This window comes from Treponema sp. Marseille-Q3903, assembly GCF_014334335.1.
In the GTDB taxonomy this organism is placed as follows: domain Bacteria; phylum Spirochaetota; class Spirochaetia; order Treponematales; family Treponemataceae; genus Treponema_D.
The window spans coordinates 1,383,066-1,440,736 of record NZ_JACSEU010000001.1; the positions used below are offsets into that span (position 1 = coordinate 1,383,066).

General features: G+C 37.6%; 52 protein-coding genes (2 of these 52 cut by a window edge). 20 read left to right on the plus strand and 32 right to left on the minus strand.

The features are described from left to right. From H9I37_RS06255 to H9I37_RS06290, 8 genes are all read right to left on the minus strand, one after another. Positions 1–512, minus strand: the 5' portion of a protein-coding gene (locus tag H9I37_RS06255) for a hypothetical protein (RefSeq protein WP_187381594.1). Its footprint begins 463 nt before the window's first position; the window shows 512 of its 975 coding nt (coding positions 1–512); it begins with the start codon at positions 510–512; its stop codon lies off the left edge, out of view. Between the two features lie 22 nt (positions 513–534). Then, on the minus strand, positions 535–3,126 hold the full coding sequence (locus tag H9I37_RS06260) for a VirB4 family type IV secretion/conjugal transfer ATPase (RefSeq protein WP_187381595.1): 2,592 nt from the start codon (positions 3,124–3,126) through the stop codon (positions 535–537). A 2-nt stretch (positions 3,127–3,128) separates the two neighbouring features. Continuing rightward, a complete protein-coding gene (locus tag H9I37_RS06265) occupies positions 3,129–3,389 on the minus strand; it encodes a VirB3 family type IV secretion system protein (protein ID WP_187381596.1) in 261 nt (86 codons plus the stop codon). Positions 3,390–3,448: 59 nt separating this feature from the next. Further along, entirely contained in the window at positions 3,449–3,643 is a 195-nt protein-coding gene (locus H9I37_RS06270; RefSeq protein ID WP_187382582.1) for a hypothetical protein, read from the minus strand. 54 nt (positions 3,644–3,697) lie between these two features. Beyond that, entirely contained in the window at positions 3,698–4,066 is a 369-nt protein-coding gene (locus H9I37_RS06275; protein ID WP_187381597.1) for a TrbC/VirB2 family protein, read from the minus strand. 130 nt (positions 4,067–4,196) lie between these two features. Next, positions 4,197–5,180 carry an ATPase, T2SS/T4P/T4SS family gene (locus tag H9I37_RS06280; RefSeq protein WP_187381598.1) on the minus strand — a complete coding sequence of 328 codons (984 nt, stop codon included), beginning with the start codon at positions 5,178–5,180 and terminating at the stop codon, positions 4,197–4,199. After that, positions 5,181–5,600 carry a hypothetical protein gene (locus H9I37_RS06285; protein WP_187381599.1) on the minus strand — a complete coding sequence of 140 codons (420 nt, stop codon included), beginning with the start codon at positions 5,598–5,600 and terminating at the stop codon, positions 5,181–5,183. A gap of 9 nt (positions 5,601–5,609) precedes the next feature. After that, positions 5,610–7,793, minus strand: coding sequence for a type IV secretory system conjugative DNA transfer family protein (locus tag H9I37_RS06290; protein WP_187381600.1), 2,184 nt, complete (start codon positions 7,791–7,793; stop codon positions 5,610–5,612). Positions 7,794–7,955: 162 nt separating this feature from the next. On the opposite strand from H9I37_RS06290, the gene H9I37_RS06295 reads away from it, so the two are divergent. From H9I37_RS06295 to H9I37_RS06310, 4 genes are all read left to right on the plus strand, one after another. Next, the gene (locus H9I37_RS06295) at positions 7,956–8,183 is read left to right on the plus strand and encodes a hypothetical protein (RefSeq protein WP_187381601.1); all 228 of its coding nucleotides are present in this window, start codon (positions 7,956–7,958) and stop codon (positions 8,181–8,183) included. Beyond that, the gene (locus tag H9I37_RS06300) at positions 8,180–8,632 is read left to right on the plus strand and encodes a hypothetical protein (RefSeq protein ID WP_187381602.1); all 453 of its coding nucleotides are present in this window, start codon (positions 8,180–8,182) and stop codon (positions 8,630–8,632) included. The genes H9I37_RS06295 and H9I37_RS06300 overlap by 4 nt, the downstream gene beginning before the upstream one ends. A 29-nt stretch (positions 8,633–8,661) precedes the next feature. Next, a complete protein-coding gene (locus tag H9I37_RS06305) occupies positions 8,662–9,027 on the plus strand; it encodes a hypothetical protein (RefSeq protein ID WP_187381603.1) in 366 nt (121 codons plus the stop codon). Positions 9,028–9,243: 216 nt separating this feature from the next. Then, positions 9,244–10,005, plus strand: coding sequence for a hypothetical protein (locus H9I37_RS06310; protein WP_187381604.1), 762 nt, complete (start codon positions 9,244–9,246; stop codon positions 10,003–10,005). A gap of 78 nt (positions 10,006–10,083) precedes the next feature. On the opposite strand, the gene H9I37_RS06315 is transcribed toward H9I37_RS06310, so the two are convergent. The 10 genes from H9I37_RS06315 to H9I37_RS06360 all read right to left on the minus strand — a co-directional run bounded on the left by H9I37_RS06315 (position 10,084) and on the right by H9I37_RS06360 (position 23,768). Beyond that, on the minus strand, positions 10,084–16,005 hold the full coding sequence (locus tag H9I37_RS06315) for an Ig-like domain-containing protein (protein ID WP_187381605.1): 5,922 nt from the start codon (positions 16,003–16,005) through the stop codon (positions 10,084–10,086). A 119-nt stretch (positions 16,006–16,124) separates the two neighbouring features. After that, complete coding sequence (locus tag H9I37_RS06320) at positions 16,125–17,528, minus strand: TraB/TrbI/VirB10 family type IV secretion system protein (protein ID WP_187381606.1); 1,404 nt, start codon at positions 17,526–17,528, stop codon at positions 16,125–16,127. Between the two features lie 10 nt (positions 17,529–17,538). Further along, on the minus strand, positions 17,539–18,657 hold the full coding sequence (locus H9I37_RS06325; RefSeq protein WP_187381607.1) for a TrbG/VirB9 family P-type conjugative transfer protein: 1,119 nt from the start codon (positions 18,655–18,657) through the stop codon (positions 17,539–17,541). A gap of 12 nt (positions 18,658–18,669) precedes the next feature. After that, positions 18,670–19,356, minus strand: coding sequence for a VirB8 family type IV secretion system protein (locus H9I37_RS06330; RefSeq protein WP_187381608.1), 687 nt, complete (start codon positions 19,354–19,356; stop codon positions 18,670–18,672). 96 nt (positions 19,357–19,452) lie between these two features. After that, a complete protein-coding gene (locus tag H9I37_RS06335; RefSeq protein WP_187381609.1) occupies positions 19,453–20,631 on the minus strand; it encodes a relaxase/mobilization nuclease domain-containing protein in 1,179 nt (392 codons plus the stop codon). 117 nt (positions 20,632–20,748) lie between these two features. After that, positions 20,749–21,363: a hypothetical protein gene (locus H9I37_RS06340; RefSeq protein ID WP_187381610.1), complete on the minus strand. Its 615-nt coding sequence runs from the start codon at positions 21,361–21,363 to the stop codon at positions 20,749–20,751. 77 nt (positions 21,364–21,440) lie between these two features. Continuing rightward, a complete protein-coding gene (locus H9I37_RS06345; RefSeq protein WP_187381611.1) occupies positions 21,441–22,703 on the minus strand; it encodes a DNA methyltransferase in 1,263 nt (420 codons plus the stop codon). Beyond that, positions 22,700–23,092 (minus strand): DUF7666 domain-containing protein, encoded by a 393-nt coding sequence (locus H9I37_RS06350; RefSeq protein ID WP_187381612.1) that lies wholly within the window; start codon positions 23,090–23,092, stop codon positions 22,700–22,702. The genes H9I37_RS06345 and H9I37_RS06350 overlap by 4 nt, the downstream gene beginning before the upstream one ends. 81 nt (positions 23,093–23,173) lie before the next feature. Further along, on the minus strand, positions 23,174–23,383 hold the full coding sequence (locus H9I37_RS06355) for a DNA cytosine methyltransferase (RefSeq protein WP_370586898.1): 210 nt from the start codon (positions 23,381–23,383) through the stop codon (positions 23,174–23,176). Then, the gene (locus H9I37_RS06360; protein WP_187381613.1) at positions 23,346–23,768 is read right to left on the minus strand and encodes a hypothetical protein; all 423 of its coding nucleotides are present in this window, start codon (positions 23,766–23,768) and stop codon (positions 23,346–23,348) included. Before H9I37_RS06360 ends, H9I37_RS06355 begins: the two co-directional genes overlap by 38 nt. A gap of 445 nt (positions 23,769–24,213) precedes the next feature. Between H9I37_RS06360 and H9I37_RS06365 the strand changes: the two genes are divergently transcribed. The 3 genes from H9I37_RS06365 to H9I37_RS06375 all read left to right on the plus strand — a co-directional run bounded on the left by H9I37_RS06365 (position 24,214) and on the right by H9I37_RS06375 (position 28,233). After that, positions 24,214–24,699: a toprim domain-containing protein gene (locus H9I37_RS06365; RefSeq protein ID WP_187381614.1), complete on the plus strand. Its 486-nt coding sequence runs from the start codon at positions 24,214–24,216 to the stop codon at positions 24,697–24,699. A 59-nt stretch (positions 24,700–24,758) separates the two neighbouring features. Continuing rightward, a complete protein-coding gene (locus H9I37_RS06370; RefSeq protein ID WP_187381615.1) occupies positions 24,759–26,876 on the plus strand; it encodes a type IA DNA topoisomerase in 2,118 nt (705 codons plus the stop codon). 94 nt (positions 26,877–26,970) lie between these two features. Next, positions 26,971–28,233: an ISNCY family transposase gene (locus H9I37_RS06375; protein ID WP_187381616.1), complete on the plus strand. Its 1,263-nt coding sequence runs from the start codon at positions 26,971–26,973 to the stop codon at positions 28,231–28,233. Positions 28,234–28,469: 236 nt separating this feature from the next. Here H9I37_RS06375 and H9I37_RS06380 read toward each other — a convergent pair whose 3' ends face one another. Genes H9I37_RS06380 through H9I37_RS06410 form a run of 7 tightly spaced genes read right to left on the minus strand, consistent with a single transcriptional unit; the run spans position 28,470 to position 35,398 of the window. Beyond that, positions 28,470–29,441: an RluA family pseudouridine synthase gene (locus H9I37_RS06380; RefSeq protein ID WP_187381617.1), complete on the minus strand. Its 972-nt coding sequence runs from the start codon at positions 29,439–29,441 to the stop codon at positions 28,470–28,472. Then, positions 29,441–29,968, minus strand: coding sequence for a hypothetical protein (locus H9I37_RS06385; protein ID WP_187381618.1), 528 nt, complete (start codon positions 29,966–29,968; stop codon positions 29,441–29,443). Before H9I37_RS06385 ends, H9I37_RS06380 begins: the two co-directional genes overlap by 1 nt. After that, a complete protein-coding gene (locus H9I37_RS06390; protein WP_187381619.1) occupies positions 29,955–30,674 on the minus strand; it encodes a YggS family pyridoxal phosphate-dependent enzyme in 720 nt (239 codons plus the stop codon). Before H9I37_RS06390 ends, H9I37_RS06385 begins: the two co-directional genes overlap by 14 nt. A 15-nt stretch (positions 30,675–30,689) precedes the next feature. Further along, the gene (gene rsmA, locus H9I37_RS06395) at positions 30,690–31,559 is read right to left on the minus strand and encodes a 16S rRNA (adenine(1518)-N(6)/adenine(1519)-N(6))-dimethyltransferase RsmA (RefSeq protein ID WP_187381620.1); all 870 of its coding nucleotides are present in this window, start codon (positions 31,557–31,559) and stop codon (positions 30,690–30,692) included. Positions 31,560–31,596: 37 nt separating this feature from the next. Then, positions 31,597–32,859: a ComEC/Rec2 family competence protein gene (locus H9I37_RS06400; RefSeq protein WP_187381621.1), complete on the minus strand. Its 1,263-nt coding sequence runs from the start codon at positions 32,857–32,859 to the stop codon at positions 31,597–31,599. Continuing rightward, positions 32,850–34,034 (minus strand): HEAT repeat domain-containing protein, encoded by a 1,185-nt coding sequence (locus tag H9I37_RS06405; protein WP_187381622.1) that lies wholly within the window; start codon positions 34,032–34,034, stop codon positions 32,850–32,852. The genes H9I37_RS06400 and H9I37_RS06405 overlap by 10 nt, the downstream gene beginning before the upstream one ends. Before the next feature lie 8 nt (positions 34,035–34,042). Further along, a complete protein-coding gene (locus H9I37_RS06410) occupies positions 34,043–35,398 on the minus strand; it encodes a flagellar brake protein (RefSeq protein WP_187381623.1) in 1,356 nt (451 codons plus the stop codon). Positions 35,399–35,443: 45 nt separating this feature from the next. Here H9I37_RS06410 and H9I37_RS06415 point away from each other — a divergent pair, with 45 nt between their 5' ends. Continuing rightward, the gene (locus H9I37_RS06415) at positions 35,444–36,070 is read left to right on the plus strand and encodes a CPBP family intramembrane glutamic endopeptidase (RefSeq protein WP_187381624.1); all 627 of its coding nucleotides are present in this window, start codon (positions 35,444–35,446) and stop codon (positions 36,068–36,070) included. Here the strand turns inward: H9I37_RS06415 and H9I37_RS06420 are convergent. From H9I37_RS06420 to H9I37_RS06445, 6 genes are all read right to left on the minus strand, one after another. Further along, a complete protein-coding gene (locus tag H9I37_RS06420) occupies positions 36,040–36,948 on the minus strand; it encodes a DUF4340 domain-containing protein (protein ID WP_187381625.1) in 909 nt (302 codons plus the stop codon). The two genes, H9I37_RS06415 and H9I37_RS06420, sit on opposite strands and share 31 nt — an antisense overlap. Continuing rightward, positions 36,945–39,185, minus strand: coding sequence for a GldG family protein (locus H9I37_RS06425; RefSeq protein ID WP_187381626.1), 2,241 nt, complete (start codon positions 39,183–39,185; stop codon positions 36,945–36,947). The genes H9I37_RS06420 and H9I37_RS06425 overlap by 4 nt, the downstream gene beginning before the upstream one ends. 5 nt (positions 39,186–39,190) lie before the next feature. After that, positions 39,191–39,931 (minus strand): ABC transporter ATP-binding protein, encoded by a 741-nt coding sequence (locus H9I37_RS06430; protein ID WP_187381627.1) that lies wholly within the window; start codon positions 39,929–39,931, stop codon positions 39,191–39,193. Position 39,932: 1 nt separating this feature from the next. Beyond that, positions 39,933–40,859: a ribonuclease Z gene (locus tag H9I37_RS06435; protein ID WP_187381628.1), complete on the minus strand. Its 927-nt coding sequence runs from the start codon at positions 40,857–40,859 to the stop codon at positions 39,933–39,935. A gap of 62 nt (positions 40,860–40,921) precedes the next feature. Then, positions 40,922–42,304 carry an MATE family efflux transporter gene (locus H9I37_RS06440; RefSeq protein ID WP_187381629.1) on the minus strand — a complete coding sequence of 461 codons (1,383 nt, stop codon included), beginning with the start codon at positions 42,302–42,304 and terminating at the stop codon, positions 40,922–40,924. After that, complete coding sequence (locus tag H9I37_RS06445; protein WP_187381630.1) at positions 42,301–42,525, minus strand: hypothetical protein; 225 nt, start codon at positions 42,523–42,525, stop codon at positions 42,301–42,303. The genes H9I37_RS06440 and H9I37_RS06445 overlap by 4 nt, the downstream gene beginning before the upstream one ends. A gap of 242 nt (positions 42,526–42,767) precedes the next feature. Here H9I37_RS06445 and H9I37_RS06450 point away from each other — a divergent pair, with 242 nt between their 5' ends. The 12 genes from H9I37_RS06450 (at position 42,768) to H9I37_RS06505 (ending at position 55,549) form a co-directional block, all read left to right on the plus strand. After that, positions 42,768–43,709 (plus strand): L-lactate dehydrogenase, encoded by a 942-nt coding sequence (locus H9I37_RS06450; RefSeq protein WP_187381631.1) that lies wholly within the window; start codon positions 42,768–42,770, stop codon positions 43,707–43,709. 50 nt (positions 43,710–43,759) lie between these two features. Beyond that, positions 43,760–45,151: a class II fumarate hydratase gene (gene fumC / locus H9I37_RS06455; protein WP_187381632.1), complete on the plus strand. Its 1,392-nt coding sequence runs from the start codon at positions 43,760–43,762 to the stop codon at positions 45,149–45,151. Positions 45,152–45,178: 27 nt separating this feature from the next. Next, on the plus strand, positions 45,179–45,973 hold the full coding sequence (locus H9I37_RS06460; protein ID WP_187381633.1) for a CoB--CoM heterodisulfide reductase iron-sulfur subunit B family protein: 795 nt from the start codon (positions 45,179–45,181) through the stop codon (positions 45,971–45,973). 3 nt (positions 45,974–45,976) lie between these two features. After that, positions 45,977–46,366, plus strand: a complete 390-nt coding sequence (locus tag H9I37_RS06465) for a 4Fe-4S dicluster domain-containing protein (protein ID WP_187381634.1) — start codon at positions 45,977–45,979, stop codon at positions 46,364–46,366. 9 nt (positions 46,367–46,375) lie between these two features. Next, positions 46,376–48,388 carry a CoB--CoM heterodisulfide reductase iron-sulfur subunit A family protein gene (locus H9I37_RS06470; RefSeq protein WP_187381635.1) on the plus strand — a complete coding sequence of 671 codons (2,013 nt, stop codon included), beginning with the start codon at positions 46,376–46,378 and terminating at the stop codon, positions 48,386–48,388. A gap of 90 nt (positions 48,389–48,478) precedes the next feature. Then, the gene (locus H9I37_RS06475; RefSeq protein WP_187381636.1) at positions 48,479–48,919 is read left to right on the plus strand and encodes a hydrogenase iron-sulfur subunit; all 441 of its coding nucleotides are present in this window, start codon (positions 48,479–48,481) and stop codon (positions 48,917–48,919) included. After that, positions 48,904–49,872 (plus strand): 4Fe-4S dicluster domain-containing protein, encoded by a 969-nt coding sequence (locus H9I37_RS06480; RefSeq protein WP_187381637.1) that lies wholly within the window; start codon positions 48,904–48,906, stop codon positions 49,870–49,872. The genes H9I37_RS06475 and H9I37_RS06480 overlap by 16 nt, the downstream gene beginning before the upstream one ends. Beyond that, positions 49,872–50,942, plus strand: coding sequence for a 4Fe-4S dicluster domain-containing protein (locus tag H9I37_RS06485; RefSeq protein WP_187381638.1), 1,071 nt, complete (start codon positions 49,872–49,874; stop codon positions 50,940–50,942). The genes H9I37_RS06480 and H9I37_RS06485 overlap by 1 nt, the downstream gene beginning before the upstream one ends. Before the next feature lie 2 nt (positions 50,943–50,944). After that, positions 50,945–51,775 (plus strand): FAD/NAD(P)-binding protein, encoded by an 831-nt coding sequence (locus tag H9I37_RS06490; RefSeq protein WP_187381639.1) that lies wholly within the window; start codon positions 50,945–50,947, stop codon positions 51,773–51,775. 57 nt (positions 51,776–51,832) lie between these two features. Further along, positions 51,833–52,516, plus strand: coding sequence for a 4Fe-4S dicluster domain-containing protein (locus H9I37_RS06495; protein WP_187381640.1), 684 nt, complete (start codon positions 51,833–51,835; stop codon positions 52,514–52,516). 11 nt (positions 52,517–52,527) lie between these two features. After that, a complete protein-coding gene (locus H9I37_RS06500; RefSeq protein ID WP_187381641.1) occupies positions 52,528–54,171 on the plus strand; it encodes an FAD-binding protein in 1,644 nt (547 codons plus the stop codon). Positions 54,172–54,346: 175 nt separating this feature from the next. After that, positions 54,347–55,549: an aspartate-alanine antiporter-like transporter gene (locus H9I37_RS06505; RefSeq protein WP_187381642.1), complete on the plus strand. Its 1,203-nt coding sequence runs from the start codon at positions 54,347–54,349 to the stop codon at positions 55,547–55,549. 36 nt (positions 55,550–55,585) lie between these two features. Here H9I37_RS06505 and H9I37_RS06510 read toward each other — a convergent pair whose 3' ends face one another. Then, positions 55,586–57,671, minus strand: the 3' portion of a protein-coding gene (locus H9I37_RS06510) for a CHASE2 domain-containing protein (protein ID WP_187381643.1). Its footprint extends 821 nt past the window's final position; the window shows 2,086 of its 2,907 coding nt (coding positions 822–2,907); its start codon lies beyond the right edge, outside the window — the gene reads right to left on this strand; it ends in the stop codon at positions 55,586–55,588.

Consider the following 57,671-nt stretch of genomic DNA (forward strand, 5'->3'; position numbering starts at 1 on the left):
AAATTTCCTGCTGCACTGGCTGCAGCTTGCAACATATTTGTCTTCATGTAGCCGTAAACATCTGTTACGCAGGAAGCAAAACTTTTTCCGTCATCACCTGCGCCGCATAAATCTGCAAGCGAATACGAAGCACCGTCTGTCTGTATGATTGTTGTATTCAAGGTATCTTTTATTGCATTTGCTTGAGATAAAAGTCGGTTAACTCTTTTGTTAGCATTTCTGATGTCATCTCGGATGTCAAAATCGCCATCAAAGCGGATATTTTCCCAGTCAATTCCTTTTGCATTTTCAATAGCCTGATTTATAGCCTTATATTGGTTTTCAATCTGCGTAATGGTGTTCATAACCATGTCGTAGTTTGAATAAAGCTGGTCGATTGCCGTCAGCCAGTTTGAGACAAGAGGGATATTGTTTATAGGATCATGAAATATTCCTACTGTTTGGGCAAAGCAAGAGAAAGCGGAATTAAATGCGATAATACCAACAATCAAAAGTGTTTTAATTTTTTTCATAAAATTTTCTCCTTACAATAATTTAATATGCTCCCAGCATTTCCTGATACTTTTCGTAGTCAAGCAAATGCGGGTCTTTTCCTATATTGATATACTTCTGCCTTGTCGCTTCCAGGATTTCAAAGGCAAGTTCTTTTGTTGTGTTCTTGCCGTATTGTGCTTCTACATGGTCGAGCAGTTCGTGGTCGCTGGAAATCAAGGCAAGTTGAAAATCGTCAAGGTCAAGTGAGAACATTCTGCAGCCAAGCGGATTTTTGAAGTAATAGTCGTGCTTCATCTGAGCGTTGGACAGGGCGACAATTTCAGAATCCGTTAGTCCGAATTCAGAGTAGCTTCTTGCAAGTGCTGGGTTTTGAGCAGATTCGTCCGCAAGGTAGATTTTTGTAAGGCACTGCTGGTCTATCGTTTCTTTTAGAGATGACTTTGAAGCTGCACTTACTTCTTGCGTAGCGAAAATACAGAAGACTTTTTTCTTTCTTAAAGTTCTCAGCCATTCTTGAATGAAACTCGCGAAAATCGGGTGTTGCAAATATAACCACGCCTCATCTAGGAAAAGGAAAGTCAAAGGCTGCCTTTCGCCAGTAGGAACATTCCAGAGTTTTTCAAGATAGCGAAAGATGTAGAACAATGCCGGAGCAACCGCCTTTTCTGAAAGGCGCATAAGGCTTCCCATTTCTATAGTCATTCTTTTTGAAAGGTTCAAGGTTGTAGTGTCAGCGTCAAAAATGCTTCCGAACTGGCCGCCAGCACAATAAGGCTCTATTCCAAGACGGATTGTATTCTCTCCAGTTTTCGGGTCTTGATAAGTTACATACTGTTGGAAGGTGGTCAAGTCTTTTGTCGGTTTTTCAGAAACAAGACGCAGTGCTTCCGTAATCGTCTTGCTCATAGTCGCAGTGCAGTCAATATTCTGTTGTGCCAAAAGTCCTTCAATGAACTGCTGACACCACAAAAGGCTTTCGTTGTATTCTTCCGGCGAACATTCATCCGGACTTTTCAACTCACTTAAAGGTTGGAAGGCAACCTTGTCCTTGCCAGGTTCTACATAAACACCGCCAGAGCCTACCATAAAGGCGCGGCTTGAAAGTTGCTTGTCTATACAAATTACATTGGCATCTTTGTATTTTGTAGCCTGTGCCATAAGCAATGCAAGCAATGTAGACTTACCTGCTCCGATAGGTCCAAACACGAAAGTGTGTCCTACATCGCGGACATTCAGGTTCATAAAGAACGGTGTTCCGTAGCTTGTGGAGCAGATACAAAGAGGTGTCGAACTTCCGCAAGTTTCGAGGGTGAAATCATTCTCTGCGTTTCCCTGCCATGCGGAAGATAAAGGAATAATGTTTGAACATGTTTCCGATGAAATCAAAGGTCTTCTGTTGTTTGCATAGACATTTCCAGGCCACATCCCCTGCCAAGCCTGGAAGTTGTTCAACGTCTCTTCCTTCACACCAAAACCGCAACTTCTTATTATCTGCTGCAGTTTCCGACTTTTGATTTTCGCCCCCTCAAGTTTCTTGTCCCAGCACATAAGAGAGCTTGTGTAATAGCCAAGAACATAAGATTCCATAGTCAAGTCCTCGTTTATCTGACTTGCTTCCCCTGCCATCGCAAGCGCTCCCTGATTTTCCTTCCCGATAGAGGAACCAAGAAAATTTTCTGTCAAGGCTGTCATTGCAGATTTTCTTTTTGCAAGATATTTATTCTGATATTTGTCAGCTTCTTTAAGAGATGTATCGCGAGACAATGGAATAAATCTTGTAGTCCAGCGGTATTCCTGCATTGTCCTGTTCAATTTGTCAAATATTGCAGGATAGCTCATACTTGGAAAATCATTTACTGTCATAACGGGAACATAATATTCTCCGATTTTTAACGGCATTGAAGTCTGAACATCTTTTTCACAGATATAATTATCAAGAAAGAAAAATACATCATCGGGAAAAATAAGTTTTTCTTCTTCAAGCGATATGCAGGATTTTATGTAAGAAAACAATTCGCTTTTATCAAGATGATGAATCCAGAGCTTGTTTGTCATTGCTCCCATAATTTTGTCGCAATCATCAAGAAAACGGTTGCAGTTTTCCTGAACAGCTTTAAGGTCTCTTTTTTGTGCCCAATTCTTTTTTGTCTGTTTATTCTGTTTTATATTCTTTTTATTAATATCAGAATCCTTAAAGAATATCTCATTGCCTTTTTCTTCAAGGTCGTTAGGAAGCTGCCAGACAAAACTTATATAATATTTGGAAGTGTAATGCTCACCGAATTTTTCAAAGTTTTCTGCCCTGCGCTGGTCTATAAGCCAACCTGTAAGGTTGTCAAAAGTTCCGGCCGGATATTCTTTAGTTTTAATTCGTTTTACATCAAAGAAAATTGCCCAGCCTTCATTCTGTGCAAGTGTCATAATACTACGGTTAAAAAGAGCTGCAACAGCAGCAATATCATTCGCGGAAGAAGATTCCAAATCCGGATACTCTATTTGATATGTCGTCATCAATGCACCGTTTTTTAATAGACAAATATTTGATTCAAGAATAAAGGCATAAGGTGAAACATATTTCAGTTGGTTCAGAGGTTCTTTGAACTGGAACATATCAAGAAAAGGTATTTTCATTTTTAACTCCTATAGACTTCGGGAGTAAACAGACGCTCAAACAAAGCTTCAAGCAAATGCGGGTCTTTCCTAATTGAAATTTTTGCGATAATGAAAAGTGCAAAACCTGCAAACATACACCAGATACTTACAAGGCGCATAAGAACGATTGTGATTATTACAATTAAAACTACAGGTGCAATTCCGATTCCCAAGTCCACATCATCCTGAATAAGGCTTTTATGAATAGGGGTTGCATAGTTAAAAACACTGTCTTTTTCCATAAAAAACTCCCTGCAAAAAGGCGGAAGAAAATGTTTTCCGCCCTTCTGCAAAAATTAATTCAGTCAATATTCTGCTGTGCCATAAGCAATGCAAGCAATGTAGACATACCTGCTCCGGTAGGTCCAAACACGAAAGTGTGTCCTACATCACGGACATTCAGGTTCATAAAGAACGGTGTTCCGTAGTCCACATCATCCTGAATAAGGCTTTTGTGAATAGGGGTTGCATAGTTCAAAACGCTGTCTTTTTCCATAAAATGCTCCCTGCAAAAAGGCGGAAGAAAATGTTTTCCGCCCTTCTGCAAAAATTAATTTTTGCTGAATGAAAGGTCGGAAAGGAAGTAGTTGCAGATTCCGTTAGCGGAAAGAAGAACTACAGTTCCGACTACCCACGGAGAAAACTTGCCGATAATTGACTGTATATCCGCTCCCTGCTTTCCCATTAAAACAACACCAACTCCTTCAACTACTAGGGCAATTAAACACACCGCAGTAATCACACCTGATGAAAGAAATGAAGTTACTTTTTCAACTGCAGAATCAATTCCTGTTGCACTAGACCCATTGCCGGCAAAAATCGGAACTACTGCCATAACCATAATAAGAGCGAACATGAAAAACTTTTTCCATGCTAATACTGCTTTTTCTTTTTCAGAAATTACGTTGATTTCTCTCATAATTTTTTTATCTCCTATAAAAAAAATGTTACTGTTCCTTCGTAATTTTCTAATACTTCATTTGATAAAACTAATGCTTCAAATCGAAAATAATAGTTTCCCTTTTTTCCTCCTTCTTCAATTTTCAGCATTAAATAAGATGATTGGATTCAAGCTCTTTCATAAAGATAGAACTTGCCGCCTGATGAGTTTCCATAACTTCGTTTACCACAGGACCGTTTTTTGTCGGTATCATGTGGATAACGAGCTGGACACTTTGGGCAATATCAGGCAGTTCACCCAATATAACTTCACGCAAATATGTTCTGAGTTTTTCAATTGTAAGCAGTGCGCTATCAGAGTGGACAGTGGTAATACCTCCACGGTGTCCCGTATTCCACGCTTTAAGAAGCTCGTTTGTTGTTGAGCCATATCTTAACTCGCCGAATATAATCCTGTTCACATGGCAGCGGAGTGCAATTCTAACAGCCTTTACCGTATCTTCACCTTCCGCCCAGATTGGAACAAGGTCTTTTGCATTGCATTGGATTTCACCAGCGTCTTCTACGATGTAGAATCTGTCATCAGGAGTAAACTCCGCCATTTTTGCTATGATTGCATTGAGCATTGTTGTTTTTCCAGAACCCGTAGCACCGCCTAAAACTATGTTGCTCCTCATTTCAATATGCTTCATAATCAGGTTGTATTTATCTTTTGAAAGCCTTCCCTGTTGGATATAGTCTTCCAAAGTAAAAATCTTATTGCTTGGTCTGCGGATAAATATCATCGGACACTCTGCGCTTCTTGGCGGAAGAATACCTTCAAAGCGGATTTTGTAATTGGTAAGTTTAATTGTTCCTTCGACAATAGGATTTTTTTGATCAATAGTAACTCCCATTACCGCTGCACTTGCATAGATAATTCTTGTAGTTGTCGCCTCGTCAAAAATTATTCCGGTATAGTTTTTATCCATACCGATTCCCTCGACAATAAGCTCTCCACCGTGTCCAATGGCAATATCGGTAACATCGCGATTGTCTATGTAAGGCATAATGAGCTTCATATCATCTTCAAGATTTCTGAGCCACTTGTTCTGTTTTACAGTTTGGTTTATATCTTCTACTGAAACACTCATTTAATTCACTCCGGACTGTTCGTAAATATCAAGGACCATCGATTCAAATCTGCCCTTGTGATTCTTCATATTTTCAGACAAACGCTTCATCAAATCTTCATAGAACTTATCCTGCATTTCCTGAGTAAGCTGCTTATCGGAAAATGTCGCAGTGTATGCCTGAGCAAGCTGCAGAACAATCATAGACATAAGTTCAACCTTATTTTCCAGCATGGAGATTTTTCGCTTAGTCTGTATCATATTCTGCGTGAGAATCTTGCTGTCGCTCAAAGAGTCCTCAAAATACTGGCATATAATCTCGCGGACAACGGAAGAGACATCCATATTCTCGCGGAAGGCTTTTGAAACAAGCCGTTTTCCGATTTCGTCATTTACACGAGTATTTATAACTGTATTAAGTTTCGCCTTTGAACTTTTCATCCGTTTCTCCTATTCTGTAAATACGTCAAAATCAGCAGGTATTTCATTTTTAATGTCTATTCCCTGAACAACTTCCATAGGAGTTTTTTCACTTACCTTATGAACAATTCTATTGCTCGGCAATGTCTTCATGATTTTACGGATTTGCTCCATAGTAGGAACTGTCTGCCAGGCTTTGTCTTTGAATATTGGGTCTTCGTAATAAACAACTTTCTTTCCTTTGTATGGAGGATTGTTTTCTATCAAAACAAGGCAGCGTGAATAGTTAAGTTTCATTAATTCATCTGCGTTCATCAAAGAAACAGAAACTTCCTGACTTGAAAGATTTGCAGCACCCATTGAAGACATATTTGAAGACTTGTTATCAAGAAGAACAGAACGGTTGCCAAGGATTTCTGCAATTTGTTTTGCGTCCGCAGGTTCATTCGGTGCATAAATAATCTTAGTCTTGCAGTGTCCCATAAATGGGTGCTTGTCGCCATAAGTATCATTCATCTGCTGCAATGACTGGCTGATTAAAAAGAATGTTACACCATAACCACGAAGGACACCCATGTTTTCCGCAATTTCGGAATACTTGCCAAGTGTCGGAAACTCGTCCAAAAGGAACATACAAGGATTCTTGAGTTTTACACTTATAGCGTTTGTAGTTCCCGCAGAAAATTTTTTAATCATGAAAGTCATAATCATTCTGAATACAGGAGCGACACGTCCGATGTTTGAATAATCAACAATAAGGTAAAGGGAAATAGGATTTTTACCGTGAATAAAATCATCGATTGAAAAATCAGAATAAGAAGTTGCTTCGGCAATCAAAGGGTCAGAGAAAAGGTTTATTTCACTGAATACTGTTGAATAAACAGAACCTCTTTCCTTGTTCTGCATCGTCTTTGAACGGTTGGCGGCTTCCCTTACCTGTTCGTTTATAATGTCGCTTCCGTGGTCGGTTGTTGCCATTTCATAAAGCATTTTCAAACCGCAGCCAGCAGCTTCCTCATCAGATGATTCTTCTCCGATTGTTCCGGCATTGCTTGCCTGAGACATAAATGAAAGAATCTTTTTGAAGTTCTTGTCTTTTCTTGGAATATAACCAGGCGCTTTAGGGTCTTCAGGAGCGAATCGGACATGAAGAATAACACCTGTAAAAATATCTCTCGCACTGTTAATCCAAAAAGAATTGTCTCCCTGTGCCTTGTCGGCCGGAAATAAAATTGCTCCTATAGTGCTTGCCCATGAAAATGCAGTTTCAGGATTGTCAGGAATTTCAAGAAGCGGATTGTAATGGGCCGTTCCCTGATGTTCTGCGTCTACAAGTCTTAATGGAATAATTATAGAGAATTTTGATCGCCAGCCAGCCGTAGCGTCAAAGTTTTCCTGCTTTGGGTCATAGACAATAATCGACCTTTTTCCCTTTATAACTTTTTCATGCGGAAGAATAAAAGTAAAAAACTTCTGCAAATCTGGGTGGTTTTTCATTCCTTTTTTCACAAAAGCAAATTTTGATTCTCTTGCCCAGTAAGGAACTCCATAATTTATACAGGTGGGAATTACAACACTAACACCCTTACCGCTGCCGGTAGGAGCTATCATCCAAGTGTTCAAAGCTCCAGAATGGCAGATTATAGGCGCAGTCTTAGGGCCGCCCAGACCAAAAAGTCTTTTCCTGATATGAAGGATTATATTTGCTTTTTCCGGATCAGGATTCAATTCAGAATAAACATCGGCTTTTTCAAGTTCTCCGCAGACAACACCGTAACGCTGCAAGTGTCCGGCTTCTCTCAATACTTTTGTATCTGCCCAATCAGAAGTTCCATATATATGCTGATTTCTCTGATGGGTATTAAGAATTAATGCTGTAATAAAATAAATTACGAAGGCGATGCCGAACGACCAGATTGTTGGCGGAAAAGCCTTGAAGAAATAATCCGAATAAGTTTTGTTGAATGCGTATTTGAATGTTCCCATAAGGAACACACCAGGATTATAAAGCCTGTAACCGTTCTTTAAAACCAACAAGGGATTGCCCACTACTCTTGGGTCGTAATTCATTGAGCGAGCAAAAATCTGTGCCGATATAAAAAGCCCTGTTGCGACAATGCAAATCGGAATAAGCCAGTTCAAAAAGCGCAAGAGATAGTATTTTTTATAGCTTTCAGGGTCGGTTCTTATGAATTTATCTTTTTTATTAAACAAAACTTTCCTTCTTGGGCAGGCGGATAAGTTTTATAAGAATAATTATACAGTCAAATTGTATAAGTTTCAATAGTTTATTTGTATTATTAAACATTTATATTTCTTCCAAAATAACTTGATTTTAGAGTTGACAATATCAAATAACGGTAGTATATTATATGTATGGATGGACGAAATTGGGGTGGAAAAAGAAAAGGCGCAGGTCGCAAAAAAGGAGAAGTCGAATATCAGACATTTTCCGTGGTTCTGCCAAAAGAAGAGGTTGAACTTTTGCGCCGTGAAGCCAAAAGTCAGAAAATGACAGTAAGCAGGTTTATCAGCAAATATCTGCACCTTGCAGAAGCCGTTGAAATAGAAAAAGCCGGAAAGGAAGGAGTTCAAGAATTATGATTGTTTTATTGATAAGTTTAATGATTGCGTTTTGTATCGGTTGTGTTATGGGCCTTTTCCTGTTTGCCATTTTTACTATAGGTGTCGCCTTAAACGGATGGTGCACTCTACCTATTGCTAACTTTTCTACTCTTGAAACTTTTATAGAAATCTACATTATTCTTTTCCTGATTTTCAGAAAGATAAGGGACAATGTTGGATGGAAGGCTGCAAGGGTTGTTCAGATAGTCTTTTGGACTTTTGCCGGAATCACAGGCTTTATAACAATCCTTGTCGCTTATAAAGCTTTCAGATACGGCATAGACTCGCCGCGTTTTGTTTATACTCTGGTTGACGGCATTCCGGTATTGGACTGGATTGAAAACGGAATCATTCAGCTGTGGTTCAAGATTCAGTCTTTTTTCGACAAGATTGTTCAGGCTGTAGATAATTTTGCTGGTGATATTTAATCACAAAAAAAATATAAGGAGATGCTATTATGGCTGAAGTTGAAACAGATTATCTTTCCCTGGTCAGGGAAGAATTTGTTGCTCGCGGCGTAAAGCATGGCGGACAGGTTTCGTTCGTCAAGGTCAAAAAGGAAATCAACAGGGACAATTTTGACAAGGAATTCGTCGATAACATTATCCCTGATGACAACCTTCCTTTTACAGACAAGGAAAACTTGGTTCTGAACGGAGAAACGGCATGGCTTCCCATTAACGCTCAGAAGTATCCTGGTATCTGCAAGAGCATGACAGCAAACCAGGCTGGCTACTTTGCAATCCGCAAGTGCAAGCAGCAGGGGTGGGACTTTTTGGAAGACTGGCAATGCGTCCTTTCAAACCTTGAAATGGACTTATAAAAAAAGTATAATTAACACATCAAATCCATACACCTTGTATGGTCGGCTATAACAACCGTAAATCCAGCACCGTCAAAATCCGGCGGATAGTGGGCTTCTAAAAGCCTTCGTGGTGCATCCGGAAAATAAACAACAAAAACTATGCAGTAAAAAGATTGTCTAAATACTTTTTTTTGTATAGTAAAGAAATTAAAAGATTTTTCTGGAGGAAGAATTATGTTTAAATCAAAATTTGCAAAAGAGATGTTTTCTCTTTTCTGTCTGGCAAGTATTCTGCTTGCAATTTCCTGCACACAGCCTACTTCTGGCGGCAGTTCCGGCAGCAACAACAATTCCAGTGAGACGATTGCCGCAGGTTGGTATGCATACACGACAAACGCAAATTCGGCTATGCCACAGACAACGTATCTTTACATCAAGGTTGACGGAAGCGTGGAAAGAGCCGGAAGTTCAAGTTATGAGTATAAAGACAGCCAATTGAAAATGATTCAACAGCAGCTTTCTTATTCAACCTGCAAAAAAAACGCTGACGGAACAAATATTACTTTTGCTTCGTGCGATGCTCCTTCCTGGGCAACTGATTCTGAAAAAAACGGCGGAAAGGACAATCCAAAAGGAAATATATGTCCTTACGCTCCAGGAGAATATCTTGACTGTGCAAAAGACACTGCCATTGACGAATCTCATTTATATGATAACCTTTATGGCTCAAACTATTATTTAAAAGAAGTGACCTGGCCAATAAATAAGAATATTCAATTATGGAGTGCAAAGGAACTGCAATATACTGATTCTTGTTCTGACAGTTTTGGCTATATTAATTTTAATAATGTTTTTGTTATTGGAAAAGATATGACGGTCGGAGAAACCATTAGAATTTGTATGATGGATTCAGCTTACATAAATTATGTTGTAAAAATTACTTTTACGAAAGCTGTTCCCACAGGCGGCGGAAATATTTACCGGAACAAAATATAAAGTAACGGATTTTACAAAACTTCCTTATTGGTGTTTTAAATAAGTAAAAAGGGCTGCCCAAATGGACAGCCCAATTTTTTACTTGGTGCAATATTTATTGCATTTTCTTGTTTCTTTATAGACCTTTATTTCAAACTGCTTTGAAATATTATGTCCGTTATGATGCAAAGTGATTTTTATTGTTCCCAAGTCTTCAATGGAATAGTTCCTGTCTGTAGAATTCTGCAGAGTAGCTGTAACATGGGGACTCCAAACTTGAGCTGGAATTGTTGCCGTATAACTTGCCTGTTTATAAGACTGTGTATGAGATATGCCAGGACAATAATACCAGGCAATTTTCTCAAATTCACTCTTAGAGTAAGTCTTGCCTACTTCTGCAGGATTATCTGCCAACCCCCACCATTTTGATGTCCAAGCATTTCCTTCATCATTTTTTGCATACACCCATTTATTTTTGCAAGTATCTCCCATGTTTCCTGTGTTTATATCTATATCCTGCTTTGAATATGAATGGGATAACAAACCAACCCAAGAAAAATTATGATCGCCCCAAGAATACCAATAGTCTCCGTCTCCTGCCCAATAAAAATCTGTCTTCCAATTTTCTATGGTTATGGCTCCTGCTGTATTGTCATAATAATATGTTTCCACAAGGCCGCCTTGTGTCTGGCTTGTCACAACCCTTTCTAGATTCGGATAGTAAACAGGTTTCTTTGCGGAAGATACATAATAAACTTGATCTACATTATCAGTTCCACCATTAACCGTAAACGTGCTTGTAGATGTATTAAAACCAGAAACTGTTACACCGCTTTTTGGTGTAAATGTAATATTCTCTATTCTAGCATTTGCAACAGGCAGATTCATTGTTGTATAAAATTCTCCAGTCTCGCCGTCTCCAATGTAGAGAACATTATTCTCTCTGTCAAATCTTGAGAATATGCCATCCTTATTGGTGAAAGACAGAATCGGTTTTATATCAGTATCTGCATAGGCAAACTTGGCAGTAAAGGTTTTACTACCGACAACTTCGTTGTTGTTATTCGGATTCGTTGCCTGAACATGAATTGTAATTTCTTGTGGAGTTTCGCTTTTTGGAGTAATTATAATTGTTCCAGTTCCATCACCGCTGTTGTTTACAACATAATCATAATAACCGTCATCGGCAGATGTTACCGCAATATCAGCATATTTCGGATTTACCTTAAATCCAATTTCCGCAGACTCTGTAGGAATACATTTTATCGGGAACTTTCCGGTAAGAGTAAAATCATAATCCCATGCGACTCTTACACTTAGATTTACCTTTACATTTCCGTCTGTAACACCATAAAGGTTGCCGCTTCCTTCTGCTATACCTTCAACTTGAACATATCCGACACCATTTGCATCGCAGCCCAAGTCCGTATATGTAAAGAAGTCTTTCTGCTGGTTCATAGTCCAGGTGATATTAGCGGTTGCAGGGCTTACCGTGTATTTGATTTTCTTTGTTCCACCGTTAGGCTGGACGCTTGCGCTTGTAGATTCAAGGACAAAGCTCTTTCCAGCCTGCACAAGTACTGTACACTTCGCTACAGAATTGCTGTCAGGAAGCTGAGCCATTACTTCTGCCTCGCCTACATTTATCGGATAGATTGTAACGTTTTGACCGCTTCCCATAACACGGCATACTTCGTTTTCTCCAACATTGTGAACAGTCCATTCAAGGTCATTGTAGTCATTATTGCTTTCTGCGTTTTCAATAGTGGCCTTTAATGTTGTTCCGGAACTTCCCTTTAACAAAGTGATGTAAGACTTATTGAAAGTTACTGCTTTTACAGCGCTACCTGGAACTACTACAAAGAACTGTAGATTGCTTGCAGCCTTTTCGTGTGAACAGGTAATAATGGCTTCACCGCTTTTGTTTGCTGTTATGTAGATGCTCTGGCCGGTAACAGTTCCGTTTGAAGTCAGACCTGCAATACTTACAATATCAGTGTCGCTTGTGGTCCATTTTAGGTTCTGCTGGTCGCTTGAGACAATTCCAGTTCCAGTAATAGAAGCACTTAATGTCTGGCTTTTTCCTTTGTTCACAGTATAAATTGTAGATGACGATGTAATGTAACAGGCGTTCACTTCCGCTTCTTTTACATATACCATCATCTCTGCACTTGCCTGAACAACTCCTGTTGAATTTGCAACCAATCTTGCGTGGACTGTTGTAGTTCCTGCGGCAATTCCTTTAATTTGGGCAGTAGTCTTAGTTCCTTCAATCAAACAAATATTCGGGTTATCTGTAGAATATTCGACATGAGTTGAGACTTTTGTATTTGGAACTTCCATTGTCTTAAAGTCTACACGTCCCGCCGTTATACTTGTATATTCGTCAGGAAATTTAAATGTAGAATATTCTTGAACAGTTACAACTATCTGCTGGTCATAGGTTGCCTTCGGATGATGAATTGTGATTGTTACCTGTCCCTGCTGCTTTGGTTCGATTGTGCAGACATTTGCAGAATAAACAAAGTTTATTACATCATACACATCAAGAGACCAAGTAAAGTTATATTTGTCTGTTTCGCTTCCGTTTACAAGGCTTGCAGTAATCGTCTGGGTAGAATCAGTGGGCTTCATATTGATGATACTTGACGGAACTGAAATGTAGCAATCGCTTTGAACAACCTTATCGCAAACGACAAGAATTTGTGCGCTGTAAACAGATTTGGGGTGGGAAACAGTAATGTATGCTATGCCTTCCTTCAATGCCCTTATCTTTCCAACCTCATTCTGACCGTAGCAGACGCAGATAGATGAATCATTGGACTGCCAGATAAAATCTTTTAAGTCTCCCTCTTTTCCGCCCACAAGGTCTGCTGTAACCGAAGTATATGTTGAGCCTATGTTTACTGTAATTACAGACGAGGTAAGCTGTATGTAAGGATTTGCAGCCGCTGCTATCGGGTCTACACACTGTGCAATAATCTGCAAGGAATAAGCGCACTTTCTATTTGTTACAGTTATTATTGCTGTTCCTATTGAATTTCCTTTAAGGACGGCGGTCGCTCCAGTCTGTGTAATATCAACTATACTTGGGTCAGAAGAAACCCAGTTGTAGCCGTCAACTATCACTTCTTCTGAGTTCTTTACGGAAACGGAGACGGTCCTTGTATTTCCCTCTCCAATTGCCACAACATTTGAAGATGTCGTGAGGTAGGTAAATCCGGCAAGATCTTCTGCAGAGTTTCCAACCACCACAAGGACTTTCTTGGAAATTGTTGACTTTGTATGCGTAATCGTAATTTCCGCCTGGCCGCTTCCAACCGGCTTGATATAGGCAAGACCATTTGTAGACTGGCTTGAGATTTGTGCGATTTCAGGTTTGTCTATTTCAAAATTAAATCCAGTCTTGTCCGGTCCGGTATAATTTACAAGGACGGCATCTAAACGCTGTGCAGGGTCGTCTTTGAGCATTGTAATAACATCAGAACTTGAAATATAAACGACAGGCTCTGCTTCGTTGATTACATATTCGCTTCCGACACGGACATAAATTTTCAAAGTGTTTTGGCTGTCTGTGTGTGTTACACGAACTATTGTTTCTCCTTCCTTTTTTGCAGTTATTGTTGCTGAAGTTCCGTTTGGAGAGACTCTTGCAACTGATTCATCTTCGACAGTCCATGTAATTTCACCATATTTTGAAGAGCTTAAATTTATTGCAGAAACGCTAACCTGTTTTTCATCTCCTGCCTTGCCAAGATTCACGACATTCTGACTTGTTGTAAAATACACTTCGGGCAATGTCTGGACAGCTCTTTCAGGATAAACAGTAATTGTATAAGAACAAGAGTATGACTTGTTTTCACTGTCTTTTACCGTTACGGTTACTGTCGCAGTTCCGGCTTTCAATCCTTTTACGCTTGCCGTAAGGGGATTGGCTTCAATCTTTTCAACAGAACAGACTGTAGAATCAGTTACAGTCCATTGGGCTGCAGAAAAGTCATAAGGTTTTTCATCCTGATATTCCTTTCCGTTTTCATCAATTTTAGTTTCATAACTTTCAAAACCGACCTGACTTGTCATACAATAGGCAGATTTACCAATCTCTAGATTGTAATACAGCTTGTCAGAGTAGAGGGCTTTCATATTGCGAAGTTCTTTTTCGGTATCTGCAGTAAGTATCATAACCTTTTTATCAGCGTCCGCCTTATTATGGCTTATCGTAATGTAAGAAATTGTGTTTCCTGTTCCAAGAGGCGGAGCAGTGATATTTGCTACATTGCCATTCGCAGAAATACCGATTGCAGGATTATTGCAAGACCATCTTATGCTTCCGTCATCACTTGCAACCTTATTGTTACCCTTTAGTTGAACTGTATACTCGGTAGTTGCACCATTAAGAACACGGATTAATCCGTCTCCTGCAAAATACAATGGCTCAGTCAGAATCGCGTCTCTATTCAAGACTTTGACAAGGATTTCTGTCGGATATATAACTTTTGGATGAGTTATAGTTATAACGGCTGTTCCCTCATATTTTGGTTCAATAAAAGCCTTGCCGTATGCGTAGGTAAAAGACGCTGCCCTTGAATGAATTACAGAGCCGTTAGATGTATCCATTGAAACTACATCATTTGAACTGCCGTCAGTCGTTGTGCTTTTTATCGACCATGTGAATCCGGCTTCGTCTCCTTCGCTTCCGCCTTTTAGCGAAACATTAAGATAAGTTCCTTCTGCTCCAACTTTTGTCCTGACATAATTCTGGCTTGTAGTTATATAGCAAGAAGAATCAACTGCGTCTGTAAGCTGTCCGTTTACAATCAAGAGAACTTCCCTTGTATACGCTGCCTTTTCATGGCTTATCAATAGTTTGCAAGAACCGTTAGCTTTTCCTTTGAGCATTACTTCATTTCCAACCCAGCCTACGATTTCCGCAACATTGTAATCGTCAAGGGCATAAGTAAATCCGTCTACATCATATTCACCGATATTAATATTCTCCAATGTAGATTTTACAGTCTGTTCAGTTTCACCAGAAAGTGTAACTACAGTCTTGTCCGGCTGAATATACACATTTTTTACAACAGAGATTACTCTGCAAAGAATATCAAGCGGATAAGCAGAATCAGGATGTGTAACTCTCAATGTGCAGCTTCCGGCTTTAAGCGGTTTTACAACAGCTTTATTGCCATTCGTTTCTACTCTAACAGGAGTGTTTGAATCTTCGTTTATTATTTCCCAGCGGAACTGGCTGTCTGAAGAATCCTTTTTGCCGTTCACAAGAGAAACTGAAATATTCTGCTCATTGTCTGCAAGGTTCATCGTAAGAATATTGTTTGTCGTTGTTATGTAAGTTACGTTTGTTGCGTCCGCAAAGACATAGATTCCCATGTAATATGGATATGAAGCCTTGTTGTGTGTAATTTTGACTCTGGCGTATCCAGTATCTTTTGCAGTTATAAGACAATACTGACCTGTGGGTTCTATCGAAGCTACATTTGGATTGTCGCAAGTCCACGAATAGCCGTCTATATCTGCCGCACTACCACCGTATAAAGAACAGAAAACTTTTTCTGTTACACCAGGTGCAGTCTGTATAATTGAAGTGCTTGAATAAATATAAGGTTCTACTGTTTCTTCGTAATTTTTTGCAAAGCCTTTTACGGTTACAATACAAGTCGCTTCATAGCCACCGTAAGAGCATTTGAGGTTTGTCTGACCTTCTTTCTTGCCTGTAATGGTTACTCCCCATGCGGAACTTGTATCTGCCTTAATAATCGATTCATCATAAGACCAAGCGAGTTTCACATCTTTTTGCACATCGTTGGGTCGGATATTTACCGTAACATAGTTCATCTCTCCGACAGAAACATTAACACTTGTTTTTGCCATAGTAAGACTTGTGATTGAAATACTGCTACCAGGCTGGTCTTCTGAAAAGCTGTTAAAAAAATTACAGCTAGAAAGAAAACATACAATGCTTAAAAACAGAATAACTGTTTTTGTGAATTTGAAGTTTTTCATAATCTTCTCCTTGAAAAAACTTATTTTCTTAAAACCTGTTAATTCTGATTCAGCTAATACTTCTATCTAAATCGCAACTTTGCGCTAATACTTAATACTTCATTTTTATGTAATATCTTTCAGTTCCTTACATATTTTCTGTTCACTTGATTAACCTTCACTGGTGGAAGTTCCAGCGGCATATTTGTAATAAACTTTATTTGTGTTCCCTGTTTTATCCGTATTGTAGGTTTAATATCCAAGGCTCTGTCTACAATTTTATTTCCAAGTTTACTTGCTTCTGCATAAACATCGTTCATTGAATTTTGGATATACGGATTGTTCTGAGTCTTTATATTCTGAGTAATTTCTGTCTGGATAATGGAAAACATTGCAACAAGTCCAAGTGCTTTCAATGTTTCAAAAGGATGATTTGTTGCAAAGCCTTTTGTCCCGCTTTGTCCTTTTGAATCCACTCCGTTCATATTTCCCAATTCAATTCTGTAGCCGTCGGGTCTAATCATCAAGTTCCAAGCAATCTGAACCCTGTTCTGACCATAATTAACAGAAGAATTATAGGTTGCATAAAGAAGCGTTCCTTCTGGTATAAGTAGGAATGAAGAATCATAGCTTGAATAGACATTTTCTGTTACTCTTGCAATTACAACTCCAGGATTGTCAGTATTAATGGCAGTTACAAGAGCGCCAGTTATAATTGTCCCATCCCAAAGAGAAGAATAGGAAAGATACTGTCCGTTACCTGCTGTGTTCGCCGAAGAATTGTAAAAACTTTCTTTATTTTGCTGATTCATCTGCTGCTGATTTTGATTTTGTTGTGTTCCGTAACTTCTGTAAGAAGCCTGACTTACCTGATTGGCTTGTTTCATTAAGCTTGCAATATAATCTTCTTTGCTCATTCTTTGTCCGGAACTTTGACTTGTCGTTCCACCATACGGATATGAAGACGAGCCACTTAATGCATTTGAAATAATATTTGATTTGCTTTCATAAGAATAATTTTCCTGTCCTGCAATACCTTCTATTTTTCTTATTGAAAGAGAATTTCTTGTGTCTGGTCTGTCGGATTTATAAGCTCCGCTTCCACCGCTAGAACCACCGGAAACAGAGACTGGAGCTATTCCTGGTTCAGGCTGCTGAAAATCTTCTGGAAGTGTTTTTATTATTTCGTCTACTTCTTGTCTCTTTTTCTCAGCAAAATCGTCATTCTCATCATTGACAAAATCAAATGGGATCTCTTTGTCTTTCAATTCAATATTCGGCATGAACTTTGTTCCTGCCTTATCAAGTTCAGCGGTTTCTTCTTTTTTGCTCCGGCTGATTTTACTTATAAGGACAATTACCCCTACAATAATAATAGCAGCAATACCGATTACCATAAAAATATTACCGACATTCAGTTGCTTGGCTTTATTTTCTTCAGGCGGAGTAAAATCTAATTCTCCGTCTTCCGTGTCTTTCGTTAAATCTTCAGCTTCGGTGTCTTCTAGGAATAATTCATTTTCATCTTTTTCTTCTTCTGTCATAGTTATTCCTTTATTTATTTACTGAAGTATCTGAACTTGTAGATGTTTCTGTCTGTTCTTTCTGGGATTTCTTTGACTTTTTCTTCTCAACAATAACTTTTTTGTTTCCAAGTCTGAGTGTAATTCTGTTTATAAGACGAGGGATAATGAAAACATTTTTTGAAACGGAATAATTTACAATTTCATTTCTTTCGTTGAATACCAAAGGAAGCTGCTTGTGAAGAACAATATCATCAACTACGATATAGGTTTTGTTTCCGTCATCGTAAACATTTTGTGGCAAGAATTCAGGTTTCTTGAATCCGTATTTTATTCTATAGTCAAAAGAAAGATATTCAGGATTTGTAATTGTTACATAATCATTTTCAATGCTTACACCTTTTGCACCTGATTTATTGGAAGTTGCCCAGACATTTCTTGTTTGCGGATAGTTGAACTTGACCATTGCCATGTGGGTGTCTTTATAACTTTTAATTCTCAAGTGATAGACTCGCCTGTCGGTAATCACTATGAAAGAAGAATCAAGACCCGAATAGGCAGGTTTGATGAATAGATGCTGAATGCTTTCTCCAGTCATCGGATTTTTTGCCACATTTGCAGTAAGTTCCCATACGCTGTCATCTTCGCTTATAAGAGGATTGCCCATGACAATTTCACCGTCTTCAAGAATAATATCAGTCAAATGATAAGGCTGGGCGTAAATTTCATAAACAAAATTCTCATTATATGTATAATAAAAAGTTCCGTCTTTGTAGTGTTCAGGTTTTATTGTGGACTTAACTTCGCTTGCTTTGCTTGCGTCAGTTCCTTTTACTTTATCCTTTTCAGAAACTGGCACGAAACCTTCGGGAACATAAACAGGCTTTTCTACATATACTACAATCGGATCTATATCCTGGACTTTCACTTCTTCCTGAATAAGGTATTTGTGCATTTCCTCTTCATTCTGTTCTACTTCCTGTTCAGGAGATTTAATCGAGCTGTCACCTTCTATTTCTGGCTTCATCTGCTTTTCAAGGTCTATAGTTTTACAGCTGGAAAAAAATATTGAAAATAAAATAGTAAGAATCAATGCAATACCAGCACAAACAAAAGCTACAATTCTATCATTATTTTTTGCCACAATCATTTTTATCTCCGTTTAGTTAATATTTTTAATATCAAAATCTGTTATATAAATACCAAGCGGATTGTCTTTAATGTCTTCTTCCGTTGGTTCCAATGTTTTTACAGAAATAACTGCCCTCTGTCTTGTATCTTCCGTAATAGTTCCTGTAATTGTTCTTTTAGTTATTTTGAAATCAACTTGGTAAGTATCCTTTGAAATTTTCAAAGGGTCAGTTTCAAATCTAACTTCTTTTGTATAGTCCCCGAAATCTTTATAAGGATTATCTTCTCTTAGAAAGGTAGAATATTTAGAAGCAGAAACGGCTGTCAAAAGGTGATAGGCTTTTTCAATATTTTTCTTTACAACTTCCTTGTCGCTGGAAAGAGATTTGTAGAGATTTATAAAATCCTTTATCTGATATGTAACCGCTACTTCCGGAATATTGAAATTCTGATAATTCTTTCTTGATACTTTGCCGACATACTGCGTCTGTCCGAAATCATTCATTGTTATAAGGCATGGAACAATCTGCGTTCTTTTGAGAAGAAAGAACACAATTCCACAAGAAAGGACAACAATCACAAAATCCTTGACGATGTTTTCAATTTTAAGGATTCTGTTTTCCTTCATCGTCTGTCCGCATATCATATCAAAATGTTGGAGTTGCGGATTGAACGGTGTAGAGTTCGTCCCTTTTGGAGGATAAATTTTCGAAGCCACTTTTATATCTCCTTTGGGCAGGCAGATACGTGGCTATTATTATAATTTAATTGTTGTATATAGTCAAATATAATAATTGTATTATATTCAACATTTCTATTCTCTTACAATAATATTCTTATCACTAACTTGTCTTGCGATCTTAGTTTCATTGCAGGACTTTCTGATTGTTATATTCTTTCCCTGCAAGTTTTCCTTATGAAGTTGCCAAACTGGAACATAGACACGTTTTCCATCATCTTGTCTGACAATCAGTGCGTCATTCCAGGCTTCGTCTTTATCAAAGGTAATAATCTTTTCAACTTTGCCTTTTACTCCTCCGCCTGTATAAAGTTCCAGTGGTTCTTCAGGATTCTTGGCATATTCTTCAAGATAGGTGTTGTATCTTCCTGCGGCTCTTAATATTTCTTCAAAATTACTCTTTACTTTCCAAACATTATTCTTTTTATCCAGTTCTGCAAGTTTCAATTTAGATAGTTCACATAGTCTTGAATTAAATTCCATAGGAAGATTTTCAATGTATATTTTTCCGTTGTTTAGTTCAGCACTGACTTTGATTTTATCATCAAGTTCAGTCCATCGTTTTGCTTCGACAATTTTTTTCTTCGCAAGTTTAATCTGCTCTTTAGTTCTTTCGCCTATCATTTGTGTTGCAGCATTAGAACACATAAGGCGCATAAGTTCTATTGTCTCTTTATTGAAGAAAACCTCTTCGCCGTTTTGGTCTTTGCCGTTGATTACGACATGAGAATGTCTGTGTTCTGTATCAGAATGAATACAAGCTTTCCAGCAAAGTTTATAGCCCGTTTGTTTTTCAAGCCTTTCAATAAATGATTCCGTAAGTATTTTAAGGTCTATTTCCTGACTTTCAGGAGATATAATACACTTAAAATTTAATCCTACTTTATTTTTGTCATATTCTTCATCGCTCATTCCAAAAAGTTCAGGTTTTTCTTCAACATAATCTTTATTTTCCTGCGGCATATAATACTTTATGTATTTATTATGACTTTCCAGAGAATTGGAATATGACATTTTGAAAGTAACTCTCTGGTTCTGCTCCGGTATTTTATAAAGACTTCCCTTCGCTTTACTCCCACCGCCAGAAGAATAAGAAGTTTTTTTTCTTTGTTTTTTAATATGATTATAATTCTTCATCAGACGATTCAAAGTTTCAAGGTCGTCTTTTACATAGACAGGCTTCTTGAATTTTATTCTATTTTCTTCGTCATAGCGGTTTTTGTTCGGTTTGTGGTTGAATGGATTGTTCTTCATGTTTTAATCAAAACTTCCAACAAAGTCTTTGATACCCCTTTGTATGATGTAAGCCTTAACAACAGACCAAGATTATTCTTATTCATTTGATACCCCCTTTTTTCTACTTATCAATTATCATCTCTCCATTTCGAGCGCAACGTTGCACTCCAAGTTTTTTCGCGACATTATTCCGCTTCGTGAACACAATTGCTTGTTGTATTGGTAAGAATCAAGAAGTTCTTCCAACTCTTTGTTTTCTTTGATTACACGAATACACGGCAACATAAGGTTATCCAGAACTTGGTCATATTGCTCCGGCGGGATTTCTTCAACCGGAATAGCGATTTCAAATCCCTTTTTGTATTCAGGTTTTCCAGATTCGTATGTGATTAAATTTACTCCAGAGGAATTTATTTTTATAAGGCTGAAAAAAGCTATTTTTCTAAGCTGTTCAATCTTCGGCATATTTTTTTTATCGGCAAATAAATTGAAATACAAATACGGTCTTGCAACTTCACCATCAATTTCAATTATCAATTCTCTTGTATATCCTGCAAAATACCTGAAAAATACATTCATGTGATTTCCTGAGATTCTAAGCCACATATCTAACAGAAAGTCGCAGATAGTAATTACATCGTCTTTAGAACATTTTCCGATATAGATTTTCATCTTATACATTTTAAGACCTCTTTCCCTTACAATTTTCTTCATAAGATTCTTTGTCTTCTTTCTAAAGTTTTTTGTCATCGTCACTTCCTTTTATCCATTTTTAGGTAAACTTCTAATTATACTTTCTCCTATGTTTTTTTGTCAAATTGCCATTGTTATTTCTCCACTATTAATATGTATTCGTTTGGATATACTTCTTTTATATTAGGATCTGTTCGTTTTGCGAATCGACCTGTCTTAACATTACGAATGGTTGGCATAAGTTTACAAGGAATACATCTTTTGATTATATTTTGTTCATTTGTCTTAAAACCTGCTTTTTTTAAAAACTCCCAAAAAACTTCAGCAGCTTGAATATGTACATTTTTCACTGTTGTATTTCCAATAACAATGCATGCTTTACCATTAGTTTGCAATACTCGGTATATCTCTTTTGCTACTATTTCCATATTGTTAAAATAGCATGCAACATTTCTAGCAGTTTTTGGATCTTTTGCAAATAATGCATTTACAATTTTTTTACCTAAAAGACTTCCAACATCTATACTTCCTTTATTTGAGTAAGAAGTACCAATAAATTTCTGCCGAAATTGTTTTAAATCATCAAAATAGTCATACAAATATCCAGTCAGCTGATGAATATCAGCATATTCATACGAAGTTACATAGGGAGGAGATGTTATGATTGTTCCTATGGAATTAGAAGCCCAGTTTGTATTGCGAGCATCTCCAATAGTCATATTACATAAGATATCAAGGTTACTGCTATGCAGCAACTCATTATAATATTCTGTATTTTTTCGTATCATCATCTGTGTATGTGATTTGAAAAGAATGAAAGAATCTGAAGGTTTTTTATTTTTATCAATTTGAGGTTTTGTACTTGATTGCAGCCATTTTGAACAATTCTTTAAAATATGTGATAAACTGACCAAAAAGAAATCTCTAATATCATTATTATCTATCTTGCAAATTATACTATAGATAAAAATAATTTTATATTTCTCTTTTTTATCAAACCAGTAATCTAATTTATCATGCTTTTTAATATTGTATAAGTTACTTTCAGCATACAAGTCAAATTGATTAATTAAATCACTATAATATGAGTCTAATAGATCAGGCATAATCGGTTTCGTTTTAACTTTTGCAATCAATCCTGCAACAGGGTTAATATCAACGCCATAAGATTCGAAACCGTGTATCTTTGCTTCTACTAGAGTTGTTCCGCAACCTGCAAATGGATCTGCTACAGGGAGTTCTGGTAAAGCATAATTTTCTATTATTTTTTTTACGACATTGGGTAAGAATTTTGCAGGATATCTATGATAGCCATGTGTCCATTGTTCAATCGATCGAACCTTATCAAAAGCCCAATCTTCATTTACAGAAATATTATCAAAATTAAGGTATCTCATAACGTCCTAAACTCCACGCCTGAATAATTACCTGTTGCACTTGCGCCGGATTTATAACTTGTTGCGCTATTCTTTTTAGTCCATTTCACTTTCTCGAAACAAAAGTTAATTCCTGCTTGAATAATTCCTCCAAGACCAAGTTCCATAATAATTTTAATTTTTTCAAAAGATGTTTTATCATTTTTTTTATCTTTTTTACCGTCTCCTTCTACCTCACAATATCTCGATTGGTTGGGCGGATAAAAAGAAAAAACATCAAAAGGATTTTCACAAGCATGGAAACCGCTTTCGCAAGCACTAACATCTCCTTCATGTATATATTCTTGTCCGACTTCATACTGGAAATCATGACATTTCAAATTTTCTCCAAAACCTTTGTACATTTTCATAAATTTACCTCTTACTTTCATTCTTGATTAAATCTTCACCAAAATGAGCAATAATTCGAGGGGTTATCGAAAAATTTTGCTTCATATTGTGCCACCGCTTTCCTTAATTACTTCTCCCAACCTTCTTGAATATTCAGGCGGTACTGCATTACCGATTAATTTTGCCGCCACTGCAATGCTTGACGTTTTAAAAACATAGTTCTTCGGAAATGTTTGTATTGTAGCACCTTCTCTTATGGACAAAGCCCTATCTTCATCGGGATGTCCGAAACGTCCGTTTGATAAGCCCACCTACGCCGCAAAATAAATCAACAGCTTTAATTGTCATCGTCACTTCCTTTTCTTCATGTTCTTCGAGCGCAACGTTGCGCTTTTTTTCAGACATTTTTAATTTGATATTTTTCTGTTGGTATTTTGCGTATCTTGTAATATCAGCTTTTTTACAGATATGAGGTGCAAGACTTGTGTAGTCATACAAGATTTTCTTTTTGCCTTTCTGATTTACAAAAACAGGCTTTCCGCAAACAGAGCAAGGTCTTATTCCTGTAGACTTCACATCCTCTTTTTTCTCCTGGCAAAAATGCGGTTCGCCAGTCAATAAATCGCAAGGAATCCATTTTTCATTTTTCGAGCGTTTGTAAGTTATTTCTACACCGCAGTATCTGCAATACAACATTTCATCTCCATTTATTTTAAAAATATGAATAATAAGTAAACTTTACATATACTATATTTTATATTTTTATCATTGTCAATATTGTGTTTTTTGCATTATAGTTATTGTATTTTATAACTCATAAAAAATCTATCGGTATACAATGCATATATAGTAGAAAAATAAAACCGCTTACAAAACCCCACTGACCGTATATATCTAACTCTTTGTATTACCCATACTTAGGCGATACAAAATGGTGTATGTATACAACTCTTTATCTTGCCGTAAAGGTCAGTGGGGAATTTCTTTATTGTTTTAGAGGTTATTTTGGAACGCAACGTTGCGCTTTTTTGTGAATATACGAAAGAATAGGTAGATATTCACATTTTGCATACTGCACTTGAAATTTATCGATTTTTATACAAAATGAAAGATGAACCGCCTGCCCAAAGGAGATTCACAAATGCTTATTCTCACAGAAAAACCAAGTGTCGCAAAAGATTTTGCGGCTGCATTAAACTGTTCTTTCAAATTTGTTCCCCAATATAAAATTGGATATTATTCAGACGGGAGAACGGATATTACAAATCATCTTTTCAGTCTAGTAGAACCAGATTTCTATGATGACCGCTTCAAATCATGGAAAGAGATTCCTTGTATTCCTGAAAGATTTATATATCAAAAAAATTCTTTGGTTATGGGGCAAATACTGTTTGTTTTGGAACTTCTAACAAAACACATTTCAGATTCCATTCTTATCGCTACAGATGCAGACAGGGAAGGTGAAGTAATTGCAAGGGAGTGTCTTTCAGAAGTAGAGGGATTACTGACCGCATTCACAAAATCTTCTAAAATCAAAAGATTCTGGGTTTCCCAGGCACTTACGAAAGATGTTATTCTTGAAGGAATAAAAAATGCAAAGCCACTAGCAGAATCATACTGCACTTGAAATTTATTGATTTTTATACAAAATGAAAGATGAACCGCCTGCCCAAAGGAGATTCACAAATGCTTATTCTCACAGAAAAACCAAGTGTCGCAAAAGATTTTGCGGCTGCATTAAACTGTTCCTATAAGTCAAGTCCGCAAAAAACTGGATATTTTTCTGACGGAAGAACAGACATTACAAATTGTGTCGGTCATCTTTTCAGTCTAGTAGAACCAGATTTCTATGATGACCGCTTCAAATCATGGAAAGGAATTCCGTGCATTCCTGATAAGTTTTCTTATCTCATAAATACTTCTGCAAAGACACAAGCACAACTTGTTTTAAGCCTTCTAAAGAAACATAGTTCAGATTCTATTCTTATCGCTACAGATGCCGACCGAGAAGGCGAAGTTATTGCAAGAGAATGCCTTTGGTGTTCAGGAATTAAAGACTTTTCAAAAATCAAAAGATTCTGGGTTTCCCAGGCACTTACGAAAGATGTTATTCTTGAAGGAATAAAAAATGCAAAGCCACTAGCAGAATACGACAAACTTGCCGCAAATGGATTCGCAAGGCAACATTCAGACTGGCTTACAGGAATGAATTTTACTCGATATGTTTCTGTTGCCGCAAATAAAAAACTCTCTATAGGCAGGGTAAAAACTGCTGTTCTTTCCGCCATAGAAACACGGTGTTCTCAGATTGAAAACTTCCAACGTGAAAAATACTTTGAATACTACGGCTCATTTGGAGCGCAACGTTGCGTTCCGTCTTGCAAAGGGATTTTTTTCATTGCATTCGGTCAAAAAGGGGAAATTATTCCTGATGGAAAAGATGGACAAACAAAGTTTCCTGGCAGCGGTCTTGCAGACACGTTAAAGTTAGATATTGGAAGCAAAGTTTCTGTCATTGAAAACAAGTCTGAACGAAAGGAAACTTCAGCACCTCAGCTTTACAATCTTAACGCAGTTCAAAAAGACGCTTTCAAACTTTACGGATTGTCTGCGGAAGAGACACTTAAAATAATCCAGAAACTTTATGAGGAATACAAGTGCGTTTCCTATCCAAGAACTCCATCAAAAGTAATGGGCAGTGGCAATGTTGAACTCGTTCAAAATATTTTCAACGAACTTTCAAATTCATATCCAGAATTAAAGGAAGCTCTAAAAATCTCTGACATTTCCCTGAATAATAAACGGTGCTTCAATGACGCAAAACTGGAAGCCCACCATGCCTTGATTCCTTTGAAAGAATGTCCAACATCTGCCACAGAAAACGATAGAAATATCTACAACTTGATTTTGAACAGATTTAAAATCGCTTTTGCTTCACCTTATATCTACGACAAACAGACTGTAGTTCTTTCTGTAAACAATCACAACTATAAGGTTACAGGAAATCAAACAGTAGATTATGGCTGGAAATCATTCGCTCCGAGCGCAACGTTGCGTTCCACAGAAGTAGACGAAGAACAGGAAGAAGAACAATCTTTATCAAACATTGATTGGGATAACCTGTATTTGCAGGATTTGGAAGCGAAAAAAAAATGGACCAAGCCGCCAAAATATTTCAACGAAGCTTCAATTCTATCCTTCATGGAAAATCCAAAGAGCGAAGACGAGAATCAAGGAAAACTTGTAGGACTTGGAACACAGGCAACAAGGCACACCTTTATACCGGAACTTCTTGCAAACGGTTACATCAAGATTGAAAGGAAAAATATTCTGGTAACAGGGCTTGGAAGGACTGTAATCAACACTGTAAGGAATTCTTCAATCAAAAGTTTTGCGGACATTGGACAAACAACAGAGTGGGAAAAGCAACTTGAAGAGAATCCAGAGCGTTTTGAAAATGATATAAAGAGCTTTATAAGAACTGCCGTTCAAGAGCCTTTCAAAATAGAACTAAATGCAGACGAAGGGCAGATAAAGTGTCCTTCTTGCGGAAAGCCGTTGAGATTCGGAACTACAAAGAGCGGCTATAAAAACTGGTTCTGCACAGGCTACACAGACGGCTGCCATTTCAAGATTTGGGAAAACTTCAACGGTTCAAAATTGACTGAAAGAGATATAACTTCCTTATGTTCTGGTCAAAAAACAGGACTTAAAAAGTTCACTTCCCAAAAGACAGGTAAGGAATATAAGGCACATTTATTTCTCGATAAAGACTTACAGATAAAGTTTGACTTTGCAAAATAATTGTAATACAAAATATTAGGTTTAAAATCGGAGCGCAACATCGCTGGAAGTTTCACTGCGAATGACGCTCCAAATTTTATGAAGGATTAGGTTTATGAATACAGTAGAACTCGATGACAAGCAGACAGCATACAAGTCTGTCCTTGAAAAAATCATTAACAATGAAATGACGACAAAACAGGCGGCACTAGAACTTTGCGTTACACAGAGATGTATTGAATACAAAGTGCAAGCCTACAAACTATTAGGCGATATTTCCCTTCGCCACGGCAATACAGGCAAAAGTCATGTAAGCGGAAAATTTAAAACTCTTAGACAAAAAATCATTGATATTTTTCTGTATACAAAAATTGAAGGAGAAACTCTCGATGGGATTTCTTATTCTTATTTCAATTCCCTTCTTGAAGAAATGTTTGATATAAAAGTATCTGATACTTATGTTAAAAAAGTTTTGAAAAAAGAATGTCATTATATTTCTCCACGCTCGTCAAATTGCAAGGATAAGATAATTCATCTGTCCCGTTCCAGAAAGGCACAAGAAGGGGAATTGATACAAGTTGACGGTTCTGAACACGATTGGTTCAGGAACGGACACAAGGAATGCATTCACGGATTCATTGACGATGCTACTGGAAAAATAATCTCTCTGTATATGACAAAACATGAATGTTCTTTCGGCTATCACGAGTGCTTTAGGTCAATGACAATAGAATATGGAATTCCGCTCGCTTTATATACCGACAAGCTCCAAGTATTCTACACAATAAGAGATGGGAAGATAAAAGACGAGCCAACACAGTTTGGAAGAATTATGAATGAATTTGGAGTTGAGTTAATTCCTGCAAATACTCCGCAAGCAAAAGGTAGGGTAGAAAGAATGTGGCAGACATTGCAGGGGCAGCTTCCATTTTGGCTTTGGATTCACGGAGTAAAAACAATAGAAGAAGCAAACAAAGTTCTTAATCAATACATAAAAAAGTTCAACAAGAAATATGCAGTAAAAGCAAAGGAAAAAGACAGCGCCTTTGTTCCAGCAGATTTGGAGCAAGTAAACCAACACTTAAAACTTACTACTATCGGAAAAGTAGACAACGGCGGTGTATTCAATTTGAAAGGCTACAGATTTTTTTGCAAAGAACTTGCAGGAGAAAAAGTTAAAATCTGCCTGTCAATAAAAAACGGACTTTGGTGCGAACCGATAAACGGCAAGAAACATTATCCTGTTGAATTGCTTGAAACAGATACATCCGGTCTAATGCCGGAAGTCTGGAAAGACCTTGTAGAAGAATTCTTTCTTAAAAATGCCAAGCCAAAATACAGAGAAGTCTACAAAGAATTAGAATATAAATCTGCGTAAAGGGCTTGGTAGATTTCATTTTATTTATCCTCATCTGACAGTGCTTTATGGCACTTAGGAAGAGTATATTCTTTTATACTCAATGCTATTCAAATTCAATTAAAATACAAACAATTCAGCAAATAAATCAAAGAAAATTAAGTATTATGCAGCAAATATAGGTCTATCCCCTGCTTGCCAATTTAAAAAACTTTGACGAAAAAATAAAAAGTTGTTGACATATTTTGTGATTCTCGTCATCGCTCCAAAACAGTCTTCGGAAACTTTTCTTTTAATTTTTTTTCAACACGCTTAAAGCGATTCGGGACTGAAGTCCTGAATGTCGTCAGTTGATTATCACCAGGCAATTTTATTTTTAGCTGCACAGAATGAAGCATAAGCGTCGCATCAGGAAAAAGAGAATCAGGTTTGTTGTAAATTGAATCACCTAAAATCGGACAGCCTAGATATTTCATGTGAACGCGTATCTGATGAGTTCTGCCTGTCTTTATCCGCACTCTCAATAGTGAATAGTTTCCATAGCATGCAATGCAGTGGTAGATTGTCCTTGAAAATTTGCCTTCGTCTGAGATATCTACAGCTTTAAATCTGTGACGATTTTTCGGATCTCTGATTATATTTGTGCGGATATCTCCGTTTCTGTGTGGCGGACGCCCTGTGACAATCAAAATGTATTCTTTTTGGTTCGATTTATCTTTAAATTGTTTTTGCAAAAACTCTTCTGCATCTCGGTTTTTTGCAGTGATTATGATACCTGAAGTTTCTTTATCAAGCCGATGGACTATACCCGGACGTCTTCTTTGAATAATATCGGAAGTACAGCCTTCTTTTATCTGTTCAATAGATTTTCGTCCCCAATGGTACAAAAGAGCGTTTACAAGAGTTTTGTTCCAGTTTCCGCACGCAGGATGTGTCACCATTCCTTGTTTTTTGTTTACTACAGTGACATCATCATCTTCATAAATTATGTCCAGAGGAATATTTTCCGGCTCAATGTTGTCTGGAATGTTGTCTTCCCATTGAATATCAATTATATCGCCTGCTTTGACTTTTTGTGAAAGCTTTACTTTTTTCCCGTTCAAAAGGATTTCATTCACGCCGCTTTTTAATTTTGAGCGGTTCATTCCGTTTGGAAGTGATGCAATAAATTTATCTAGCCGTTCCTGATTTTCGTAATCTTCAGGAACTTTTGCAGTAAAAAAAGGCATTATTCTTCAACCTCTTGAACATCATCGTCTTCCCCAATATCTTTGACTTTTTTTTCAGATGATGGCACAACTTTTACCGCTTCTTTGTCTTCTGAAAGAGGTGTGATAGAAATATCGTCATAGTTTAGTAACTCTGTTGTTTTTTTTGCTTTTGAACGCTTTATAATCTGGAAAATATAATCTGTAATACCGATGCAGACAGATATTCCGATGGAAGTCAAAATAATGTTTTTTTGTTCTTCTTGAGTAAAATTTGACCCAAAAAGACTCGGCGCATATTCGCTTTTAAAATCATTTTTATAATAGCGATAACCAGAATAAGCAAGCGATGTATCAAGCATGACAAAAGGGATTGCGCCGAGCGTTATGATTTCAAAACGGCGGAGATCTTTTAGTCCTTGCGGAATTTCGTCTTTTTCGTAAGGAAGCGGCGTCGTGTCTTCCGAAAACACCGGAGACAAAATATTAAATAAAATCGAGAATGATAGTATTTTTAACACTGATTTTGTAAAATTATGCTTTTTCATTTTTTGAATACACTCTCTCTCCAAAAATTGCAGTTCCTATTCTGACAATTGTCGCTCCTTCTTCAACAGCGATTTCGTAATCGCCCGACATTCCCATCGATAATTCCTTCATATCAAATTGTGGATATTTTTTATCGATTTTTTTTGAAAGATTCTGCAATGCTCTAAATGAATCCCTTATAAGTTTTTCATCGTTTGTAAAAGGAGCCATCGTCATCAGTCCGCAAGGTATTACATGTGGAAATCTGCCGTCTGCACAAGCTTTGATCGACTCTAAAAGGAGGTCTTCGGTTTTATATCCTGATTTGGAATCTTCTCCTGTGTGAAGTTCAAAAAAAACTTTGATTTTTTTGTCAATTTTTGCGCACTGCTTTTCAATTTCTTCGAGAATCTCTATTCTGTCAACAGATTCGATACAGTCAGCAATTTTTACAGCATTTTTTACTTTATTTGACTGGAGAACGCCGAGCAAATGAAGTTCAACGTTTTTGTATTTTTCTTTGATTTCGAGAAACTTTTTTCCGGCTTCTTGAACTCTGTTTTCACCGAATAAAAACTGCCCTGCTTCGATTGCCTTATATACGTCATCTACAGTGTGATATTTACTTACGGCGACAAGTTTTACAGAATCCGTTTTGCGACCGGCTCTTTTTTCAGCAGCGTTTATTTTGTTTTTTATATCTTTTAAGTTTTCTTTTATTCCCATCGGTCTGCCCTTTATTTATAAACATGCCATATCGGAAAGTACATCTGAAAGTTTAAGCAACTCCTCGATTTTTAGTGCTTCCGCCCTTTTCATAGAATCTATTCCGGCTGTCTCAAGCGCTTTGATTGCTGTGTCGTTGTTTTTAAGATATACGGAAAGGTTGTTTCGCACATTTTTCCGCCTTGAAGAAAACAAAGCTCGCTGCATTTTCATAAACAAGATTGGATTTTTGCAGCCGGGAAACTCTTCTCGTCTTGTCATGACAACAGCTCTTGAATCTACATTCGGTCTAGGCCAAAAGTTCCCACCTGCCAAATCGAGCAATGGCTTTACGTCGTATGCCCACTGGCACAACACAGAAAATGATGAATAATCCTCTGTGCCTGGTTTTGAAGTCATACGCTGTGCGACTTCTTTTTGGACTGTAAAGACGCATCTGTCAAATAAAATATTGCTTTCTATCGTGTCGGCAATGATTGACGCTGCAATGTTGTACGGGAGGTTTCCAAAAAGCCTGTTGGGAGTTTTCTTTTCTTTTTCAAGCTGATTTTTCCATGTTTTTAATACATCGCCTTCGACAATTGTGACCACTCCCGATTCTTGCTGCTTTGAAAAGAACTGCTTGATTAAAAACGCAAATCCTCTGTCAATTTCAAAAACTGTCAGATTTGAGCCTCTGTTTAGAATTTCAAAAGTCATTGAGCCGAGACCGGGACCGATTTCCCAAACTTTTGAAGTTTCATTTATTTCAAGCGCGTCGATCAAGCGTTTACGAGCGTCTCCATTTATAAGAAAGTTCTGACCAAACTTTTTTTGCATTGAAAAACCGTTTGAATCGAGTATCTGTTTGAGCTGTGCCGGTGAATTATAATCAGGGGGATTCAAATTTTGCTCCAATCTGTTTCAACAAAAAACAATAAATCTACTTAATTTGGACAATCGGCATGTGCGAAAAAGCCAATACCGAATATTTGATAACAGTATACTGTAAATTTATAAAAAATCCACTGGGCTTTTGAAATATCGGAAAGATAAGCGAGATAATCATAAGCATGAGTCCGGAGTAAATAAAAATCGTAATCAATGGGGAAATCACTGTCGTCGCAATGATTCCGATAGGAGAATATATTCCAAAAAATTTTATGCTGATAGGTGCAGTAAAGATTTGTGCTCCTGTAGACGCGGAAAGTGAGGCTGCAATCGGTTTTGGAAAAAGCTTAAAATAAATGAATCCCGATATCCTGCTGAAAATTATGATTCCAGCGAGTGCTCCGTAACTCAACATAAAGCCGATATTGTTTATGTCTGATGGCGAAATTACACATTGAAACAAAAATGAAAAACACAAAATACTTATCCTGTCAGTCTGCTCCGAACCTGACATTGATGCTACAATCGTAAGCATTGCGCATATAAATGCACGCAAAAGAGATGGAGAAAAACCTGCGAACCACACAAACAAAATCAGCGCAATAATCCTGATTATAAAAGTCAGTTTTTTTTGTCCTGCTTTTTTTCCAAAAAAAATTGCGAGTGCAGAAAACATTGAAAGGTGCATGCCGGAAAGCGCTAAAATATGAGAAAGACCGGCATTCCTAAACGCATTTGAGGTTTCTTCATTTGTGTATTCTTTTGAACCGCACAGTAACGCTAACAAAAGCCCACCTGCTTCGCCCCAGCCGTACATCAATCTTTTTATCTGAAGGCGACACAATGCACGAAAAAAATCAATCTTGCCGGTTATAGTATTTTGCCATGAACAGAAATTGCAAGCTGAAGATACAAAACCATTTTTTGTAAATTTTCCACTGAAAGAATAAATACCTCCAGCTTCAAAAAGATATGCGCCTTTTGCTTTTGCCTTTGAGTAAAGTTTACCTGGATAAAAAGATTCAACGATTTCAGAAGGAATGTATACGATAATCCTACCTTTTGACGATGATTTTTCCCCTTTTGAAGTCGATGTTTCTATTGCAGAAAGCAGCGAAGTATAATATTTCCCGGAATTAGATTTTACAGGTGAAGATAAAATAGTACCTGTTATCCCGGTCACTTTGTCTTTTGAAATCAGTGATATAAAAGGATACCGTGAAGGTGTTTTACACAATCCTGAATAGAAGACAATTAAACAAATTAAAACAGCTAAAACTACAGGTTTATCAATATACCTAAATCTTATTGCCATCTAAGTCCTGACAGTGCCTCTCGAGCAGCTGCCAGAACAGATTCATCATAATTCAAGTATGTCACCGCAAGAAGAGAATCAAACGCTGATTTATCGCCGATAGCACCTAAAGTTTTGATTACCGCAAGAACAATCTTTTGGGAAACTTTATTTCCATTTTCTGTTCTTCCGTTCAATTCTTCAAGATATGATATCAACTTTGGAACAGACGCAATCGGAGCGATGTTGTTGAGAGAACTGATGACGATTTCAAACGTGCTTTCATCGCTTATTTTGCTCTCATAACGAGTTTTTGTATTTTCAAAATATGAAAGCACTGTCGCTTGTGCACGAGTCCATTTGTTATCGCTCAGTATTTTAAGTGCATCTAATTGAACAAAAGTATCTGCTTCAGAAATCTTTGAAGAACTGCCTGATAATAATATAGACTTACTGAGCACATTTTCGGAAATCTCACAGAGATAATTTGTTGGAATTTTTGTATTTTTTTTAGTTAATGCTGAAACCGTTCGCAATGTATTTGCATCTCCATTGTGAATGATTCCTAAGATTTCATTCATAGAATATGGAATTAAAGTTGAAACAGTATCTTTAATTTCATTTGTATAATTCGAATATTTTTTGTCTTCAATAAGGTTATAAAGAATTAAAAATGTTTCATTGTTTCCGATAAATGACAATTCGTTTAATACATTTTTAAAAACACCGGAATCTACATCATTTATCTCGCTGTTGATTATAAACTCGTTGAGAGTTTTGACAAAACCTGTTACAGGAATCGTGTCTTTTAGAGCCAGCATTTTAGAAAGAATTGCAATTTTTACAGTGTTGCTGCTATTAAACTCATTAAAAAGCATTATAAATTTGTTTGAAAGCTGATTTTTATTTTCGTCTGTAAAAAGTTTTAGATATTCAGGAGAGATTGAAAAAACTGCTGCTACTGCAAGTCCATCGAGCTCACGGTCATTGCCAAGAACCTCTTTGTTTTCAAGGCAAAAATCAATCGCTTTGTTTGAAAGAATAGCAGCTTCATCTTCAGTCGCTTCACGAACTGCGGCTGTCTTATCCGATATGTTCCCTTTTATAAATTTAATTATATTTTTACCTTTGTTTTGGGCAAAAACATTGAGAACCGATAAAGATAAAATTAAAATTAAAGAAATCTTTTTTGCCATATTGTCCTCTAAAAAACGTTGATTTGTTCTTCTTCTGAAAAAGTCAGTCCGGTTTTTGTATTTTTTTTGTCAGAAGTTGCTTCTGAACTGGAACTTGCATCCGAAATTGCATTTTCTTCAGAATCAGCATTTGTGTCTACATTAAAATCTGCAATAGAATCACTTTCTGTAGAATCATTTATGTTTTGCGCATTTAAAACTGTCTGGCTGTTTTGAGTCTCAGTTTCATCTGTTTTATCCATTTCATCTGTTTTGTTTTCCTGAGTTTCATCTGTATCATCAGCTTCTCCATCGATATGATTTTCATCCGATTGTTCAGATTTTTTCGCTTCTTCAGCGATGTCTTCATCTGTCTGCGCAAGAGCTTCGAGAACTTCTTTTTCGGTTTCAGGAAGAAGATTATATACGAATTTCAAAACTTCGTTTCTCATTGAAGTTTCAATGTGAGTGCATTCAAAATGAAGCTTTGACTGATTTTCATTTTCATTAAATTCAACAGTCCTGATAATTCCGCTCATCAAAATCAATTTATTGCGGATTGTGAACTGAAGCTTAATTTTTGCATTTACGACACCTTTTCCGCCGATTCTGATAAGTGCCCCTGATTCTGAAATATCTTCAATGAGACATCTAAATCCATTTTGGGTTTCAATAGCATTTAGGTTTTCGTCATTTTTTTTAATTATGTAAAGCATTCCGTAAATATTGCAAGTTACGCGGACTGCTTTTCTTTTTTGCGTCCTTACAAGATTTGCAGAGTGTTTAAGAAATAATACTGATTTTCCAAGAAAAATTCCATTTCCTAAAACAGTCGTATCAAACACATAGCGGGCGTCACTTTTACGCCATAAAAAAACGCTGATTGTTTTTCCAACCCATTCATCAGCAGAATAAATGATTTTTTCTTTTTGTTTCGGGATTTCGATTGTGAGGTTTTTGTCGTTGTTGAGCAGTTTTGAGACAAAGACTCCTTTTCCCGGAAAAATTATCCGCAATGTCTGCCCTTTTTCAAGCGTGCTTGTATCTGAAAGCCCTTTTTTATCATCAGATTCGTTTTGAATTTTTGTACGGTATTTAAAAAGTTTTGACAGCAGAATTTGATATTTTTCATTATCTTCTGAAGCCGTATGATTTGAAATTTCTGTCATGCAGCGAGTTAGAGCCTGCATTGAAAAAAAGAGAGATTTCGGTTCGTCAAGGTTGCAAATCTGTGCTGTACTCCACAAAAGAACAAGGTCGGAAAGTGAAAAGCCTGCATCTAATCCGGTTACAAAAAAAACAATTTGTGTTTTGAAAGCAGAATAAACAGCTCCGAAAGCGAACAGTATTAATAACAAAATTATTAACGCAATTAGTGTGTACAAAATTTCCTCTTTTTTTTATTATATTATATAATAATACATTTTTATATGAAAAAACATTCGTTATCAATTGAAATTATTATTTTTTCAGCTATTTTTTTCTTATTTGTAGTTCCTCCACTTTTTGCAAAAAACGTCTTTGAGAGCAATCTGTTCAGTGTGTGGAATTTTCCTGTAAATCAGCTGATTCTTGCATTTTTCGGCGGAATTATTTTATTTTTTTATTATGAAAAAGACAAAAAAAAGCCATTTTTGATTTTTTTTCCGGTCATTTATACATTCGGTCTTTTGTTTTCCGGCTCTCTTTTTATAAAATATATTTCTATTCTCATAGGTGAAAGTCCTGCTATCGATATAAAAATGCCTTCATCTTTTACAGGATGGCTTTGGTGCATTTTAAACTTTTCATGTGCAGCTTTTTTTGAAGAAGTAATTTACAGATTTTACATCATAGATGAACTTGAATATCTTTTAAAATATAAAATAAACATTGTCTGCGAAATTGTAGGATGCCTTCTATTTGCTTTTGCTCATCTTTACATGGGCTGGATTTCTGTCTTAAATGCGGCAATTGCGCACATAATTTTACGCATGTGTTATGTAAAAAATCACAGATTGTGGCAGTGCGTTGCCTCACACTTTATTTACAATGTTATCTCTTTGATTTTATTGTAAGTCCAATAACTTATTTTATAGTGCGATATGTAGAATGCGTTATCATTTGATAATGAGCCGTCGCGCGTTGCAGAAAAATATTGAACTTTAACGATATATTCCTGCTGTGAGTCTGTTTTGAATATGTTCAAAACTATCCTTTTTTTATTTCCAAGTTCCATTATTATAGCTGTATCAGGATTGTCTGATGATTGATAGTGAGATGGAAATCCTCCGTGTCGAAGTTCAAGGAATTTTTGTAAATCAGTGATTTTTGGTGTCTGCTGCACTATATCTTCTGGCTTGATTTTACCAAAAACTTCTTGCGATATTATAAAAGGCTCTGCCCACGATTGAATTGAAGTCGTCAGAAAACTATCAAAATTTAAATTTGTCTCATAAACCGCCGTGTTTTTATCTGTCATAAAAAAGCGTGAAGTCTGTGAAAAATCATGTTTTCCAAATATCAATTCGTGAGCTTCCCCATCTTTTATATGATATTTTATGTGAAATGACTCAAAGCCGGAAAGACCAAATGCACTACCCTTGTTTATATCGTCTGATATTTTATACATATTGACAATACCTGTAAGAGTGTTTATGAAATTTTTCATTTTTTCGTCTGAGGCTGGAAGTTGATATATATCGTTATTTTTTTGCAATATTTCTTGAGATGACTTTATTGTCCAAAAATTGTCGGTCTTTTTGATTGTGAGTTTTGAATTGCCTCTGTAAAGTTCAAACTCCGAGATGCTGTCTTTATATTTTGGATTTACGAGTGCCGTCTTTATAAGTTTTCGTCTGTCTTTTGAGCTGCATGACTTTGTAAAAGAAAAAACATATAAAATTGCCAGAAAGATTGTAGCTATATATAATATTTTTCGATTTAATGTTTTCATTTTCTTACTGCCTTTTTTTTATGAAAATTGAAAAAGAATCCAAAAGCGATAACTGTAAGCGGAATGATTGCAAATAAAATGATAAATGAAATCAATTTGAGCCTTGTAAAATCGGCAATGCTTTTGATTTTAAAAAAAGATGTATCCCTTGATATGCGGCTTTGGAGTTCCGCAAGTTCTTCTTCGTTGTTCAATTTTAAAAGAGCATTTGTCATAAAGTCAAAATTTCTGTAATCGCCAGTCTCCCCGCCGATGTAACCGTTCATAAGTGAATTAACAAAATATTGGTCTGAGACAACGATTATATTTGCATCACTTCTGTCTGCGAGGTTGTATAGCCCGGAAATTTTTCCTTTGATCTGTGCTGCGAGTATCTGTGTCGACTTTTGTAAATCTGATGTTTTTGAAGTCTCGAGAATGAATGGATTTGTTTCAATCAATTTATCTTTGCTGTTTTTGTCTATTTCATAAAAGTAACTTGCAGGCGACGACATGATATAAGGCTGTGCATTTTCGTTTAATTCAAGCGGTGTCGGCCAAAACAGTGTCATTCCAAGAGTTGCATTTTTTTGCTGCAAAACGCTTATCCAAAGAGGATAGTTTATCACTTGTTGATGCGAATTGTCTTCGCTGTACATCGTGATCGCTGCACACGAAACATCTGCTGCAATTTTTTTGCTGAATTGAACACCCCAGTTTTCTATCATTTCAACGATATTTGTCCAAAGATTTTGTGTTATATTCCAGCTGTCTGCAATACTTGAACTGTATGGGCTTACTGCTAAAATTGCGTTTCCTTTATTCGATAGAATGTATGATTCAATTGCGATTGCGTTTTCAATGTTTATTCTGCTGTCTCCAATCACAAAAAGAGGACCTGCCGTTTTTGAAAGTTTATCGGAAAATAAAGGGTCATCTATGCTGATTTGATTGCATATAAATCCTTGAGCTTGGAGCCAAGGGACTACGTAACTGTAATCGTCATTGAGAGTCATCTCATTTCCTACGACAATGTTAACACTGCGAGTATTACCCGAAATCAAATGCTTTATCCGTCCATCTAGGTCGTACTCGAGAGTGTTTGCAGCCATTGTAAAGGCGATTATCTCTGCATACCCCATATACTCGATTATTATCGACGAGTATACGGTTGTATACTCTGTGGAGGTATCTGAAACGGTTTTCATTTGCTGCCCTGTAATTCCGTAGTTTTCAAGAAGCGTTTTAGCTGTTTTATCTTTGTCAGGATTTTTTATTATAAGAGTGATATTTTTTCCCGCTGATGTGTATTCTTCCAAAAAGTCGCTAACATCCCTGATTTGTGGGTACAACTTTGCGATTTTTGAGGAACGATAATACGTGATTTTTATAGGGTTGTCCGCTTTTTTTAACAGTTCTTTTGAATACTTTGAGATTGAATATGTCTTGTTTTTTGAAAAATCAAATCGCTTATAGAATTTGTTTCCGTTCATCATCACAAGCAATGTACATGCGATTGCAGCAATTTTATTCAGCTTTTCTTTTTTTGTGTAACATTTTCCGTTCTTTATGCTGCTTGCAATTTCTGAAAGCAAAACAAATAAAACAGATGTTCCTGAAAGCCAGAATATATCTCTTGTATCTAAAATGCCTTTTCCTGCGGCATCAAAATGCCACGCAAAACTCATCTGCTTGAACACAGAAACAATAAAATCAGGAAACTGGATATAAACTGTAAAAAGATGTGCGCTGTTGAAAATTGCGAGCAGCGTTGCACTTACGATGTATGATATCGGCCTGTTGGGAAAAAAAATGTTTACAAAACAGCATAGAGAAATGATTGCGCAACCGTAAAAAAAAAGGCAGATAATGCTTGTCGTCAGCTGTCCAAAATCGATGCAGCCGAACATGTTTACGATCAAAGCAGCCGGAATAAGAAGCAGAATCATAGATGTGTATAAAATCAGTTTTGTGACAAAGTTTATCGATATTTTTTCAAGGCTGCTCAAGGGAACAAATTTGTCATAAATCTGAAATGAACGTTTTGAACACAGAGAAGGCATAATCAATATGCTGATGTATGGCACTGAAGAAAAAAATAAAACCAAATCTGTCGTTCCGTTTCCGCTGAAAAACTGTTGTCTTATAAAATAATTTATCGATGTGAATACGGAAAATAAGATTGCGATTATGTAAAAAAACGGTGATTTTAGATTGTTGATGATGTTGTATTTTAAAAATGCATTGCGGCTTGTCATTAAAATTATCTTTCCTCTTTATATGTGAGTTTTATAAATGCATCTTCAAGATTTTTAGATTTTGTCTTGGTGATAATCTGAGATTCCGTTCCGCTTGCGACTATCTTTCCGTCATTTAAAATATACAGTTCTGAACAAAGAGAATAAACTTCCTGAAGAATATGCGTAGACATTAAAATTGCCTTTTTTTTCGAAAGTTTTTTTATGAGATTTCTCATCTGGATAATCTGGGTCGGGTCAAGTCCGCTGATAGGTTCATCTAATATAAGATTCGGAGGATTGTGGACAAGAGCTTGCGCAAAAGAAACTCGCTGCTGCTGTCCTTTTGAAAGATTTTTAATCTTTTTATCGAGTAACTTTTCTATTGAGCTCTGCTCTACTGTTTTTTCAATCGATTCTTTGAGATTTGATACTTCGTGAGTTTCTGCTGCGTAATTAAGAAATTCAGAAACTGTCATCTCAGGCGGAAGCATCGGAATCTCAGGGACATAGCCTATCAACTTCATGCATACTTCAGGATTTTCAGCTGCATTCCACATGTTGTTGTTTTCATCTGTTATTATGATATTTCCGGACGACGGGTAATGAAAGCCGCAGATAACTTTCATTATCGTAGTTTTCCCCGAACCGTTCGGTCCTATTAAACATGTTATCTTGCAGTCTTCAATTTTGAGATTTACATTTTCAACGGCAAAATCTGATTTACGTGGATTGTACTTTTTTGAAAACCATGTAATTTCAATCATCTTAATCTACAAACGGAATATCGATCTGCATTCTGTCGCGTGACAATTCTGCTTTTGGCCAGACAGCTTGTGCCTCTGTTAGTAAAATCTGGAGGTCTTTGTCTGTATAACGAGGGCTGTAGTGTATCATGCACATTCGTCGTACATTTGCTTCTTTTGCGATTGTCGCAGCCTGAACGGCAGTCATGTGTTTCTTTTCTTTTGCCTGCTCAAGCAATGCGTTTTCAAACATTCCTTCACAGATTAAAAGATCAGACCCTCGAACTTCATCAATAATAGAAGTCTTGAAAAGCGTATCGGTTACAAAAGAAAATTTTCTTCCGCTTCGTTTTGGTCCAAGAACTTGTTCAGGCTTTACTGTTGAACCGTCTGCTGCCTGTACTTCGTATCCGTTTTGAAGCTGCGACCAAAGTGGTCCGCATGGAACTCCGAGTTCACGAGCTTTTTCTGGGTTGAACGCACCTGGTCTGTCAAGTTCTTCGAGCGTATAACCTACGCATGTTTTTGTATGGTCTAGAGGAAATGCACGGATATAAAAATCTTTGCCGGAATGAACAACGCAAGGTGCTTTAATTTCTTTTACTATAATCGGATAGTTTATATACATGTCTAGCACGTTTCGGCTTGTTTCAATATATTCCTTGATTTTCGGAGGACCGTAAATGTAAAGAGGCTCTTCCCTATCGACTTGGGCAGAGAGCATAAGAATACCTGGTAATCCTGTCACATGGTCTGCATGTGTATGAGAAACAAAAATTGCGTCGATTTTCTTCCATTTCAGATTGAGCCTTTTTAGACTTACTTGAGTTCCTTCGCCGCCATCAAAAAGAAATAAATTACCGTCACGGCGAAGCAAAACTGATGTGAGGTGTCTGTAAGGCAACGGCATCATTCCGCCGCAGCCAAGAATAAAAGCTTCCATGTTCATATTTGAGACAATAATATCAAAAAAATAAAAAATATAAAATGGGTTTGAAAAATTGTTTTTTTTTATCTTGACGGCAATGTTTCTTTGATTTTTTTCTTTTTTGGTGACAGACGGTTGATGTATATATTATAAAAAATTAAATTCGCTATAAATGTCAAAACCCAGCTGACCGGATATGAGATAAATATCGTCTTCGGCGTATGCAACTGTGGTATCTGAAATATTGTCACTAACCATATTATTCTGAAAAGGCACGCGCCAAGCAATGAAGATATAACAGGCATGAGTGAATGTCCTATCCCGCGTATAGTGTTTGCCATTCCGTCCATCATTCCGCAAAGATAATATGTTGTAAATATAACCCAGCAGCGAATCATGCCGGCTTGAATTACATCGGGACTTTTTGTGTAAATTCCAAGGAATCTATAGCGGAATAAAAGAAAAATTGTGCATAAAACAGTTCCGATAACAACTATAGAAAATTGAGAAATCCATGTTAGTCTTCTGATTCTGTCAAACTTTTTTGCACCTGCGTTTTGAGAACAGAATGTGAGAGAACCTTGTGAAAATCCGTTCATAGCGGTATAAACAAAACCTTCGATGTTGCAAACTGCGGAGTTTCCTGCAATCAGTGTTGCCCCAAAAGTATTCACCGATGACTGTATGATTACGTTCGAAAATGAAAACATAATCCCCTGAAATCCTGCCGGCAGCCCTATTTTTACGATTCGTGCAAATATTGACATGTTGATTTTTAAGTTATGAAGGCTTAGATGAAAATCATCTTTTTCAAAAACTAAAATTGTAATTATAAGAATCGCGGCTAGAGTCTGTGATATGACTGTAGCCCATGCAACTCCCGCAACATCCATCTTAAATATGATTACAAAAATCAGGTTTAAGACAAGATTTAGAATGCCTGCGAGAAACAAAATATACAACGGTCGCTTTGTGTCTCCTTTTGCACGCAGTAAGGCGCTTCCAAAATTGTATACCATCGTCGCTGTAATCCCACTAAAATAAATTTTAAGATAAAGTGTCGCAAGATTTAGAACTTCGTCAGGAGCTTGCATCATCCGTAAAATGATGCGTGAACCGGCAATCCCTACGGCAGTCAAAATGATTCCGCTGTATACAGAAAGCAGAATTGATGTGTGTACAGTGTCCTTTAATTCCTTTGAGTTTCCAGCTCCAAAATAATTGGCAGCAACTACATTCGAGCCGATTGAAAGACCTGTAAAAAGATTGACTAAAAGATTTATCAGAGAACCTGTAGAACCGACTGCCGCAAGCGAGTTGTCTCCCGCAAATCTTCCTACAACTATGATATCGGCAGCATTAAAAAGCAACTGTAAGATGCTGGAAAAAATAAGCGGGATTGAAAACTGAAGCAACTTCCCAAAGATAGAACCTTCAGTCATGTTTATTTGGTTTGATTTTTTCATATAATATCCAGCATATCTTTAAAAAAATGATTTTCAATTTTTGCAGTATTCAGAAGTTGCCCAACAGAATCGTATCTTTTGCCTTCGTAAAGTTTTCCGAATACAATGACAAGTTCTCCATTTTCTTTTTTATCATAAGTCATATTGTAAATTTTCCCGTTGTAAGAAAATTCCAGTGGTTTTTGAATTTCTATCAAATATAAAAAATGGTCTTTAGTCATTCCTCTTAGTCTATTGAAATACATGCACGATTACAATTGGCTATCAAAACAATATCAGCGAAAAAGCTTTCAGATAATCATTCTCTGCATTTTTTTTACTCAATATCAAATATAATTTTAAAATTAGATATTAACAAAAAAACGATTAGATATTACAATAATTGAGATATATTAGGTTTAATGTATCTTAGAAAAAGTTCTAAAAGGGTTTGTGAAAATTCTTTAGTAAAGGAGACTCTGAAATGTCAAACAAAATTACTATTATCGGTGCCGGACAGGTTGGTTCAACGGTAGCATATGCATTAACACTTAAGCAGCTTGCTTCTGAAATTGTTATTATCGATATCATAAAAGAAAAAGCTATGGGCGAAGCTATGGATATCAGGCAGGGAACACCGTTTATCGGTCCTGTTTATATTCATGACGGTGATTATGAAGACGCAAAAGATTCAGATATAGTTATTTTTACTTCCGGCGTTGGCAGAAAACCTGGTCAGTCACGTCTTGATTTGACTCAGACAAACGTAAATATTGCAAAATCAGTTATACCTCTTATTACTAAGGCTGCTCCAAACGCCCTTTATCTTATTGTCGCAAACCCTGTAGATATTCTCACATATTTGTTTGTAAAAACATCAGGCATCCCGGCAAGTCACATCTTCGGTACGGGAACAATGCTCGATACCGCTCGTTTCCGTGCACGCATTGCAGAAACTTACAGAGTCGGTGCAACAAATGTTCACGGATATGTATTTGGTGAACACGGTGATTCATCTTTTGTCCCATGGTCATTGGCAAACATCGGTTCAATTCCCGTAGACAGTTTTGCATCAAGCTTTACAGGTAAAAAACTTCCTGATTTCAATAAAGACGATATTGAAGATTATATCCGTAAGTCTGGAGGAATCATCATCAATGCTAAAAAATTTACAAACTACGGTATTGGAGCAACTACAGCTGACCTTGTAGACGCTTTGAAATACAGCACGGACTCTGTCCTTACAATTTCTTCGATGATGAACGGTGAATACGGAATCAATGATGTATGTATTTCTATTCCGACGTTGATTGGACAAAATGGAATTAAAGGTCACCTCGCTGCTCCGCTTACAGATGATGAAGTTACAAAACTCCGTCACTCTGCAGATTGTCTTAAAGATATTATCAAACAGATTGAATTTTAATAAAAACTGTTTTGTCATGTAGATGGCAAAACAGAAAGGAATAATGATTTATGGAATATAAAATTGAACATGATTCAATGGGCGAAGTAAAAGTTCCTGCAGATAAATACTGGGGAGCTCAAACTGAACGAAGCCACGAAAACTTTGATATTGGTGTTGGAATTGAAACAATGCCGCGCGAAATAACTAGAGCTTTCGGTTACTTAAAAAAAGCTGCGGCAATGGCTAACAATTCCCTAAAACCAGAGAAAATGACTGACGAAAAACTCAAGGTAATTTCTCAGGCATGTGAAGAAGTTATAAATGGTTCATTAAACGAACACTTCCCTCTCGTAGTCTGGCAAACAGGTTCCGGCACTCAGAGCAATATGAATGCAAACGAAGTCATCGCTAACAGGGCTAATGAAATAGCAGGAAAAAAGCTTTGCCATCCAAACGATGATATCAACATGAGTCAGTCTTCAAACGACACTTTCCCGACAGCGCTTCATATCTCTGCTGTATTTGTGATTGAAGATAAACTTATTCCGGCAATCGATACTCTTGTTTCAACTTTCAAAAAACTTGAAAAAGAAAACGAAGGAATTGTAAAATCAGGACGCACACACCTTCAGGACGCTGTTCCTATCGCTTTTGAACAGGAAATAAGCGGCTGGAGAACTTCTTTGGAACGCGATAAAGAAATGCTTTTATCTTCACTCCCTTACTTAAAGCAGCTCGCACTCGGAGGAACTGCAGTTGGAACAGGATTAAACGCTCCAAAAGGGTTTGATAAAAAAGTTGCGGAATGCGTTTCAAAACTCACCGGAAAAGATTTTATTACAGCTCCTAACAAGTTCCACGCACTGACATCTAAAGATGAACTTGTATTTGCTCACGGTGCAATTAAAGCACTTGCAGCCGATATGATGAAGATCGCAAACGATGTTCGCTGGCTTGCTTCGGGTCCTCGTGATGGACTTGGCGAGATTTTTATTCCGGAAAACGAACCCGGCTCTTCAATCATGCCTGGAAAAGTAAATCCTACACAGTGTGAAGCAGTTACAATGGTTGCCGTTCAGGTTATGGGCAACGATGCTGCTGTCGGTTTTGCTGCATCTCAAGGTAACTTTGAATTAAATGTCTTTATGCCGGTGATCGCTTACAATTTTATTCAATCTGCACGTTTGCTTGCAGAATCTATGGTTTCATTCAATAAAAATTGTGCAGTTGGTATAAAAGCGAACAAAGAAAAAATGCATCACAACCTTTACAACTCGCTTATGCTTGTCACAGCGTTGAATCCATATATAGGATATGAAAACGCAGCAAAGACAGCGCATAAAGCATTTGATGAAAACATAAGTCTAAAAGAGGCGTGCGTAGGACTCGGTTTTCTCACAGCAGAAAAATTTGACGAAGTATTTAAACCGGAGAGTATGGCTTTTCCCCAAAGTAAATAACTAGGTTTCATATAAAAAGGAGCAAGTATGATATATTCTTATTTCCCAGGATGTACGCTTAAAAACAAGGCTCAGGATCTTGATTTTTATGCACGTAAATCTGCGGAAGCATTAGGATTCACACTTGAAGAAATTCCCGACTGGCAATGCTGTGGTGGTGAATACCCTATGGCAACAGATGAAATTGCAACAAAACTTTCATCTGTTCGTGCTCTTGCAGATGCACAGAAAAAAGGTCATGAATTAGTAACTCTTTGTTCCGCATGTTACAATGTCATTAAACAGGTAAATAACGATGTTGCGACTGACGAAACAATCGACTTCAAGGTGAACAATTATCTCAAACAAGATGAGATTGAGTACCACGGAGAAACTAAAGTTCTTCATTATCTTGAAATTCTCCGCGATGTTGTTGGCTGGGACAACGTTAAAAAAGCTGTAAAAAATCCATTTACCGGTAAAAAAATCGGTGCGTATTACGGCTGCCTTTTACTGCGTCCTGCAAAAGTTCTTCAGCTTGACGATCCTGAAGATCCAAAACTCCTTGAAGACTTTATCAAAGCAATCGGTGGTACTCCTGTTATCTATGCACAGAGAAATGAATGTTGTGGTGCGTACACAATGTTCGAAGATAAATCTATCCCACAAAAACGCGTTAAGACTATTTTGAATAATGCTGAAGACATGGGTGCAGACTTCCTTGCTACAAGCTGCCCTCTCTGCCGCTATAATCTCCTAAAAAATAAAGGTGAATCAAAACTTGACGTAATTTATTTTACAGAATTGCTTGCGCAAGCCCTCGGATTAAAGGAGGCAAAATAAATTATGGAAAACAAAGAATACTTAAAGGAAACCGTACTCATAAAAAGCGGTGTTAATCCTAAAAAGTGCATGGTTTGTGGAAAATGTTCAGCGACATGCCCAAATTATGACGCTATGGAATACCATCCGCATCAGTTTGTGCAGATGGTTGAAAACGGTGACCTTGAAAAACTCATGCAATCAAAATCTATATATGCATGTTTGAGTTGTTTTGCCTGCCTTGAACGATGCCCTCGTCAAGTTGAACCTGCAAAATTGATCGATGCAGTACGTCAAGTTGTCGAAGGACAGCGAGGTCATCACCATTTAGATCCAAGTCAGGTGCCGGAATTTTTGGATGATGATATGCCGCAACAGGCTATTGTCAGTGCCTTCAGAAAATACAAGAAATAGGTTTAAAAAATGGAAAGAATTGGTGTTTTTGTATGTCACTGTGGCACTAACATTGCAGGAACAGTTGACGTAGCTAAAGTCGCAGAAGAACTAGGTAAAGTGCCAGGAGTTGCTTATTCAACACACTACACTTACATGTGTTCATCTGCCGGTCAGCAAATGATTGAAGACCACATAAAAGATGATAAATTAACAGGAGTTGTCCTTTGTTCATGTTCTCCACGCATGCACGAGAAAACATTCCGTTCGTGTGCTGAAAGAGCAGGTCTCAATCCTTATAAAGTTGAAGTTGCAAATATCCGTGAGCAGACATCGTGGGTTATGAAAGATATTGAAAAAGCGACAGAAAAAGCTATTGCCCTTGGTAAAGCGGCTGTCGCAAAAGCGATCCTTGATACTCCACTAACCCCTGGTGAAACTCCGATGACAAAACGTGCGTTGGTAATAGGCGGTGGAATCGCAGGTATTACAGCAGCTCTCGATATTGCAGATGCAGGATTCCCAGTTGATATCGTAGAAAAAGACTACACTGTTGGTGGAAAGATGGCTAAACTCGATAAAACTTTCCCAACTCTCGACTGTGCGTCTTGTATTGTCACTCCAAAGATGACGGAAGTCAGCCAGAATTCGAACATACGCATCCTTTCTTATTCGGAAGTATGCAGAGTCAGCGGTTATATTGGAAACTTCGAAATTGATATAAAACGTCATCCTCGTTATGTCGATGAAGTAAAATGTACAGGTTGCGGTGCTTGTGTTGAAAAATGTCCGAACAAGAAAGTTCCGAACGCTTTCAATTTGAACTTGAACAACAGAAAGGCAATCGATATTCCTTTTGCGCAGGCTGTTCCAAAGATTGCAAATATTTCTCCATTGCATTGCCTTCACATGAAAGGGCTTCAAAACGGTAAAGACAATGTTTGCGGATTCTGTGAAAAAGTTTGTGCTGCCGGTGCAATCGACTTCCATCAAAAAGAAAAAATTATTACAGAAAAATATGGTGCAATTGTCGTAGCTACAGGCTACAACCCGATAGAACTCGAAAAATTTGACGAATACGCTTATAACCAGAGCCCTGATGTCGTGTCTTCTCTTGAATTTGAACGACTGTGCAACGCTTCAGGTCCTACAAACGGTCATCTTCTCCGTCCATCAGATGGAAAAGAACCAAAGACAATCGTATTCGTTCAGTGTGTTGGTTCTCGATGTTCTGCAGATTCAACAAAAGGTCATGAATATTGTTCTAAGATTTGTTGTATGTATACTGCAAAGCACGCAATCCTAACACGCGACCATTATCCTGACACAGAATGTTATGTATTTTACATAGATGTACGAACGCCCGGTAAACTATTTGATGAATTCTACCGCCGTGCCGTTGAGCAATACGGTGTACATTACATAAAAGGTCAGGTAGGAAAAGTTACTCCTCAAGCTGATGGAAGCCTCGATGTTCAGGGTTCAGACTTGATTTTGAACAAACAGCTCCACATCAAAGCTGACATGGTTGTGCTTGCGGCATCTATTGAACCTGATAAATCTGCTCGTCCACTTGCAACAATGCTTACAACTTCAATGGATAACAACGACTTTTTCCTCGAAGCTCATGCAAAACTTCGTCCTGTTGAATCTCCAACTGCCGGTATTTTCCTTGCAGGTTGCTGTCAAGGACCAAAAGATATTCCTGAAACAGTTGCGCAGTCATCAGGTGCTGCAGCAAAGGCTATCTGTCTGCTTGTAAAAGATAAACTAAAAGGTGACCCTTGTACTGCAAATCCAAATGAAAATATGTGTAATGGTTGTGAACAGTGTGCAAATGTTTGCCCTTACGGAGCTATCACTTATGTTGATAAGGACTTCCGTGGTCCAAACAGAACAACAATCACACGTCACGTTTCTCAGGTAAACAGTGCAATGTGTCACGGTTGTGGTGCTTGTACAGTTACTTGTCCTTCAGGTGCTATGGATCTCAGAGGATTCAGCAATAAACAGATTTTGGCGGAGGTTGATTCCGTATTATAACTTCATGCCGATACGCTGATAAACGCAGAGCTTTGTTGCTGCGAGAATCAGTAAGATGTGCGTAGTTATAACTTATGGAAGAATAAGATTATGAGTGAAAATAAATCATGGACACCTAAAATTGTAGCTTTCTGCTGTAACTGGTGTTCTTATGCAGGTGCCGATTTGGCTGGTAACAACCGTCTCGAATATCCTGGAAACGTAAAAATTATCCGCATTCCTTGCTCATGCCGCTTGAATCCTTTATTTATTTTGAGGGCATTTCAGCGAGGAGCTGACGGTGTTATTTTGTGTGGATGTCACCCCGGAGATTGTCACTACTCTACCGGGAACTATTTTGCACGCCGTCGCATGACACTTCTTTTCTCTATGCTCGACTTTCTCGGCGTAGAAAAAGGCCGAACTCGTGTTGAATGGTGTTCCGCTGCCGAAGGTGTTCGCTTTGCGGGAATAATGAACGACTTTGTAAAGCAAATCACTGAACTTGGTGAAAATAAGAAACTGGAGGATGTAAGATGCAAGACAAATTAATCGCTCGTGCTAAAGAACTTCTTGCCTCTGGAAAAGTTCATAAAGTTGTAGGCTGGAAAAAAGGTCTTTTTGATGATGATATCACACCTGCTGTTTTCAACAGTGCGGAAGAATTAGATAAAGATTTTGTCTTTAATAAATATTGTAAAGCAAATCTTTCAAAATATCTGGTAAAAATTACACAGGAAATTGAAATTGCGAAGAGCACAACAAGGATGAATAATTCAATGGCTAAACAGCGTGATCCGAATGCTGAAGACAAGCCTATTCCTCAGGCTGTCGCTCTTGTATTTCTCAAACCAAGCGATACTTATTCTTTTACTCAGCTTTTGAAAGAAAAGCGCATCACACGCGAAGACGTCTATGCAATCGGAGTTCCTTGTCAGGACACACTTGACGGTCAAGATGTCTGCAAGTCTTGCAAAGGGAAAAAACATGTCTCTTGCGATGAATTGATTGGCGTTGATGAAGCAAAAGAAGCAGAACTTGAACCAAATACAGAGCGCATGGAAGAAGTTGCAAAGTTTGAAGCAATGACAACTGAAGAACGCTATGAGTTTTGGAGAGACGAATTCAGCAGATGTATTCGATGCAATGCATGCCGCAACGTTTGTCCAGCATGTACTTGCGAAAAGTGCGTATTCGACAACAACGACCTCTACACTTCACAAAAAGTTGCTCAGACTAGTTTTGAAGAAGATTTGTTCCACATAATTCGTGCATGGCATGTTGCCGGACGATGTACGGACTGTGGAGAATGTTCCCGTGTTTGCCCTCAAAATATTCCGTTGTATCTTTTGAACAGAAAATTTATAAAAGATATCAATGAAATCTATGGGGAGTATCAGGCTGGCGCTGATATGGAATCAAAACCGGCTATGCTCCACTATGAAACAACTGACCCTGAAACAACAATTGTCTACGACAGATCAAAAGATGGAGGTGAAGAATAATGCTATCTATTTCAAGCGATAAAATTGATTCATTATTTGAGCTTATCGGTTCAAAACAGCCTTTATATTTGCCTGTAGACAATAAAACAGGTAAAGCCGATTTCAAAAAGTGGGAAAAAGGCGTAAAACTCTCAAATAATTTAAAAACAGTTCGTTCCGCTAAAGATTTTTTCTTTCCTAAAGCAGAAAGAATTGTTGATTATAAAGTTGACGGCAAAAACGTCACTGTAGAAGATCCGAGAAAAGACATAGAAGACTTTGTTGTGTTCGGTGTTCGCTCTTGTGATGCAGTCGGTTTTTCTGTTATCGACAACGTATACCTCAATATGGCACCTGTAGATTCTTACTATAAGAATCGCCGTGAACACGGAACAGTTATCGTCCTCGCTTGCAATGAGCCGGAGAAAACTTGTTTTTGTTCTACGTATGGAATTGACGCAGCATTGGAATCAGATAAAAACGGCTCTTCTGGAGATGTAAGTGCATGGCTTTCAGATGGAAAATACTTTTTTAAGGCGAATACCGAAAAAGGTAAAAAATTTGTGGAAGCAGCTAAAACTCTTCTCACAGAGTCTGATGAAAAAGCTGTTGATGCAGTAAAAAAAGAAATCAAAGCAAAAATCGAAAAACTTCCATTCGCGCATCTCGATATCTCAAAATTCGGAAAAGTTTCACCTGCCCAGATGAATACTATTTTCAACTCAAAGATTTGGGAAAAAGTTGCAGAGCCGTGCGTAGGATGCGGGTCTTGTACGTATGTATGCCCAACATGTATGTGTTTTGATGTTCGGGACTTTGATACGGGTAACGGAATCAGACAAGTACGATGCTGGGATTCATGTATGTATTCTGATTTTACACAGATGGCTGGAGCTAACCCTCGTGTTTCTCAAAAGGAAAGGAGCCGTCAGCGTTTTATGCACAAACTCGTTTACTATCCGATGGCTCACGAAGGCTTGTTCCAATGCGTAGGATGTGGACGTTGTCTTGAAAGCTGCCCTGTCAACATGAACATTGTGAAAGTAATCAAAGCCGTTCAGGAAACAGATGATATTGGAGGTGATAAATAATTATGGAAGATAAAGAATCATTTATCCCTTACGTAGGAAAAATAATTGATATCAAGCAGGAAACTCCCGATGTAAAAACATTCAGCGTAGTTGGGCTCGATGGAAAGAAACTGTTCGACCACATCCCTGGTCAGTGTGCAATGCTGATAGTTCCAGGAGTTGGAGAATCGATGATATCTATTACATCATCTCCTACTCTGGAAACTCACATGGAATTCTCCATTAAAAAATGCGGTTGTGTAACAGACTGGCTCCATGCTGCCGAAATCGGGCAACAAATTTGTGTTCGAGGTCCAATCGGAAACGGATTCCCAGTTGATACAAAATTAAAAGGAAAAGATATTCTTGTAATTGCCGGCGGTATCGGGATTGCTCCTGTTCACTCAGTAGTAAACTACATGATGGATCATCGCTCCGATTATGGAAAAATTCAGGTAATCTATGGTTCTCGTTCAATGGCAGACTTAGTTCGCCTTGAAGAAATGCAAAACGTGTGGATGAAACAGCCAAACTGCTCAATTGACCTTACAATTGACCGTGCAGAAGAAGGATGGAAAGGTCACGTAGGTTTTGTTCCTCCTTTTGTAACGGAATGTAACCCTGACCCAAGCATGACAGTAATCATGTGTGGACCTCCAATTCTCATCCACCTTTCTCTTGATGCTTTGAAAAAACTTGGTTTTAAAGATCAACAGGTTTTTACAACAATGGAGATGAGAATGAAATGTGGTATTGGTAAATGTGGACGCTGCAATATCGGTGATAAATTCGTTTGTAAAGACGGCCCTGTATTCAGCTTTGACCAGTTAGGTGAATTACCGCCTGAGTATTAATTTATTTCACGCGGATTTTACAATGACAATCCAAGTGGAAATCTTAAGGAGCATTAGATGTCTGAAAAAAAAGAAATGGCTACAATCTATATTTTTGGGAAAAAATATGATGTACCTGCTGAATTAACAATTATGAACGCCATGGAGTATGCTGGATATCAGCTTAAACGTGGCTGTGGATGTAGAAACGGTTTTTGCGGTGCTTGTGCTACAATTTATCGTATTAAGGGAGAAAACCAATTACAGACTTGCCTTGCATGTTCTAAGAAAGTTGAAAACGATATGTATATTGCTACACTTCCTTTCTTTCCTCTTGTAAAACAGATATACGATATCGGTAAACTTAAACCAGAACAGGCTGTTATGATGCAGCTCTATCCTGAAATATATGCATGTGTCGGATGCAACGCATGTACACGCGCTTGTCCTCAGGAATTGAGCACTATGCAATACATAGCTTATGCTCAACGCGGTGATTTTGCAAAATGTGCAGACCTTTCTTTTGACTGCGTAATGTGCGGCTGCTGCTCATCTCGTTGTCCGGCAGGAATTTCTCATCCGCAGGTTGCAGAACTTGCACGTCGTTTGAACGGTAAATACATTCAGCCTCAATCGCAGCATCTTCTTGACAGAGTTGCAGAAATCGATGAAGGCAAATGCCAACACGCTTTGGATGAAATGATGAACAAACCTTTGAACGAAATCAAAAATCTTTACAATACTCGTGATATCGAGAAATAAGGAAGGCGAATATGTACGGAAATTATCTTGATGATGATGCAAAAATTGTTGCACAAAAACGTGATGAAAACCTTAAATTTGAACATGCTCGTCTTACCGCAGATGAAAAAGACGAGTTGCTCTTAAAATTCCACCCTGACAGAATCAAGAGCCAGTTTGAAGAATTAAAGATCGGTCCTAATAAAGGACAAAAAGCTCCTCTTGAGCTTACAGCAATGCTCGAAGCAAAACCTCGCATTGAACCTGAAAAAATAGACTTAAATCATGTTGATTATGAAACTGATGTTCTTGTAATCGGTGGCGGTGGAGCCGGTACTTCTGCCAGCATCATGGCAGCTGAAGCAGGTGCTAAAGTATTGCTTGTTACAAAACTTCGCGTCGGCGATGCAAACACAATGATGGCTGAAGGTGGAATTCAGGCAGCAGACAAGCCAAATGATTCTCCGGCTCAGCACTATCTCGATGCTTTTGGAGGCGGACATTTTGATGGAAAACCTGAGCTTGTCTCTACTCTTGTAAACAAAGCTCCCGGAGTAATTAAATGGCTCAACGACCTTGGTGTAGAATTTGACAAAACTGCAGATGGAACAATGATCACTACACACGGTGGTGGAACAAGCAGAAAGAGAATGCACGCTTGTAAAGATTATTCTGGTGCAGAGATAATGCGTACGCTTCGTGATGAAACATTTAACCGCAGTGATTCTATAACTGTTGTCGATTTTACGTCAGCAATCGAACTTATCAAAAATGACAAAGGTGAAGTTTGCGGTGCGGTTTTAATGAACATGGAAACAAATGAAATTCTCATCGCAAAAGCAAAAGTTGTCATCATTGCAACAGGTGGGGCCGGACGCATGCACTATCAGGGTTTTCCAACTTCCAACCATTACGGTGCAACTGCAGACGGTCTTGTAATAGCTTATCGTGCTGGAGCAAAACTTCTTTATCAAGATTCTTTGCAATATCACCCAACAGGAGCTGCTTACCCAACACAGATTCTCGGCAAACTTGTAACAGAAAAAGTTCGTTCGCTCGGTGCAAAACTCATCAACAAAAACGGTGAAGTTTATATCCATCCGCTGGAAACTCGCGACGTAAATGCTTCAGGTATCATCCGTGAAGTGAAAGAAGGTCGCGGAGTTAAAAACGATGTTCAAGATGCTGTTTGGCTCGACACTCCAATGATTGAAATGATTCATGGAGAAGGAACTATATTAAAATCAATCCCTGCAATGTACAACATGTTCATCAAATACGGCATAGATATCCGTAAGGAGCCAATCCTAGTTTATCCAACACTCCATTATCAAAACGGCGGTGTTGAAATCGATAAAACTTGTCACACAAACATCGCAAATCTTCTTGTTGCGGGAGAAGCTTCAGGAGGTGTTCACGGAACAAACCGTCTGATGGGCAACTCTCTGCTTGATGTTGTTTTGTTCGGTCGTGAAGCCGGAATTGAAGCTGGAAAGATGTTTAAGAATATCAAAATTTCTGAAACAGGAAAAATGAATCTCGACCATGTAAAGGCATTTGAAAAGGAACGAAATGCGGCTGGCATTAAGTCTGAAGAAATTTCTCCAAAACTTTTGCCACGTTATACGCACGGGAACCCTGAATTTGAAAAGGCAATTCCTGGTGCGACAAAGTAATAGCGTCCTTTAGTCAATTTGTCATGAGAATTGTTTTGCGGTTCTCAAAAATTTATGACTTGGTACGATGTTGCCTCAGTTTTTTGCGACTGAGGCAATTTTTATAATGCGATTGCTTAATTTATTGCATATTAATATAATACAAAAATATTTATAGAGTTATAGAGGTAAAAAAATGGCTGCTTATTTTGCTGGGGTTATAGCTTCGACCCTGTCATTTATTTTCGTTATTTTTGCCATTGGAACAATTGGGTATCTTATCGGTGCAATCAAGATTAAAGGTATTGAACTTGGAACTGCAGGGGTATTGCTTTTTGCACTGATTTGGGGAGTCATTATCAATTTTATCCCATCGTTTAAAATCGATGATAAAGAGATCATATTGTGGTCTTCAAAGATAAAAGGAAACTTCAGCATTGTTTCTAGTATCGGAACGGCATTGTTTGTAACTGCTGTAGGTCTGATTGCAGGTCCTAAATTTTTCCGTTCATTCAATAAAAATACACTTTCATACATTGTGATAGGTTTTGTTGTAATTTTGCTCGGAGGTTTAACAGCTATTCTTTTTATATTGTTAGACAAAAATATGTCTTCATCTATGGCTGTCGGACTTTTGACAGGTGGGCTTACATCAACTCCAGGTTTTAGCTCCGGTAAGGAAGTTGTCACTGCTATTGAAGAAGATGTGACTGCAGGCTACGGCATCGCATATACATTTGGTGTTCTTGGTGTTGTTCTTTTTGTACAGATTATGCCAAAAATCCTAAAAGTCAACATGGAAGAAGAAGTCGCTCATTTTCAGGCAGCAAATCAGATTCAGATTCCGCAACCAAAAGGAAGGCTTGTCGCAGTCGACCCATTCGGATTTTTTGCATTTTTTCTTGCAGTTTCACTTGGCTGTCTTATCGGTTCAATAAAAATTCCCGGAATTAACTTTTCTCTCGGTAATTCCGGCGGTTGTTTGATTGGCGGTCTTATAGTTGGGCACTTCGCTCATCTTGGGAACATTGACTGCCGCCGCAAAAAAGAGACATTGAACTTTATGCGCGAATTGGGACTTGTTTTGTTTCTCATCGGAGCTGGAGTCCCAGGAGGCGTAAACTTCATCACTAAATTCCGATGGACATACTTTATCTATGGGGCTGTAATGACGACTGTTCCAATGGTCGTAGGCTATATAATTGCGCGTTATGTGTTCAAGCTGTCAATATTGAACAATCTAGGTTCAATCACAGGTGGAATGACTTCTACTCCTGCTCTGGGAACTTTGATAGCTACTGCCGGTACAGATGAAGTCTCTGCCGCATATGCTGCAACTTACCCTTTCGCTCTTGTATCAGTTGTACTTGTCGCAAAGATAATCATTATGGTGTTCTAAAACAAAAAAATATTGGTCGCATTTTGAGCGCTTATTTTATTTAGATGTCATATTGATAACTCCATCCCAATCTTCAGGCACTCCGTTTTCAATAAAATTTTTACATCTTTCTGCAAATATAAGTGAAGTTGGGTCTCCGCCTTCTATTGAGTCTGCTTGAATAAAAAGTTTTCCGGCATTTTTAAAATCGCGGTCAAGATATTTTTCAAGCGCCGCATGGAAAATATCAATTTGCTCACGCTTTTCATTAGATATTCTATCGTTGAAGTCTACAATGTTGTATAACTGAACAGGAGTTGAACGCCCAACTACGCGAACTTGATCTAGTTTCCGAACAGCTATCGTGCCTTTGTGTTCTCCACTGTCAGCCATATTCCACGTGTCTCCAGAACATAAAATCCATGATGAGTATGCTTTGTTCACACCCTCGAGCCTTGCAGCAAGGTTTACAGTATCTCCAATCATCGTGTAGTTTAATTTAGAGAATGTTTCTGTTTTACTTCCCATCAGTCCGACAAACGCTTCACCTGTGTTTATGCCGATTCGAGTTTTGAACGGATTTAAAACTACAGGTTCTTCCAGATGAGGAAATTCATCAGGCGTATATGTCCTGAACAATTCAGGGTGTGTCTCATTGAATTCCTTTTCAATGTGCTTCATCCTGATCGCAGAATCGAGTGAATAATATGCCCATTCTTCTGGAGTGTGGAGATTTCCCGGATCTGGAGCTCCGAACATTGAAATTATTGCGTCGCCTTCATATTTATCGATATTTCCGCTGTTACGAAGAATCTCGTTAGACATAGAGCCAAGATAATCGTTTAGATGTTGAATCAAATGGTTAGCGCCGTTTTCCTGATATATCTTTGTAATTGCTTCGCTGAATGTTGAAAACTTTTGTATATCAGTAAACAAAGCTGTGATTATTCGTTTTTGACCTGTCGTGTTGAACAGCTCAGGGTTTTTGCGCAGCTGTTCTACAGTATCTTTGTTTGCAAATGAAGATGCAATCTGTGTGATGAATTTCTTTTCTTTTGTGCTTATATAAAAGCGCAAACTCATACCGGTTGCAAGGTCTACAGCAAGATATATCATTGTTCCGATAAAACGGATATAGAATTTTGAGAATATGAAAGATGAACAGACTAAAACACAGAAAATAAAATATGCGATAAATGCAATAGCATTTTGTTTTGCATTTGATAATCCTGTAAAAAACAGCATAAGAAATGCCAGCAAAGCAGCGAGTGCAAATCCTATTCCCCATCGTATATTTACAATAAAATCCTGATTCAGCAACGTATTCAATATGTTTGCGTGAATACCGACATTCATATACTTTTTAATAAACGGCGTCGCTCCTGTATCGGTTGTAGATGTCGCTGTGTTTCCCAATATGCAATACGAACCGTTTAGGATTTTCTTATATTCGTTATATTGAGAATGATAAAAATCATTATCTTCTTTTAGATACTGAAAGGTAGATTGCATATTGTCTATTAAATCATTTGCTTCATCTTCGCCGATATAATCTAAAAGTTCCGCAAGTTTTGCCTGAACAGTCGGAAAATAATCAGCGTCGATATATTCTGTGAGATTTTTGTAAAACTCATCGCGCATGCTGAAATAATTGCTATATTCTTCGGATTTTATTCCATCAAATGGAACGTTGTTTTCATCATATCCTGTACATTTTGAAAGCATTTCCTCTTTTGCTTTTGTAATCTGATCGTAAAGAATTAAAAGTTTTTCCGCTTCGTCTGTAAAAACAGTTGGAGAACCGTCTGCTTCGCTTATGTTTAACGAATATATATATTCAAGTGAATTGATGATGTTTTTTTCGATAGTGTCGAAATTAATCATGTTTATCACCGGAACATGCTTAAAATTATCGTTCCATGAACCATGTCCGTAATTGATAAGCATGCGTCCTTTTTCATCGAGTGGAATTTTGATATCTTCGATTCGCCCTGATATAGGATTTTTTGCATTTCTGATAACGATGCGATCTCTTTCCCTTAAAATATCAGTTGATTCAACGATCTTTAAAAAAGGTCCGAATGCAAGTTGGCAGAGGTAGTGGTCTTGAAAATCAAACAAAAGTTCCATTCTTCGGCGAGTT

Bases quoted from the DNA above. Each gene is read 5' to 3' on its own strand.
- H9I37_RS06320 (WP_187381606.1), bottom strand. From the start codon at position 17,528: ATGACAGAAGAAGAAAAAGATGAAAATGAATTATTCCTAGAAGACACC.
- H9I37_RS06430 (WP_187381627.1), bottom strand. From the start codon at position 39,931: ATGATTGAAATTACATGGTTTTCAAAAAAGTACAATCCACGTAAATCA.
- H9I37_RS06465 (WP_187381634.1), top strand. From the start codon at position 45,977: ATGGAAAACAAAGAATACTTAAAGGAAACCGTACTCATAAAAAGCGGT.
- H9I37_RS06440 (WP_187381629.1), bottom strand. From the start codon at position 42,304: ATGAAAAAATCAAACCAAATAAACATGACTGAAGGTTCTATCTTTGGG.
- H9I37_RS06275 (WP_187381597.1), bottom strand. From the start codon at position 4,066: ATGAGAGAAATCAACGTAATTTCTGAAAAAGAAAAAGCAGTATTAGCA.
- H9I37_RS06490 (WP_187381639.1), top strand. From the start codon at position 50,945: ATGGAAGATAAAGAATCATTTATCCCTTACGTAGGAAAAATAATTGAT.
- H9I37_RS06495 (WP_187381640.1), top strand. From the start codon at position 51,833: ATGTCTGAAAAAAAAGAAATGGCTACAATCTATATTTTTGGGAAAAAA.
- H9I37_RS06390 (WP_187381619.1), bottom strand. From the start codon at position 30,674: ATGGGAATAAAAGAAAACTTAAAAGATATAAAAAACAAAATAAACGCT.
- H9I37_RS06280 (WP_187381598.1), bottom strand. From the start codon at position 5,180: ATGAGTGTTTCAGTAGAAGATATAAACCAAACTGTAAAACAGAACAAG.
- H9I37_RS06365 (WP_187381614.1), top strand. From the start codon at position 24,214: ATGCTTATTCTCACAGAAAAACCAAGTGTCGCAAAAGATTTTGCGGCT.
- H9I37_RS06485 (WP_187381638.1), top strand. From the start codon at position 49,872: ATGCTATCTATTTCAAGCGATAAAATTGATTCATTATTTGAGCTTATC.
- H9I37_RS06270 (WP_187382582.1), bottom strand. From the start codon at position 3,643: ATGGAAAAAGACAGCGTTTTGAACTATGCAACCCCTATTCACAAAAGC.
- H9I37_RS06475 (WP_187381636.1), top strand. From the start codon at position 48,479: ATGAGTGAAAATAAATCATGGACACCTAAAATTGTAGCTTTCTGCTGT.
- H9I37_RS06285 (WP_187381599.1), bottom strand. From the start codon at position 5,600: ATGAAAAGTTCAAAGGCGAAACTTAATACAGTTATAAATACTCGTGTA.
- H9I37_RS06335 (WP_187381609.1), bottom strand. From the start codon at position 20,631: ATGAAGAACAATCCATTCAACCACAAACCGAACAAAAACCGCTATGAC.
- H9I37_RS06310 (WP_187381604.1), top strand. From the start codon at position 9,244: ATGTTTAAATCAAAATTTGCAAAAGAGATGTTTTCTCTTTTCTGTCTG.
- H9I37_RS06345 (WP_187381611.1), bottom strand. From the start codon at position 22,703: ATGAGATACCTTAATTTTGATAATATTTCTGTAAATGAAGATTGGGCT.
- H9I37_RS06470 (WP_187381635.1), top strand. From the start codon at position 46,376: ATGGAAAGAATTGGTGTTTTTGTATGTCACTGTGGCACTAACATTGCA.
- H9I37_RS06425 (WP_187381626.1), bottom strand. From the start codon at position 39,185: ATGACAAGCCGCAATGCATTTTTAAAATACAACATCATCAACAATCTA.
- H9I37_RS06305 (WP_187381603.1), top strand. From the start codon at position 8,662: ATGGCTGAAGTTGAAACAGATTATCTTTCCCTGGTCAGGGAAGAATTT.
- H9I37_RS06505 (WP_187381642.1), top strand. From the start codon at position 54,347: ATGGCTGCTTATTTTGCTGGGGTTATAGCTTCGACCCTGTCATTTATT.
- H9I37_RS06260 (WP_187381595.1), bottom strand. From the start codon at position 3,126: ATGAAAATACCTTTTCTTGATATGTTCCAGTTCAAAGAACCTCTGAAC.
- H9I37_RS06315 (WP_187381605.1), bottom strand. From the start codon at position 16,005: ATGAAAAACTTCAAATTCACAAAAACAGTTATTCTGTTTTTAAGCATT.
- H9I37_RS06435 (WP_187381628.1), bottom strand. From the start codon at position 40,859: ATGAACATGGAAGCTTTTATTCTTGGCTGCGGCGGAATGATGCCGTTG.
- H9I37_RS06375 (WP_187381616.1), top strand. From the start codon at position 26,971: ATGAATACAGTAGAACTCGATGACAAGCAGACAGCATACAAGTCTGTC.
- H9I37_RS06400 (WP_187381621.1), bottom strand. From the start codon at position 32,859: ATGGCAATAAGATTTAGGTATATTGATAAACCTGTAGTTTTAGCTGTT.
- H9I37_RS06265 (WP_187381596.1), bottom strand. From the start codon at position 3,389: ATGGAAAAAGACAGTGTTTTTAACTATGCAACCCCTATTCATAAAAGC.
- H9I37_RS06420 (WP_187381625.1), bottom strand. From the start codon at position 36,948: ATGAAAACATTAAATCGAAAAATATTATATATAGCTACAATCTTTCTG.
- H9I37_RS06500 (WP_187381641.1), top strand. From the start codon at position 52,528: ATGTACGGAAATTATCTTGATGATGATGCAAAAATTGTTGCACAAAAA.
- fumC (WP_187381632.1), top strand. From the start codon at position 43,760: ATGGAATATAAAATTGAACATGATTCAATGGGCGAAGTAAAAGTTCCT.
- H9I37_RS06300 (WP_187381602.1), top strand. From the start codon at position 8,180: ATGATTGTTTTATTGATAAGTTTAATGATTGCGTTTTGTATCGGTTGT.
- H9I37_RS06370 (WP_187381615.1), top strand. From the start codon at position 24,759: ATGCTTATTCTCACAGAAAAACCAAGTGTCGCAAAAGATTTTGCGGCT.
- H9I37_RS06460 (WP_187381633.1), top strand. From the start codon at position 45,179: ATGATATATTCTTATTTCCCAGGATGTACGCTTAAAAACAAGGCTCAG.
- H9I37_RS06480 (WP_187381637.1), top strand. From the start codon at position 48,904: ATGCAAGACAAATTAATCGCTCGTGCTAAAGAACTTCTTGCCTCTGGA.
- H9I37_RS06350 (WP_187381612.1), bottom strand. From the start codon at position 23,092: ATGAAAATGTACAAAGGTTTTGGAGAAAATTTGAAATGTCATGATTTC.
- H9I37_RS06380 (WP_187381617.1), bottom strand. From the start codon at position 29,441: ATGCCTTTTTTTACTGCAAAAGTTCCTGAAGATTACGAAAATCAGGAA.
- H9I37_RS06325 (WP_187381607.1), bottom strand. From the start codon at position 18,657: ATGATTGTGGCAAAAAATAATGATAGAATTGTAGCTTTTGTTTGTGCT.
- H9I37_RS06445 (WP_187381630.1), bottom strand. From the start codon at position 42,525: ATGACTAAAGACCATTTTTTATATTTGATAGAAATTCAAAAACCACTG.
- H9I37_RS06360 (WP_187381613.1), bottom strand. From the start codon at position 23,768: ATGTTGTATTGCAGATACTGCGGTGTAGAAATAACTTACAAACGCTCG.
- H9I37_RS06415 (WP_187381624.1), top strand. From the start codon at position 35,444: ATGAAAAAACATTCGTTATCAATTGAAATTATTATTTTTTCAGCTATT.
- H9I37_RS06405 (WP_187381622.1), bottom strand. From the start codon at position 34,034: ATGGCAAAAAAGATTTCTTTAATTTTAATTTTATCTTTATCGGTTCTC.
- H9I37_RS06385 (WP_187381618.1), bottom strand. From the start codon at position 29,968: ATGAAAAAGCATAATTTTACAAAATCAGTGTTAAAAATACTATCATTC.
- H9I37_RS06295 (WP_187381601.1), top strand. From the start codon at position 7,956: ATGGATGGACGAAATTGGGGTGGAAAAAGAAAAGGCGCAGGTCGCAAA.
- H9I37_RS06340 (WP_187381610.1), bottom strand. From the start codon at position 21,363: ATGACAAAAAACTTTAGAAAGAAGACAAAGAATCTTATGAAGAAAATT.
- H9I37_RS06450 (WP_187381631.1), top strand. From the start codon at position 42,768: ATGTCAAACAAAATTACTATTATCGGTGCCGGACAGGTTGGTTCAACG.